Raw genomic sequence first — 57,671 nt, forward strand, 5'->3', positions numbered from 1 at the left:
AAAGTACCAAAAAAAGAATTCGAAACACGGTGGATCCTCTTCCGTCATTTCTTAAAATTCTTTCCAGAATGAAAGAGGAAAACAAGCTATCCGATGTGGATTCCTTTATTCGTATTCGCGGCGCCCGAGAACATAACCTCAAAAACATAAACCTTGACATTCCACGAGATAAACTTGTGGTCATCACTGGACTTTCTGGATCGGGGAAGTCATCGCTTGCCTTTGATACCATCTATGCCGAGGGACAACGGAGGTATGTGGAATCCCTTTCCAGTTACGCCCGCCAGTTCCTAGGGCAAATGGAAAAACCAGAAGTGGACCAAATTGAGGGTTTGAGTCCTGCCATCTCCATTGAACAAAAAACCACCCACAGAAACCCACGTTCCACTGTTGGTACTGTTACTGAAATTTACGATTATTTACGGCTGTTATATGCCAGAGTGGGAAAACCCCATTGTCCGAAATGTGGAACCGCTATTTCTAGCCTCTCTGTTGACCAAATCACAGACAGAATCAATTTATTTCCGGAAGGAACCAAACTTCAAATTATGGCTCCCGTCATCCAAGGGAAAAAAGGGGAACACAAAGAGGTTCTCGAACGTTTCAAAAAAGAAGGGTTCAATCGGGTTCGTGTGAACGGGGAAGTGTATTCCCTGGAAGATGAAATTCCTTTAAAGAAGAACTTCAAAGCAGATATCGATATTGTTGTGGACCGGATTGTGATGAAACCAGGAATCCAGTCCCGATTGTCGGATTCTGTGGAAACAGCTTTAAAAACGGCGGATGGAATTGTTGTAGTGGAAGATGGAGAAAAAGACCACCTGTTCTCACAAAAACTCTCTTGTCCCAAATGTGATGATGTGAGTATTCCCGAGCTCACACCGCGACTATTTTCTTTTAATTCACCCTTTGGTGCTTGTTCCAATTGTGATGGACTCGGTGCTCTCTTAGAGTTCGATGAATCTCTTCTTGTCACCGATAGAGAAGCATCTCTCGCAGAAGGTTGTATTGAGGCTTGGGGAGGATCCAAATCCAACTCTTATTGGTATATGGCCACCATACAAGCGTTATCCAAAAAATTGAAATTTAATTTAAACACTGCTTGGAAGGACTTACCCGATAAAGTTAGAAATACTATCTTACATGGAGATGCCTCCATTCATATTGATTATGATTTTCGTGGTGCCAATTCTCACTATGAATTCTCCAAAAATTATGAAGGAGTAATTCCTAACCTCAAACGTCGTTATAAAGAAACCAAATCCGATTCGATGCGACAGTGGTTTGAATCCTTTATGACCAACCATGATTGTGATGAATGTCATGGAAGACGACTCCGTCCCGAAGCCCTGGCAGTGAAAGTGCAAGGAGTGGGAATCGATGCCTACACAGGTTATTCTATAGAGAAGGCTTTAGAGTTTACTAAGTCCTCTGAATACAAAGGCGCAGAAGATACCATTTCTAAACCCATCCTAAAAGAAATCCTCCAACGCCTTCATTTCCTAAATGATGTGGGTGTGGGGTATTTGAACCTAAGTCGGTCGGCCGGGACTCTGTCTGGGGGGGAGATGCAAAGGATTAGACTCGCCACTCAAATTGGTTCTCGCCTAATGGGTGTTTTATACATTTTGGATGAACCGTCCATAGGCCTTCACCAAAGAGACAATACTAAACTTGTCCAAACCTTAAAAGGCCTTCGTAACCTCGGCAATACTGTGCTTGTAGTCGAACATGATAAAGAGACCATGGAAGAGGCCGATTTCATTGTGGATATGGGCCCTGGTGCCGGAGTCCACGGTGGGGAAATTGTAGCCTTTGGCACACCCGAACAAATCAAAAAAGACAAACATTCCGTAACTGGAAAATTTCTCTCTGGGGAAAAACGAATCTCCATGCCGAAAACAAGGCGTGTTGGGAATGGAAAATTTTTGAAGATTACGGGGGCGACACATAATAACTTAAAAAATATTGATGTTTCCATCCCTCTCGGAAGTTTAACGGTTGTTACAGGAGTGTCCGGTTCCGGAAAGTCCACTCTCATCAATGAAATTCTCTATAAGGAACTAGCAAGTTCGGTGATGGGAATGAAACTCATTCCTGGAAAACATAAAAAAATTCTGGGTAAAGACCAAATTGATAAGGTGATTAACATTGACCAGTCGGCCATTGGAAGAACTCCCAGATCCAATCCTGCCACTTACACCGGTTTGTTTACCTTTGTTCGGGACTTATACAGCGGACTGGAAGAGGCCAAGGTCAGAGGATATGGTCCCGGACGATTTAGTTTTAACGTCGCCGGGGGGCGTTGTGAAAAATGTGAAGGGGACGGAATCTTAAAAATTGAGATGCATTTTCTTCCTGATATTTATGTGGAATGTGAGGTTTGTAAAGGAAAAAGGTACAACCGCGAAACTCTGGAAGTCAAATACAAAGGAAAGAATATCTCTGATATCTTGGATATGACAATTGAAGAAGCAGTTGTTTTCTTTGAAAAAATTCCTAACCTCAAACGCAAGTTAGACACTCTTATGGATGTGGGTCTCGGTTATATCAAATTGGGGCAAGCCGCCACTACATTTTCTGGTGGGGAAGCACAAAGGATCAAACTATCCACAGAACTTTCGAAAAGACCTACAGGAAAAACTCTTTATATTTTGGATGAACCCACTACAGGACTTCATTTCGAAGACATCGAAAAGTTGCTTTCTGTTCTGCAAGTGCTTGTAGACAAAGGAAATTCTATGGTCATCATCGAACACAATTTGGATGTAATAAAGGCCGCAGATTATATCATTGATATTGGTCCTGAGGGTGGTGATGGCGGTGGGGAAGTAATTGCCACTGGTACACCAGAGGAAGTCGTGACCGTAAAACGGTCGTTTACTGGCCAATACCTAAAAAAAGTATTGGAAGAAGAGAAGGCACTCGATACCAAGTATGCCAAAAAAAAATCTAAGTAATTCGCTGTGGGACTAGAGCCAGAGAATTTGATATTAAAGTATGGTGCAGCTGGTTCCTCTTATCCCAAAGATACGGGAGGACCAGAGACTGGATTTTATCGGAGTTGGAAACCCTATCTCATTAAAGAGGGATTTTACAATTTCCTTCTAGGTCTTGAGTCCTATTTAGAATTTCAAAAGAAACTATCTCTCTTAGCAGAAGAACATCTGGGAGTATCACTTGCTCTCTCCTGTATGGTGGAAGTGAATGTCGCTGGCGGAATCCTTCTTTATGGGAAAACAAATCATGATAGCCAATCCCCCATTTCCATTGGAACTTCCGATCCACTTTGGGATGCTTTCCGGAAAACAGATCCTACAAAAATCTATGCTGTAGGAGTGAGTGAACCTGGTTGGGAGGGCAAACTCCGCAAATTAAGTTCTGTAGTTTACGATGGAAAACTTTCTGGAACCAAATCCTTCATCACTAATGGCGGAGAAGCGGACGTTATTTTTTGGGTCACTAAATCGGGAACTGACAACCCCGTGTACCAAGTGCGCAGACAAAGGGAAAGCGGAAATACGAATACTGAAAGTCAGATAGTGGAAGAGTCCTTCCATACAGAATTTACTCCCCAAGTGAGCCATCTGAAACTTACGTTATGCGAATATTCTATCGCAGAAAATGACATGGTTCTGGAAAATTATGGCAAACTGGGAATGGAGCTTAGATTAAAAGAACTTTTGTCTTTAGTTTCGTTACTGATTGGCAAAACAAAAAAGATATCTTTAGAAAACCAAATTGTTGCAAGAGAAAGAGAGAAACTAGTCGAATGGAGAGAGTCTTTTCTTACATTGTGCCCCAGTTATCCGAATGGTGAGTTTTTACTTTCAGGATTTCCTTACCCAACGGACGGACTACTATCCGCATTGACTTCATTCTGGGATTTATCCTCTCCCCAAGAACTTAAGTCTATTGATCCAGACTACCAACTTTTTGTTTGGGAAGATTCTTTTACCAATTACTTAATTCAAAAGAAAAAAAAGAACCTCTAATGATGGTGGTCGTTGGCATGTCCGTGGCTATGACCATGATGACCAAACTCCCGTTCTGTCTCTCGAACAAAGATCGTATCTAATTTTTCTTTCAATGAAGAAGATAGAATTTCAACAGACACAAAAGGAACCCCAAATTCTTCTTTTAGAACTTTATGAATTTCTAAAACAATTGTATCTCTGTCTGCATCCTTTTTGACAAGAATTTGTAGCTCTACTGAAAACACTCCGGATGTGAGTTTTCTGACGGTGATTTGAGGAACCGATTCGATTCCTTTTAAAACTTGGATATGTTCTAATAAATGTTCTTTGTCAAACTCACTGGTGTCTGCTTCGATGAGGATCTCAATCGATTCTTTTACAATCCCATAAGAGGTTTTTAAAATAAAAATCCCTAGGATGATGCTGAGAAAACTATCCACTTCTCTGTATCCTGTGAACCGAATGATAAGAGCCCCAATCACAACGGCGAGGGTTCCTAAAAGATCACTCAGGACATGCAGGTAGGCTGATTTTAGATTGAGGCTTGTTTTACTGACTCCCACTAAGAGTCCCGCAGATACTAAATTAATAGCAAATCCTATTAACGAATAAGCGAGCATAGAATCTGCTTCTACATGAGCCGAGCCCGAAAACCGAATATAACTTTCATAGAGAATGAAAACTGCCATCCCAATAAGAAGGAGTCCATTAAAAAGTGCCGCTAAGACCTCAAATCTGTGAAATCCAAATGGATACTTTGTCGTTGCTTTTTTCGAAGCAATGAGAAGGGCAAAAAGAGAGATGAGATGGGCAAAAACATCCGTTATGATATGGCCAGCATCAGCAAAAAGAGCAAGACTTCCACTTTCCTTAGAGCCAATCCATTCAATGAAAAATATACATAAAGAGAGTAAACCTGAAAGGCTTAAGAACAAAACCAATCGGGAACGTTTGGGTCTAGGTTTACTCATGACTTGAGTTTAAAGAGCCTGTGGCTCTCGGCACAACCACAATGTCCACTCGGCGGTTGAGTGCTTTATTTTCTTTCGAAGTATTGGGAACAATGGGTTGAAACTCACCATAACCGGCACTGGAAAAATTCTTAGGATTTAGATTTTTGTTCTGTAACATATGGTCCAAAACAGATAACGCTCGTTCGCTGGACAAGTGCCAGTTGTTCCTGAATTTTGTTTTGATGGGGACGTTATCAGTATGACCTTCTACTACAATGTAGTTTTCAGGATAAGCGGCCAAAATATCCCGAATTTTTTCAATGGCAGGAAGGATGGCTGGTTTTAGTTCGGAAGAACCACTATCAAAGGAAATTTTATCATCGATATTGATGATGAGTTTGTTATGAAAACGTTTGAGGCGAATTTGCCCCGAAGTGATTTCTTTGGCTAACTTTTCTTCAAACTCTTTGGTTTGTTCGGCAAGCCGTTCCAATTCTCTTTTTTGTTCTTTGGTGAGTTTACGAAGGTTGGCTAGCTCCTCTTCTAGATTGCGAATCCTCTCTTTGAGTTCATCCATTTTGGATTCATAATTTTCACGAAGTTTTTGTTCTTTCTGAAGGTTTTCCCGTTCTTTCTCTTCTAGTTTTTTCTTCAATGCGTCTAGATCGGCACGATCTCTTTCTTCTCGTTTGCGATTTTCTTCTGCAAGGAGACGTTCTTTATCCGTTCCTTTTTTTTCAAGACCACGAAGGCGCATATCATAATCGCGCATTTTATCGGAATACTCGTCCTGTTCTTTGGCCCGATTTCTTTTTTCTAGTTCTAAATCTTCTGTGAGATTTCGATTTTGGGTTTGGAGTTCTTTCTTTTCTTCTTCCAAACGATTCAATTCGTTTTGATGTTGTTTGCGAATGTCGGCTAGTTCCAATTCCAAAGCATATTTTTCTTTATAAATTTGGTTGTATTCATAGGGAAAATAAACCCAGTCCGCCGAAAGACCAGAAACAAAAACAAGGCTTAGGAGTAAGAAGCTAATGTTTCTTGGTTTACTTTGCATCGTCAAAACTGTCCTCTAAATTGACTTTAGGCAAACTAGGAGCTTCTGTTTTGACCCTTTCCCAATCAGAGACACGGCGGCGAGCGTCTGATTTTTTTTCGGCATATTGGGTCTCATAAATTTCTTTTTTGATGTATTCTGGATCGGTCGGAGTTTTGCCTTGGGATTCTTGGAACTTAACGGCAATTTCAGAACGAACTAATTCGAGTTCGGCGATGAGTTCTCCGAGAGCCGCTTCTTTCATTTCCAAATAGGCTTTGTCTTCTTTTTCTTTTTGCACCCACGTTTTGTAGCGCGTTTCCTCTTTGGCCCGTTCCAATTCATGACCTTGACTTTCTTCCAGATACCGTTTGGAGGAGGAAGAGTCTTCTTTCAAAACAAAGTAGGTTTCTTTTGCTCGTGCCAGATCTCGCTGAGAGTTATGTTTTGTTACTTTCGCTTGAGATATTTTGATGGCTTGGCCTGTGAGAGTATTGGCCTTTCTTTGCGCAGAGACTTCGTTGTTAAGTTTGATGATTTTATCAGTGAGGACTCGTGTGGCATTTTTCTGCTCAGTGTTCATGACCTCCTCACGTACATAAGCATCAGGAACCTTGCTAATTTTTGGTTCGAAGAGAACACATTGGGAAAAAACAAGTAGAAGAAAAAGATTCGTTTTCAAAATTCGAACTCGTGCCGACATAGGATATAGCCTATGGTCTACGTGACATAACCGTCAATTGGAAAATTCAGGAAATCCGCTGATTTATGGAAGAAGAAAGAAAGAAAGAGTCCGAATTCCGTATCAAAATCGACAGAGACAGCGATTCCTATGATGAGTTTGTCGGTCAGATTAAAGACCTCATTGAGACTCAGGATTCCAAACAACTTAAAGAAATGTTGGATGGGGCTCACCCTGCCGACATCGTTACCTTATTTCGTGACCTAGAACGAGAAGAGGAGTTATACCTATTTCGCCTCCTTCCTAAAGAAGACCAAGCCTATTCACTTATCAAAATGGAAGAGGAGACTTTAGAGTCTTTTTTAGAGGAACTTTCTGTCGATGAGATTTCGAACACTCTGGATCATATTGAAACAGATGAAACTACCTATCTTCTTTCTTATTTACCTGGCGCCAAACGAGAATTAGTTTTAGCAAATTTAAGTAAAGCCGACAGTTTTGAAATTCGTTCCCAGTTGGGTTTTCGCGAGTATTCAGCGGGACGGCTTATGTCCAAAGACTTTGCAACTGTTTCCATTACAGACAATGTTCGCAAAGGAATCATCAATGTACGAAAAAAAGCCAAAGAAATTGAGGATATCTACCAAGTTTACGTAACTGATGAAGACGGAGTATTAGAAGGATTCATTCCTCTGAAAGATTTATTCCTTACACCCATTAATACGAAAGTAGCAAAGATTACTAACTTTTCTGTATTTGCTTTTCATTATGATGTCGATCAGGAAGAGGTCGCCAATACATTCAAAAAATATGATTTAGTCAGTGCCGCCGTCACCGATGATTTGGGTCGGATCATTGGCCGCATCACTGTAGATGATGTCTTAGAGATCGTAGAAGAAGAAGCATCGGAAGATATCCTACTTATGGCCGGGGTATCAGAGGACGAAAGATTATCTACCCCTATATTACAATCGGTGAAACGAAGGATCATTTGGCTGAATGTCAATTTACTTACAGCTTTCGTCAGCTCCACAGTGGTGGCTTTTTTTGAAGATACAATTTCTCAGATAGTAGTTCTTGCGACTCTGATGCCGATAGTGGCAGGACTTGGTGGGAATGCAGGCACTCAGTCAGTAACGGTTGTTATCCGAAATATTGCTACAGGGGATCTTTCTTTTTCTAATTGGTGGGAAGCTGTTCGAAAAGAGTTTACAATTGGAGTCATCAACGGACTTGTACTTGGAACAGTAACAGGATGTATGATTTTCTTTGTGAAGGGAAACCTCGTACTTGGACTTGTTGTGGGAACTGCTATGTTTGTAAATATGATCGTTGCATCTCTCACGGGTTCACTTGTTCCTATTGTACTGAAAGCGATGCGAGTGGATCCCGCGATCGCTTCTTCAATTTTTGTAACAGCAACAACAGATGTTTGTGGGTTTTTCTTTTTCCTCGGACTTGCCACAGTGTTCGCAAAATATTTGATTTAGGGATTGCCCTTTCTATTTTAAATTCTTGCCACTAAAGAGAAATCACCAAATACTGATGTCGAAATGAAATTCTTGCATTTGTTTTTATCGGTTGTCGTCTTTTTTCTTCTGATCCATTGCCAATCAACTCCTCACACGAGCACAAATGCTAAGGAGGAAGTCACCGAGCCAACTCTTCCTATAAAAGATTTGCTCCCGCCACCTGGGGGTGAAGGAGAAATCATTTTAAACGAAAGAGGGGAAGAAGTCCAAAATCATACGGGAGAAATTCCTTTTTTCCAAAAGAAAAGTGATCTTCCCACAGAAATCTTTCGTGTTTATATTGCTTCCGATTCCTATCAAGTTCGCCAAATCCGCCATACGGATAAAATTCGTAGAAAACCGGACGCAGGTGGGGACGAACTTTCGAAAGAGGAAATGAAGAAATTTGACCTACTCAATTTTGTGGATGATGGAATGATCACCATTGGGCTCAATACAATCACCGGAAAATTAGAATCCATCGCCTTTGATCGCCGCGTTCCACGGATAAACGACATCGCAAAGATCATCCAAAATGATGCCTCTAGGTTTAATTACGAACATTCTAGTAAAGATGGAACACCCATCATTACTAGGTTTTTGATTAGTTACCAAATTCGCCTCTATCCAGGAAAAACTAGAGACGAAGTCAAACAGATGTTACAGAAGAAAAAATAAACCCTTTAGAACCGGTAGGACGAATTGGGGTTCATTCTCTTCGTCCTACGTTTTTTAAAAACCGCTAACAAAAATTACCACTTAAAGTTTCCATGTTTTTCATATAAGAAAGGGATGGTTTCTGCAACTGCAGGAACTTTAAGCCCCGAATCCCCTTTTAAATCAAATTGCGCTGCACGAGATTGGATGGTTTTGTAGAGAGAGGAACTAATGGAAGTGATAGGAAACTTTGTTGCTACTTTGACTGTGGAAGTTTTGCCAGAATTTTGAATTTCTTTCGGTGTTCCATTTAAGAATTTTTCCCCTGCCAAATTTAAATCATAGGTAAGACCTGTTAGGTTTAGATTAGAAGCCGCTTGGTTGGAAAAAACAAAATCAAACTCGGTATTCAAATCTAAGTTTAAACCGGTAAGACCAGCTTTGGCGGCTGAAGTGGCAGGTTGTTTGGTTCCTCCGAGAAGTCCTTTTAGAAATCCAGTGGCTGTATCGGCAAGGGCATTCGTATTGGAAGCACTTAAGATATCCGCTTCTGTTGGCATAAGTATTTTGAAGTTTTGTATTTCTACATTGGGGAGAATCGCAGGAATTTCTCTTTTTTTAACAAAGGGGAAAGTAAGAGAATCTTTTCCTAGAAGTTGCCATTGTTTCGGTATGGGGACTTTCATATTCCCCTCGGCACTCACTTCTAACAAAGGTTTGTCTGGAAATTTTTTATAGAGATTGAGTAGGTCAGTATACTTTAGTTTGACTTCCAAAGGAAGTTGTTTTGTTTTTTTCCCTTCAATGGCACCTAGATCTGTTTTGATTTGAGATAGTTTTAATCCTTCAATTTTAATATCCATATCCAATAAGGAACTAGGGATAGAAACGGGATAAGGATTTTCCACGGAAGTTACAACATTCAGTGTGATGTCTGAGAAAGTGATACTCTTTATCGACAAAGAATCAAATTCAAACGCAGGCAAAGGGATTTTATCTTGGATCACACCAAGAACAGAACACTGGAGCGTGAACAGAGAAAGGATTAAGGGAAGTGCCAATTTCATCTTAAGAAATCTCCCTTAAATCTAAGGCTTTGTCAAGTGAATTGGATTTTCATGACAACGGGTGCATGGTCTGATAGAACGGGTTCTTTGGCGATGTGAACCGATTCGATATTGTATTTAGAAGATTTTGTGATAAAAAAATAATCAATCCTCCAGCCCTTGTTGTTTTTCCGCGCTTGGAAGCGGTAGGTCCACCACGAATATTCATCTCGAATCTCCGGCTGCAAAAGCCGAAAGCAGTCGGTAAATCCCAAATCCAAAAATTTGGAAACCCAGGCCCGCTCTTCGGGAAGGAAACCAGAACTCTTTTGGTTTCCTTTCGCATTATGGATGTCTATTTCTGTATGGGCAATGTTCACGTCCCCGCAAACAATGAGAGGTTTTTTCTTTTTAGTATAGGGTTTTGCTAGTTCCAAAAAGGAATCTAAAAATTGGTATTTTACTTTTTGCCGTTCTTCTCCACTCGTTCCAGAAGGAAAGTAGAGATTCCAAAGATAAAAATCATTATACTCTAGAAAAATGGATCTTCCTTCCGAGGAATAGATTCCCTCTCCCTGTCCCAGAGCGACAGACTTAGGTTTCAGTTTGGTAAGAACCGCAGTTCCACTGTATCCCGGTTTGAGAGCTAAACAACTATGCACTTCATATCCTAGATCTCGAAATTCTTTTCGGTCAATTTCTGTCGCAGGAGCCTTTGTTTCTTGGAAACAAATAATGTCAGGATTTTCCTGACAGATAAAATCGAGCAAACCTTTGCTCAAACTGGAACGAATTCCGTTGCAATTTAACGTGATGATTTTCATCTAGAATTGAGATCGATTGTATGGCATAATAAGTCGATACTAAAAAAGGCATGATAGAAATTTCCGCAGAAATTCCGTTCCTCCGAACGTCCAAACTCTCGTTTTTGCTCTGGGATGAATCCCCGGGCAGTTTAGAAACTTGGGATTGGAACGAGGGGATTACTATATTCTTCCAGACTCGGCGTGCCGGTGAATTGGAGTTCCGTTTTGGGCCACCACTCTGGGGAATTCCTACGGAAACGAACCGTCTTGAGTTTCCTTTTGTTTCCATTCACAATATTCCAACAAACAAGTATTTGGCGTCCGAGTTATCGCGATTAGGTGAAGGTAAAACTATTTATGTTCTGATTCCTAAAGGTCTGGAACTGGAAGCCCGTTCTGTTTTTGCTCGTTTAGAATACCTTTGGGACGATAAAATTTCCCCTGATCGCATCACTCATAAATTTGGACTAACAGGAAAAACAAGTTCTGTTGCGGATTCAACTGTTTCTAATCATCACATATCTAAAAAAACTTCCTTTAGCCATCCACCTCTAGAATTTGTGGGAAGGGCGGGTAGAAAAAAAGAAAGAGAAGAAGCATTGGTTTCTGCCAATGGTGCGAGTGTTCACTTTGAAGAAGTGAATACACAATTACCTTACGAAGAACGGGAAGAAATTTCTCCATCTGATGAATCTCCAAATCATCCTTATGATTTAATCGAATCTTCTTTTTCTGAATCAGATGTTGTCGAACCAAGAACGATAAAACCAGAAATAGTTTCCGAACAAAAACCAGCTGAGATCGCCGAATCTTCCGAATTACATGCATTAGATGAATCATCGAATACAAAATTTTCGCTTCAACTGAAAATGATGGGGGTGATTAGTTTTCTTTTTATTCTTTCTGTTTCCGTTATTATCTTTTTTGCTTCTTTCTATTTTAAAAGGTCAATAGAACTTCAGTTACGAGATAACAACATCCGCATTGCTGAAATTATCGGTTCCAAGGTAAAATCAGATATTTTGGGTGTTGTCGAAAAAGGCCGCCAAATCGCAATTACACTTACTACCCAAGGGCTTCCCGAAGCAGAACGAAGACTTTTGATTAAAACCTTCTTTCAGAATGATAAAGAATTTATTTACTTAGGGATTTTCGAACGAAAAGAAAATACCTTAGTGATGAAGCGGGAAGTTTTTAATGAAGAAGAGTTAAAAAAAAGTTCAGTAACCGAGGAAGATTTTCATGCAGTGGTTAACCGAAATCGGGATGCACTTGCAGAAGCTTTTAATGGGCAAGCTGTACTGTTAAACTCGAGTCCTGGATTCCAAGAACCGTCCTTTGCCATCGCCATCCCAACCTCGGAAAATGGGGACAATGACAATGCTCTTGTGATGATTGTTAAACTAAACAAAATCATAGGCGCCTTTTCTAAAAAAGGAATCGAAACCACTTTTATGGTGAATGGAAATGGAACAGCTCTTGCCCATCCGAAGGAAGACTTAATCCTTGCGGCAACAGATCTTGCTTCTATGCCAATCGTCAAATCCATGTTAACCAGTGCTCCGAATACAGGTCAAATGAGCTATTTGGATGAAGAATTAGGTGGGTCATACTTGGGATCTTTTCAAAAGATTGGATTTGCGGATGCAGGAGTGATCACTATTGTATCCGAAGAAAAAGCCTTTGCTGATGTTTATAAAAGTCAAAAAACAAATCTATATATCGCGGGGATTGGACTTTGTTCCGCACTTATCTTTGTATTTTTCTTTTCGAAAACGATTACAAAGCCGGTTTTACAACTATTAACTGCAACTTTAGAAATTGCCAAAGGAAATTTTAAGATTGGGATCAAACCAACAACTCAGGATGAAGTGGGACTTTTGACCAAATACTTCATTGATATGGGTGCGGGTTTGGAAGAAAGGGAAAAGGTAAAAAACATCCTTGGAAGTATGATTGATCCTGTTGTGGTACAAGAAGCTATGGTGGATCTTGCTGCATTGAAACGGGGATCGGAAACTCATATCACTGCTTTTTTCTCGGATGTGGCAAGTTTTTCTACCATCTCCGAACAGCTAAAATCGGCGGACTTGGCCGCACTTCTCAACGAATATTTATCTGCAATGACCCTTTTACTAAAGAAACACGAAGGTGTTTTGGACAAATACATCGGAGATGCCATAGTGGGAATCTTCAATGCACCAGTTCCCGTCTTAGACCATGAACTAAAAGCTGCTCGCGCTAGTGTTGACATGGTAATGAAACTTGCAGAATTACGCGAGTATTGGACTGCAAACAATCTCTATTCTAAAGAAGCGCAAGTGATGGATGCAAGGATCGGACTTAACTCAGGACCAGCTAAGGTTGGTTTTATGGGGACTGATGCTTTGGCATCTTACACTATGATGGGAGACACGGTAAACCTTGCGGCAAGGCTCGAAGCTGCTGGTAAAGATTATGGTGTGAACATTCTTATCACTGATCCTATTCGTGATGCCATTCAAGGAGAGATGGTGACTCGGTATTTGGATTTGGTTCGGGTGAAAGGTAAAAATGAACCTGTCAAAATTCATGAACTCATTGGTTACCGTTCCTTGGTTACACCAAATGCCATTGAGGCGGCAGAGATTTATGAATCTGGATTTAAAGCTTATTTAGGACAAAATTGGGAATCTGCGATTAAATTATTTACTGAGGCTGAAAAAACAAAAGCAAGTAAAGACAAATCTAGCCGGATGCTTATTGAGCGCTGTGAAGAATACAAACTAAACCCTCCTGGTTCTGATTGGGATGGAGTGTTCACTAGGACACATAAATAAATTCTATGAGATGGTTAAACGATACAAGATTTGTAGTTTCAGCACTTTTACTGCTCATTCTTGTATTCTCATTTCTTCTCCATAGAAACTTAAACTATCGTTTTAATGATGCTTCTGGCCCAACCATTGGAGTCATTACTTTCAAAAATAAAATTGTACTTCGAAAATACAATGATGCAGTTGTTTGGGATTTGATAGAATCTAAAACAGAAGTGAAAAATAGGGATACTATTCGCACCGAGGGTTTGTCGGACGCCATACTTACGTTAAATGATGGTACGAAAATCAATATTTCAGAAAATTCAATGATCCTTTTGGACATTTCTGACAAGAACATCAATATCAATTTTGCTTATGGATCTTTTGAGGCCGCCAGAGAAGGAACTGTATCTGGTGATATAAAGATGAATATAACTGCTGGTGACAAAACCGTTCAAGTGGCAAATGGTGATGTAAAACTAGATAAAACCAAATCAGAGTTAAATATCAAAGTAGACCAAGGTGAAGCAAAACTTACGTCCAATGGGAAGGAAGAAACCATTGCCAAAGACCAAATCGCAAATGTAACCGAATCGGGAGTGAAGGTAGGTAAACCTGTTTATCGATTGGTGGCACCTGAAGACAGAAAGAATATCCTATCTGAATCGGGGACAGAACGAATCCAATTTTCGATCTCTGGTTGGAAACAAGAGTCTGCGAAGCTGACCAATGCTTCGATAGAAGTTTCTTTATTACCCGATTTTTCCAAATCACTTTTTAAAGAAAAACTAACATCGGCTAACCTTTCTAAAAAATTGGGAGCAGGTTCCTACTATTGGCGTGTATCCTATGAGGGTCCGAGTTCCAAATCCAAACAAACAACGGAAGTTTATCAATTCCGAATTTTAAGTGATCCAGGTCTTCGGATTATGAGCCCGAAAGCTGGGGAAGTGTTTACTTTCACACAAGACGCACCCGTGGTTCGCTTTGTGTGGAATCCATTAGATCTTTATTCTTCTTATACTGTACAAATTGCAAGGGATTCCAATTTTTCAGATGGAGTGATCTCCAAACAAACCCAAAACCAATCTTTAGCATTTGATTCCTTAAAAGAAGGAAGTTACTTTGCAAGAATTCAAGCTAAATCCAATCTCCCTGGAATTGCGGAAAAAACTTCTGTTGCTGTTAGTTTTCAGGTCACTAAAAAAACGAATATAGCTCCTCCCGAATTATTAGAACCCGCACGTGGGAAAACCTTCGCAGAAGAACAAACCAAATCACAGCTTTTCTTTTCTTGGAAAGATGATAAAGATTTTAGTGGATACGAATGGGAACTTAGCTCTGATTCTAACTTTCGTTCCAAACTAAAAACAGAATCCACCAAGAACAATTTTTTAAAACTCACCACAGGTTTTGGTATGGGAGTTTACTACTGGAGAGTGAAGGGAATCAGTTCGAATGGAATTTCTCTCGAATCAAAACCAAATTCATTTACTGTCATAGCCAAAGAAGAAATGGAGTTGATTGCACCCGCAAACGGAGCTGAGGTGGAAGTGGATGAACGTTCGACTGTTGTTCTTAAATGGAGAAAGTTGACTGGTAAGTCTAATTATGAATTGGAAATTGCCAGAGAATCCGACTTCAAACCTCTCCTAACGAAAGAAACGGTATCTGGAAATTATTTTGAATTCAAATCTAAAGATTTAGGTCGTTTTTATTGGCGAGTTCGGCCTGCAGAGGATGATAGTGATTTTAGTGCCGTTCGTAACTTCCAAACGATTACCAATCGAGAACCGCCGAGTTTGCTAAATCCAATACGTAATGAAACTATTGATTTGTTTACTAAGAGTTCAATCCTATTCTCTTGGAAATCGGTAGAAAAAGCCTCTGGCTATCGAATCCTAGTCATTGATATTTCTGGAATCCGAGAAAAACAAATTCTAAATGAACGAACCAATTCCACCAAACTACAGTTTAGCGAAATCCAAAAGTTGAATGTGGGTAGATACAGGTGGGAAGTTGCTGCCTTATACAAACAATCCGATGGAACAGAAAAGGAATCTGCTTATAACAAACAAGATTTTTTCATCTCTGTACCTGAACTTAAGGTTCCAAAAATCCTAACTCCAGGAAAAATCTATGTGGAATAAGGTCCTGTTATTTATTCTCGTTTCTTTTAGTTTTGTAACATCCCTTGTTGGACAAACAAATGGGGAAGAAGTCACCCAATACCAATTGCGTTGGATGGAAGTGGAAGGTGCTACTGGTTATGTTTTAGAAATAAAAAATTCTAGTGGGTATCTGGTTTTCTCTGAAAAAGTGAATGGTACAAGTTATGATTTAGTAAATTACACTTCTGGAATTTATGAACATCGGGTAGCTGTAGTAAATAAATTAGGGAAGGTGGGTAGTTATTCTGATTGGGTAAAATTTGAAGTTGTTGTATCTAGGGTTCCAACGCTTACAAAGGATTCCATTTATTCTGTGTCCAAGGAAGAAAAGGAAAAAGTATTTTTACTCGAAGGTAAAGATTTTATTTATCCCATGAAGGTATATCTGGTGATTGGGGGAAAAAGAATTCTGGCTAAGAAAGTCGTTATAGAATCTGATTCCGTAGCCAAAGCAACCTTTGCTGTAGATGCAGACACAGATACTGGAATTTATGATTTGGTATTAGAAAATCCAAGGAATAAAGTTCTTACAGCAAAACAAAGAGTGGTTTTGTCCGATTCAAAAGAAAAGGCAGCTAGGTTTGCGGCTAGGCAAGAACGTATCATTCGGAAGGAAGTTCCAGAAGACTACTATGAAACTCCCTATTGGTCTACCCTTTGGCGGTCTACACTGCTACCGGGTTGGGGGCAGAAATACATTGACGGAAAAAATTGGAAAGTATACGTTTTCCCATTGGTTGCAGTCTCTGCGGTTGCGGTTTATGCCAATTCATATAACAAATTTTTAAGTGCAAGATCCGACTACCAATCAGCAGTTCTTCTCGGAGCCTTACTTGTGGACCAACCAGATGCGCAAGTTTTTTGGTTAGTCAATAGAACCAATGCCGAAGCAAAATTTAATACCGCAAAAACTGAGTTAGGTGTGATCCAGGCAGGTGCGGGAATATTAGGTGCATTTTTACTCTATAATATTGTGGATTCATATTTTTCTGCCAAAAGAAATGTGGCTAACTACGAACCAGGATTTCCTTTAGGAGAGGCGACCAAACGTATACAAGCAACAGTCACAACAGATGCAGGTTGGAACCAATCAAAATTTGCGTATGAATATGGGTCTCGTTACCAAATCGAATTCTCTTCCCGTTTCTGACAAAAAGCTTGTTTAGGGAAGGACTTCCCTCCAAGCTGATTTTATGCCGATTCCTATCCTACGCTGTGACAGAAATTCACGGAATCAATTGGATCGTTTTCTATTGGATGCCAAAGAAGACCTTAGCTCTGCGACGGAAAAAATCCTTCCTATTTTGGAAGCTGTCCGTACGAGAGGAGATCAGGCTCTTGTCGAATACACAGAAAAATTTGATGGCATCAAACTAAGTTCGGTTACACTCGATCCTCGTTCTATCCAAACCAATCTAGATCCAAAAATTAAAGAAGCCTTCCTTCGGGCAAAGGCCAATATCGAAGAGTTCCATAAAGCTCAGAAAAGAGAATCCTGGTCTAAAACCATTGATGGAAACAGGTTAGGTGTTAAATATACAGCCATTCCATCGCTTTCTGTTTATGCTCCTGGTGGAAAGGCTTTGTATCCTTCGAGTGTCCTTATGGGAGTCATTCCGGCAATGATTGCTGGAGTAGAAAATATCCAACTCGTCACACCACCTCAAAAAGAGGGATTGCCTGAAATTCTGATTTGGCTCTGTCAAATCCTTGGAGTCAACCGCATCGTTACCGTGGGAGGGGCGCAAGGGATAGCCGCTTGTGCCTACGGAACCGAATCTATCCCTAAATCAGAATTTATTGTTGGGCCTGGAAATGCTTATGTAGCTGCCGCCAAATCTTACTTAGCTGGTAAGGGTTTGATTGGAATCGATAGTCCGGCGGGTCCGAGCGAAGTAACTATCATTGCAGATTCCTCCGCGAATCCCAAATGGGTCGCCTGTGATATGTTATCGCAAGCAGAACATGGGGAAGATTCCTCAGCGATTCTACTCACTACAGAAGAAAGTTTTGCAAAACAAGTTAGTGAAGAATTGGAAAAAGCATTTTTGGAACGCCCCAAACGTTTGGAAATGAAACAACATTCCATCTATAAAAATTCTGCCATTTTGGTTTTTCCATGCTTAGAGGATTGTATTTGGTTTTCGAATGAACTGGCTCCGGAACATTTAGAAATCCAAACAAAGGACAATGAAGCTGTGTTTTCGAAGATTCTACACGCAGGAAGTGTATTCCTTGGTCCTTATTCACCAGTTGCTATGGGGGACTATATCAGCGGAACCAATCATATCCTTCCCACAGCCAGAGGCAGTCGGATCTATTCCTCCTTAGGTGTGGACACATTCTTAAAAAGAGTGACCTTCCAAGAGGTTACTAAGGAATCTCTAGAAAAACTTTATCCATTTGTAAAGTTGATGTCCGAATTGGAAGGTTTAGATGAGGAACATGGAACTAGTGTGAAAGTGCGTACTGAGGAATCTCCATGAAGGTTGTTTCAAAGATATCGGATCTAAAAAGCCAAATTGGAGAATGGAAAAAGGCCAGTTACTCAATTGGATTTTGTCCTACTATGGGAAGTTTGCATGCAGGCCATCTTGATCTCGTGGAAACGTCGAAAAAAGAAACTGATAAAACGATCGTTTCGATCTTTGTCAATCCAACTCAGTTCAATGATCCCAAAGACTTTGAACAGTATCCGGTGAAGACAGACGATGATCTACTGTTATGCGAATCTAAAGCTGTGGATTTGGTTTTTTTACCTGAGGTAAAAACCATGTATCCGGAAACAAAAACTCCCATTCTACTAAGCATTCCTGAATTGCAAAAACATCTTTGTGGGAGAACAAGGCCCGGTCATTTTGAAGGGGTTTTACAGATTGTTTCTAAACTCTTTCATTTAATAGAACCGAACAAAGCTTTTTTTGGTTTGAAAGACTACCAACAGTTTCGCGTCATTTCTGCAATGGTGGAAAATTTAAATTTTCCTTTAGAAGTGATCGGAGTTCCCACACGTAGGGAAGAGGATGGACTTGCGATGAGCTCGCGTAATGTCCGTTTATCGGAAAAAGAGAGGGAAACAGCAAGTCTTATTCCTCGGATGTTTGCTCTTGCCAAAAAAACAATCCTTTCGGGAGAACGGGATCTTAACCTCTGGAAAGAAATCCTAAGAGATTTTCTCCTTACGGGATCTTCCGTGCGTATCGATTACTTAGAAGTTGTAGATCCTATCATACTTCAACCCAAAGAAAAATTAGAAGCTGAGGTTTTACTGGCTATTGCTGTATTTGTTGGCGAAGTTCGCCTCATTGACAATCAAATCATCCAAATTCCGAATTAAACATTCATGTCAAAAGAAATCGAAGATCGTAAATTTAGTCCCAAACAAGTATTCGCTGATTCAAAATCATCCTTAGTTAATTTAAGTGGAATTCCTGAGTCGGCCCATTCCTATGCTACAGGTTCTTTGTATGAGACACTGAGTGCAGATTCTGCATTTCTTGTAGTCCTTCCAACGAACCAAGATGCCGAAAGTTTTTCTCGTGAACTTCTCAGTTTTCTTCCTCAAGATGAGATTTTTTATTTTCCGGGGCCAGAAAACATTCCTTACGAATATACTAAATGGCAGATGGAATGGAAGAGGGATCGAATCCTCACGATCAATCGAATATTATCGGGAAATCGTTGTTTGGTGGTAACTTCAGTTTCTGCATTATTGCGTAAGCTTCCTGTAAAAGAAAGTTTAAAAGGAAAATCAATTACCTTAAAGTTAGGAAAAGATTTTCCATTGGATAAGTTACTCTCTGAATTAGTCAATTTAGGATACCATAGAGAAGAGGTTTGTGAACAATTTGGTCACTTTAGTTTAAAGGGTGGAATTTTAGATATTTACACACCTTATTTGGCAAATCCAGTTCGGATTGATTTTTTTGGAGATACCGTTGATGAAATTCGAACCTTTGATCCGAATACTCAGAAATCTATAGCTAAAATTCAGGAAATCATCATAACGGCTGCCAACGAAACAGTTGTAAGTCGGGAAGAAAAGACTAAGTATCAGGAAGAACTTGAAACTCATAAAGAAAAGCGCCTTCCTATTGATTCCGAATTGGAAATCATTGAAGAACACCTACCTTTGGTGCGGAAACATGAAGGTTTCCTAAAGTTTTTTGCCAAAAGACCCATTCTCATTTTCCCAAGGTTTTATGATACGAAGGAACGGTCTTTCGGAATGGAGAGGGAGTACAATACACTTTTCGAGAAGAAAAAAGAAGAATCTTTGTGTCTAAAACCAGAGGAACTTCTTTCTTTTGGGGAAGAATGGGAAACCCTCACTTCGGAAGAGACTGCAGGAATTCGTTTTTCTCTTTTGCCAGACAACCAAAGAAATTTCTCTTATGAACCTATAACTGAGGTTCGCGGGTTTCGGGGAAAAATTCGAGAAGCCAAAGAACATTTTTTAGAACTACTCAGCGAGGATCCAAAGAATAAAATCTTTATTACCTCCTCATTTTCGGCACAAATGATGCGACTCAAAGGTCTTTTCTCGGAAGGAGAGCTCGAAACTATTCATTCTGATTCGGAAGATCCGACTCCTCTCCCGTTAAACAAAGTTAAGCCGGGAATTCATTTAGTGATCTCAGATCTCAAACGCGGATTCCATATCCTTGAAGATCATGTTTATATTTTCACTGACAATGATTTATTCGGTCGTCAATACAAACGAAAGACTCGGTATAAAAAACAAGCCTCTCAAATGATTGAATCTTTCATTGATTTGAAAGAAGGCGATTATGTTGTCCATGTCAATCATGGTGTGGGACGTTTTGTTAAAATCGAAAGAACCAAGGCCGATGGAAAAGAAAGGGATTTTTTAAAATTAGAATATGCTGGTGGGGATAGTTTATTTGTTCCTCTTGACCAAATTTCTTTGGTTCAGAAATACATTGGAGGAACCGATTCTCCAAAACTGGATACCTTAGGAAAGAATTCTTGGAAAAAAGCCAAGGATCGGGTTCAAGAATCGGTAGACAAACTTGCCGAAGAACTAGTGTTACTCTATTCCAATCGTCTGAAACTAAATGGATTTGCTTTTCCTCCCGATACCATTTGGCAGGAAGAATTTGAAGCAGCATTTGAATTTGAGGAAACCCCTGACCAAATTTCTGCCATAGAAGCCGTAAAACAAGATTTAGAATCCATTAGACCGATGGATCGTTTGGTTTGTGGGGACGTAGGGTATGGAAAAACGGAAGTCGCCATTCGCGCTGCCTTCAAGGTGATAATGGCGGGAAAACAAGTGATGCTTCTGACGCCCACAACCATCCTGTCTCTACAACATTTTAATACATTCAAAACAAGGTATGAAAACTATCCAATCAAAATTGCCTTTGTCTCAAGGTTCCGAACTCCTGCTGAAATCAAAGAGGATCTAAAGAATTTTTCCGAAGGAAAAATTGATATGCTTATTGGAACCCATGCCATTCTATCTTCCAAGGTAAAACCAAAAAACCTGGGACTACTGATTATTGACGAAGAACAAAAGTTTGGTGTGACTCATAAAGAAGCCATTAAGAAGTTTAAAACCCTTGTGGATGTTTTGACTCTTACAGCCACACCAATTCCTCGAACTTTACACATGGCACTGACCGGAATTCGTGAACTTTCCATTATCTCAACGGCACCAAAAAATAGACAGAGTGTTGAGACCTATGTTTTAGAAGAAGACGATACTCTCATCCAAGAAGCAATACGAAAGGAAATCGAACGAGGAGGACAGGTTTTTTATCTCTACAACCGAGTAGAGTCGATTGAAGAAGAAGCCGCTTACATCCGTTCGTTAGTTCCTGAAATTTCTGTAGGAATCCTTCATGGTCAACTCACCGAAGATGAAATTGAAGAAACCCTCGTTGATTTTTATGAACGCAAATATGATATTTTAGTCACAACCACAATCATCGAATCGGGAATTGATATGCCCAATGTCAATACTCTCATTGTCAAACGAGCTGATATGTTTGGGCTTTCGCAATTGTACCAAATTCGAGGTCGAGTGGGCCGTTCGGACAGAAAAGCTTATGCTTATATGTTTTATCCTTCCAAGAAACTAATGACGGAACTTGCCGAAAAAAGATTAAATACAATCTTCGAATACCAAGAGTTAGGTTCTGGATTTAAGGTTGCTATGCGAGATTTAGAGATTCGGGGAGCCGGAAATCTCCTCGGAAAAGAACAATCTGGCGATATTATGGAAGTTGGGTTTGATCTTTACGTGAAGATGTTAGAAGAGGCAATCTCTCGTATCAAAGGGGAAGAGGTGCGTGTCGAAGTTCGTACGGCTGTGAATTTAAAAACCAACTTCTATCTACCAGACGATTATATTCCTGATACAAAACAGAAAATAGAATTTTACAAACGATTTGAAGGTTCTGCAAATTTGGATGAAATTGAGGAACTTTCCTTGGAGATGGAAGACAGGTTTGGCGAATTACCGCAAATTGCAAAGACCTTTGTGGAATTAGAAAAAATCCGCACCCTTGCTTCCAATTTGGGATTCGAATTTGTTACCGAAAAACCAGAGGAAATCCTCTTTAAATGCGGTACCTATTTCCGTGGAAACCCTGACCGAGTGATCCAAGCTATGGCCAAATTTAAGGGACTACTGATTTCCCCACAAGAGCCATCTGTATTACGTTATACGATTCCGGAAAGAGAGGATTTGCAAAAAATTAAGAAATTGCTTTCTCTTCTGGAATTTTTGGCCGCTTAATTTTTAGGCAATAGAATCAATCTCTATTGCTTAAAAAAAGATAGACATTGCGGGAATTCACGAAACCATCATCACAAATCCTTTCAGGCACTAAAATAATATGACTAAAATCCTTCCTTTGTTTGTTTTTTTGGCATCCCTTTTCCTCGTTCAGTGTTCGGACTCTTCTCCGGTCATCGAAACTTTGGATAACCATAAAATTACCGTAAAAGACTTTGAAGCAGCTTACGATACGGCTCTTGATTCCATCAGCCGATTACAAAATATCGAAAAAAAGACTCTTCTTGAGTTCATCGAAAAAGATATCAATGAAGTTCCGCAAAACTTCCAAGATCTGAACTACCAACTCCAAAAGAAAAATTTCTACCAAACTTACCGTCAGATGATTATGACTCGCTTAGTAGCGGAGAAAAACGGTTACATTTCTCGTCCAGACGTTGCTGAAGTGATCAAACAAGTAGAGATGCAAACCATTGCGCAAATGTATGTTTCTGAACAAGTGGAGAAAAAAATCCAAATCACTGATGAACAAGCAAAAGCGGAATGTGAAAGGCTTCGTGGATTGGATCGAAATATTGCAAACCTAACAATTGATAAATGCCTTACTTTTGCAAAAGCGCAAATCAAACAATTGCAAACTAGAGAACAACTTCCTTTAGTCGTCGAAAGAATTAAAGAAGAAGTAACGATAAAACGTAACGATAAATTTGACTTGGATGCATACCTTGCGCCAAAGAAAAAAGTGGAAGAACCAGCCAACCAACAAAAATAAGTCGGAATGGATAATACTTTAAATGCGTTTCTCCGTGGCATCATCGAAGCTGCCACGGAATTCCTTCCGGTTTCTTCGACGGGACATCTTTTCCTCTTCAGCTACTTTTTCCCTTTTGGAAACTTAAAAATAGACCATGAATCCTTTGAGGATTTATTTGATATCTTTATCCAAACAGGTGCGATTCTTTCCGTCGTTGTATTATACTTTCAGCTCTTATGGAAACATACGAAAGCTGCTACTTTGTATTTAGTTAAAAAATCGACGGACAAAACTGGGTTTGACTTCTATCGCAATTTGATTGTTGGTATCCTACCTATTATCATCTTAGGATTTGTTTTTAAAAATAGTTTAGACCAAATCAAAATGCGAGCTGACCTTCTTCTCATCCTCGGGCTTTCCTGGTTTGTTGGTGGTCTTGTAATGGTTTTTGTTGAAATGAAACATTATGATGAAAGTGAAGGCAGGGTGATTGGAATGAAAGAATCAATCCTTGTTGGATTTTTTCAATGTTTTGCTTTGATTCCGGGTGTATCTCGTTCTGCAGCTACGATCATTACAGCAAGGATTATGGGAGTCTCGAAAAAAGATTCTGCGGAGTTTTCCTTTTTTTTAGCGATCCCTGTTTTAACATTAGCTGGTATTTATAAACTGTATAAACACCGGGCAATTTTGAATTCAGAAACCATTGGTTTACTTCTTTTTGGAAGTATTGTATCGTTTGTGATTTGTTATTTTATCATTCGATTGTTTATGGCTTTTATTCGCCGTAGGAGTTTTTTGTCTTTTGGAATCTACCGTATTCTCCTCGGTTCCCTTGTCATACTATACTTTGTTCGTGGTTAAAAAATTCTAAATAGAATTCTTTTTTATCTACGTTATTCGTTCTATCAAGCAGATACATAAGCAATTTTGTATTTTGCTTGTAGAGTTTGTTCCTCAAAAATAACCGTTCACACCAAATCACCGCTTCTTGAGTTTGTCCATTCTTAAATAAAGCTTTGGCAGTCATATAAAGGTAATCTTCCCGATTTGGGTTTTCTTTTGATGCAAGTTTTAAATTTTTAATGGCTTCCTTCCAGTTCTTCAATTGGAATTGCAACTTTCCTGCTAAAGCAAAGAATGATGGGTGAGAATAGTTTTCGATGAGAGGTAGTAACTTATCTAAGGCTTCTGTATAGTTACCTTGTTTTGATTTAGTTTTGATTTCCAAATATTGGGTTCTAACTACTTCAGGGAATGTTAACCTTGTTTTACTTGGAATGTATTCGATTTTTAAGAAAGAAAGATCATCTGTAATTTCTCCACTAGTTTCAATTTCTTGAACTAAACGATTTAAATTTGCTTCAGAACGTTCCGCAAAGCGTAAAATTAAAGTTTCATCTTCATTGATAGAACGAAGAGAATTATTTTCAGAAGGAAGGACGATGTCATCCCTTCCATCGGAACCGATTAGTAAGGTATCTCCTGCTTCTAGTGAAAAAGTTTTAATCTGGAAGTAGTGATCGTTTTTGGGAAATCCTAGTTTACGCATGGAGAGTTCTGTTTCAATGAAGGATGCCACTCCATCTCTATAGAGAATACTCCAAGGGTGTTCCGCATTTATATAATAAACAAATCCATCTTTGGAAACCATACCAAGTACGACACTGGATAACATGGAGCCATCGAAACTGACAAATACGGATTGAAGTTCTACGTAGAGATCTTTTAGCCAGAGCTCTGGAGGTCTTGATTTTGTATAACTAGATTTGGCTCTGGAGAGAACTGCCTGAAAGACCACTCCAAGCACAAGGGCACCGCCAGCTCCTTGGATTGACTTACCCATAGCATCACCATTAGCGAAGACCGTATAATCACCTGATTCTAAGTGAACTGTTCCCACAATGCAGATATCTCCACCAATCTCTCCGTCCTTTCCTCGGAATTGAAATTTTTTCTTTTGGTTAACGTAGGTTTCAATTTTGATTTCCGGAATTTTGTTTTCAATGCGAGCTAATGGTTGGATGAGCAGGGAAGTTAAAAAATAATCTCCGTCTTGTTTCTCTTTTAGAATTTGTAACTGGTTTAAAGATTCGTTTAAGGCATCTGTTCTATCTTCTACTTTTTTCTCTAAGTTTTTGTTTAGATCTTCCACTTCTTCGTTCAGTTTAACAAATGAATTTGCAAGGATTATTGCCAGTGAGATATTGAAAACAAGAAAGGTATAACCCATGATTCTTGGAAATACCCAATAGTTGCGATTGGTTGCGGTGTCTATGACTGCAGCGATTAGTACAATGGTGAGTCCGATAGTTATATAAAAAGCTCTTCTTTCCTTTTTCTTTAAGTTTCTAAATAAAATTACAAAGATCAAAACTACATACACGATCCAAGTAGGTTGAACAAAATTTGTTAGTAAAAAACTGAAGGTCTCAATATCACTAGTAAAAGCAAAAAAAAGAAAAAATCCCAATTGTAGTCCATCGAGAATTTTCCCCCAAATACTATAACGTTCTTCAAACAAAGTTCTAAGAAAATGGTACATAAATGGTATCAGGAGTAAAATCACCATGTATTCCAATTTTTTCATTTCTAAAAAAGGAAATCCGAATTCGTATTTAAGTTGGTTTCTTAGAAAATTATAAATTACAAAAGAGAAGGAAAATAGTGCGAAAAAAAGATTCTCTCTGTCTTTTCTTCTGCGAATGTAAAGAAAGAGAAAATATCCACCAACCGTAGCATAGATGGTAAGGAAAAGTAACTTAATAAATTCATCTTTGTAGAATCTCGCAAAGATTTTGTCCGAAGGCCCAAGAATTGTTTCATCTTGCTCGATCCCTCCTGAATTTTCAAAATATGGTTGGATTTTTACAAGAAGTAAGTTTTTTTTTCCATACCGAATCGCATTGGAAGGTATATTATAAATTCTTAATTTGTCATAGGCTTGAGGTTCCTTTGAGTCCCATTGTCCAGTATTTCCAATCCAATATCCATTTAGGTAGGTTTTGTCTCGATCGTTGATGATCCCAAGCCGTAGGCTGTATTGAGTGGATGGATCCTCTGAAAACTGAATCCACTTGGCAAGTAAAATCGTTTTTTTTGCACCATAATCTTTAGTGTTTGAATATAAGTTCCCGGGAACTGCAATTCGTTTCCATGGAATCTTAACAAATTGTGACTCGGTCATCGATTGGATTTCCGATTCACTCAGATCCAACTCTGTCATATACCAAAAGGATTTGGGATCTAATTTGTTCGTATCAAGTGAGACCAGAGTCTTCTTATCTGTTTCTGTAGCGGAATCTGGTAAGCTTTGTGAATGGAGAAGGGAAAAAGAAAAGACAAGGAGAATGAGTACCGGTTTTATCATATATAAACGAACTCTAACGTTCATAACTCTGTTATATTTCCAAATGGATGCAAAATGGTCATTCGATTAAAAAAGAATAAAGAAAAAGCTGTATTAAATTTTCATCCTTGGATCTTTTCTGGAGCGATTGCTTCAGGGGAAACTGGAGTGACTTCTGGAAGTGTTGTCCGAGTGGAATCATCGTCCGGTGAATTTCTGGCCTGGGGACATTATGATTCCAAAAGTCAAATCCGAATTCGTTTGTTCTCTTTTGCTGAAGGAGAAGATGGTTCGCAGGAAACCTATTGGACTTCTAAGTGGGATTCCATTTATGAATCAAAACAAACACTATTACCAAAAGAAACAACTGGATTTCGTCTCTTCCATTCTGAGGGTGACGGTGTCCCTGGAATTGTAGTCGACTGCTATGACAAAACAGCTGTTATGCAATTGAAAACACCTGGTGCCTTAAGTTTACGGGACTGGTTAGTTTCATTTTTGTCTAAGAAAGGTTTTGTTACCATTTTGGAAAGGGTAGAGAAGTTTGAAGACAAATCAGCGGGAGACCCAATCTTTCATAAAGGCAATGAATCTGAGCCTGTATTTTTCGAACATGGAATTCGATTCATTGCTGATATCACCAAAGGACAAAAAACAGGATTTTTCCTAGACCAAAGAGATAACCGTGCTTTAGTTTCTCGTTATGCCTTGGGTCGAACTGTCTTAAATACATTTGCTTATTCAGGAGCATTTTCCGTTTATGCATTATTAGCTGGCGCAAAACAAGTCCATAGTTTAGATATTTCCAAACAAGCAATAGAACTTTGTGAGAGAAACTTGGTTTTGAATGGACTGGAAACGGAAAACGAATCCAGTCGGCACAAAAGTTTGGTTTTGGATAGTTTTGATTATCTAAAAAGTATGGAGGCCAATTTCTATGATCTCATTATTTTGGACCCACCCGCTTTTACTAAGAGTATTGCTATGGTAAATCAAGCAAGTCGCGGGTATAAAGACATAAATATGAGGGCCATGTCCAAAATTACGACAGGTGGTTTGATCTTTACCTTCTCTTGTTCCCAACATATTTCTTTTGATCTGTTTAAAAAAATTGTTTTCGGGGCCGCAAAGGATGCCAAAAAAAGAGTTAGAATTTTACACCATCTTACTCAAAGTCCAGACCATGGTTATTCTGTCTTCCATCCGGAAGGAGAATACCTAAAAGGCCTTGTGATTCAGGTTGATGGCGATACATGACTTCGTATATTGGTGAAATCTTAGAATGAAATTTACATCCCTTAGTTTTCTTTGTTTTTTCCTTGTCGTATATTGTTTGCACTGGGTGTTTCGCGGCAAATACCGATTGGGTTTTTTGTTTTTGGCGTCGTTTGGATTTTATGCGGCTTGGTCCATTCCTTTTGCTTTCCATTTTCTAAGTATTGTTTTATTGAATCATCTTTTCAATAAACAAATCCTAAAAAATAGATCCAGCTTTTGGTATCCGGTTTCTCTTTTCGTAAATTTTGGAAATCTTTTTCTCTTTAAATATTTTTACTTTTTATGGGACACAATCTTCCAATTAACGGGTAGTATTTGGTTTGCACCGGAATCCATCCAAAGTTTTTTACATTCGCAATTTGGGGCTGATTCGATTACTCTTCCCCTTGCCATTAGTTTTTATACGTTTCAGATGGTGGCTTATACCATTGATATCAAACGAGGTAATGCAGAAGAAAATCCGAACTTTTTACAGTTTGCACTATTTATCTTTTTTTTCCCGCAGTTGGTTGCAGGTCCCATTGTCCGTCACGGAGAATTCTTCTATCAATTGGAAGTTTGGAATGCAAAGAAGGAGCAACTCTTTGAAGGATATTACTTAGTTTTTCTGGGTCTTTTTAAGAAGGTGGTTCTGGCCGATAACTTATCTCCGATCATCGAACCAATTTTTCAAAATCCAGAGCAATATGATGGGTTTACCAATTTTATTGCCATGTTTGGATATTCGGCAAGAGTATACTGCGATTTTAGCGGTTATACTGATCTTGCCCGCGGATTAGGAAAGTTACTTGGTATCAATCTTCCTGAAAATTTTCATGCCCCATTTCTATCCGCTTCGGTTAGAGAACTTTGGACTCGTTGGCACATGACACTTGCCACTTGGATTAAGGATTACATTTACTTTCCGTTAGGTGGATCAAGAGTTTCCGAATACCGTGGTTATATTAATCTAGTTGTAACCTTTACTTTGGCAGGTTTTTGGCATGGTGCTAATTTTACTTTTATCATCTGGGGATTTCTTCACGGGTTGATGCTGAGTATTGAAAGAAAATTTGAGCTGATTCGAAAACCCGATAGAACAGTCAAAACATCCAAGTGGAAAAAGTTTTTCGGTATTGTCTATGCCTTCGGGTTTTTTACATTTACCATCGCTTTTTTCAATGGACCGACAGTTCATAACTCGTTAGTCATGTTGGCAAAAGCATTTACCGGAGGGGCCGGAATAAGAACGAATAAATTGGAACTTATTGTTTATACTTTAATCCTTACATTTATTCTTAACTATTTACAAACAAAACCGAGTTTTCCAAGAGAAAACTGGTCTACAAAAACTTCACTTGGGTTTCTTTTACTGTTTTCGTTAGTGATTACCATTTTGTTAGGTTATCTTGCTCCGGGAGGAACGGAATTTATATATTTCCAATTTTAATATGAATTTTAAACTTAAATTTCCTGTAGTATTCTATCCTATTCTTTTGGCTTTTAGTCTTTTCCTTTTAGACAAAATCTTTTTTTTGCCAGTTGTTGTTGAGAACACATACAGTTGGAAGAAAATTGAAAGAAAATTTTATGAATTAAAAGAAGATCTTTTCGAGGTGATGCTTGAAGAGAGACGGAAAAACCCATCCAAACAAATTGGTTTGATTTTGGGGAGTTCTCGTTCAGGTGAATTTGATTCTAAAATGTTAGAATCCTTTTTTCCAAATACAAACTCGTTTAATTTTGCAGCTCCTTTTGGACCACCCAGTTTTCAGGCGTATTGGCTTGAAAGAAGTATTCAGGCTAAACTTCCACTTAGATATGTACTCATTGAGGTAGATCCACTTTTGTTTTCCCAATCGGCAATCGAATATTCATTAAACGGATCCTACGATAATGAATATGTTTTGAAACAAATTGACTTCTACCGGATGAAAACTAAAAATCCATGGCTTGCGGAAGCTAAAGGTTTCTCTATGGATGAAGTTGAGGTGTATTTCTTAAAAAAATTATTTGCTTTGTACAAATACCCACTGGATCCCACTGCGATCAAAGCCAATAATAAAGAAATTGAAGTTGGTTTCTTCCCAGGAATGTCTGTTGGAATTACAGGGAAAGACCACAAACGAAACTACATTGATAAAATCAAATTAGTAAACCGAGTCAAATTTGGTGCGCTTCCGAATGAAATTAAATTTGCGAATATGGATGTCTTTTTAGAAAGAGATGCAGAAGCCATGTACAACCAATACCTTCGGGGAACAAAACTCGCACCGACACAAATCTATTTCTTCAAAAAAATGTTAGATTTACTGAAAGGAACAGGAATTCCCGTGATCATCTATTTCCCTGCAGTATCCGATGCGTTACGTAGACGAATGAGTACAGACGGGCTTCTCGAAGGATTCAATGGGGAAATAAGAAAAGCTGTTGCCCATGCTTCGCAAGTTCCTAATTCAAAATTCACGGTAGTAGATCCTAATAGTGATCCAAGGTGGGTTTGTAAAGATTTTGTGGACTCTCTGCACTTAAGTGGTGCCTGTTTCCCGAATCTTTTACCGATTCTATTTCCCAAGGAAATTCGTTAGTTCCTTTTTTCCTTCCGTTTTTTTAATTCTTTTTTTAGAAAGCGGAAGCGAAAAAAAACATAACCAATAGCACTAAGGAGAAGAAAAATTCCAGACCCCCATCCAGAAACCATTTCAAACCAGACATGATCCTTTTCTATATTTTCATTCCAAAGAGAATGTAGGAGGACAAATCCCGAATACAAAAGTAGATTCAGAACCATATAAATTGTTGTTTTTTTAAGAATCCAGAGGGTATCTCCCATCTCCTCGCGGAACTGTGTAAAATCACTTAGGATTTCTTGGTAGGTTTTCTGGTGGCTTAATCGATAAATGTCATAGGCCTCTTCGATCTCTGGATCTTTTGCCTTTCCATCCAATAAGACAAATTCGAAGTCTAGTTGGCGGTCGTATTCCTTTCTCTTTTTGGGATCACTCAGAGTTAAGTAGGCACGGGTTAGTTCTAGAATTTTGTCCTTCGCCTCTGAGATACCAGCACCTTCCAAACGTTCCCAAAACTCTAATTCCTTCAAATAAATGGCTTCGATTGTTTCCGATGTGGATTCCTTCGTTACCCCCAGGATTCCGTAAAATGTCTCCCTTTTTACCCCTGCCATATACTCCTTTTAGTTCCCTTCTTCTTTGCTTTACAAGGAAATTTTATGGAAAAACATATCATTATGAACCCATCCTTGACTGAAATCCCAACCACAGAGAGTCCCGTCCAACTCGGAAAGGTTTACGTGGAGACCTATGGATGCCAAATGAATGAATATGATTCTGGGATCGTCAAGGAACTCTTCCGGAAAGAGAATTATGAAGCTGCCGAGTCGGTTGAAGACAGTGATATTATTTTTCTCAATACCTGTGCGGTAAGAGAAAATGCCCATGCGAAGATCTACGGTAGATTACAGTCGCTTGGTTATTTAAAGAAAAAAAATCCAAACCTAGTCATTGGGGTCCTTGGATGTATGGCACAAAATTTAGGGGAAGATTTGTTCCATCAAGAACTCCCACTAGACCTCATTGTTGGACCTGACAATTACAGAACGTTACCAGAACTCATTCAAAAGATTCGAGGAGGGGAACGAGATGTCCAACTAACGCGCTTATCTCGAACTGAAACTTATGATGAATTAGAACCGAAAGTGGTAAATGGAATTCAAGCCTTTGTCACCATCATGAGGGGTTGTAATAATTTTTGTACTTTTTGTGTCGTACCTTATACTAGAGGTCGGGAGAGAAGTCGGGAGCCTGGTTCTATTGTCGCTGAAATTCTTCAATTAGAAGAAATGGGTGTAAAACAAGTTACTCTCCTTGGTCAAAATGTAAATAGTTATTCATTTGAAAATACAGACTTTTGTTCTTTGGTCGAAAAGATTCTTGCAGAAACGTCTATTGAGAGAGTTCGCTTTACGAGCCCTCATCCAAAAGATTTTCCAGACCACCTAATATCTCTAATGGCGAAAGAGGATCGTTTTTCTTCTCAGATCCACATGCCGCTGCAAGCAGGAAGTTCCAAAGTACTTCGAGATATGAAACGTAGTTATACCAAAGAAGAGTATTTGGATTTAGTGGCAAGTATCCAAAATCGGATTCCGGATATTGGAATCACCTCTGATATCATTGTTGGTTTTCCTGGAGAAACAGAAGAAGAGTTTCAAGAAACTTTGGAAGTTGTAAAAAAAGTAAAATTTGACATGTCTTATATGTTCAAATATTCGGAACGAGAAGGGACAATCGCAAAACGAAAGTTTATTGATGATGTCCCGGAAGAAACCAAAAGCAAACGACTCATTGAACTTGTTGAGCTTCAAACTAAGATTTCCCACGAAAAAAATCAGACTAAAATTGGGAAAGAGTTTTCAGTCCTTATTGAAAACACATCCAAAAAATCAAAACTTGAGTTATGCGGTCGTTCTCATTGCGGAAGAATGATTGTATTTCCTATCCCAGAAGGTTTGTCTAAGGATCCATCTGATTGGATTGGAAAAACCGTAAATGTAGTTGTTGAGTCGGCTACCAGTGCGACTTTGAAGGGAAAACTCATTGGCTAAACCGGTCGATTTACGAACGGTCAGAGTCTTCTCAAAAGATGACTTACCACCAGGATTTATGGTGGATACGGATCGTTTGGGTAAGTGGAAACGATTTAAACCTTCCATTCTTAGAATATATATATTAAAAGAAATTCTAAGTCCCTTTCTTGTTGCCCTTTCTTTTTTTACAATGATTTACATGGCTGTTGCCATTCAAAAGATGATTGGTCTATTCGTTGGTAAGGGCGTTGATTTCTTTCGTTTGCTCGACTACATGGGTTATGTATTTGGAAATACCTTGCCAATGACAATCCCTATGGCTTGCCTTATGTCTGGGATTATGGCTGCCGGTCGTTTGTCTGGTGATTCTGAGATTACTGCAATGCGGGCATCTGGAGTCTCTTTTCCTTATATTTATTCCAATTTCCTTGTTTTTGGGTTCCTAATGACTCTTATTGTAGGGTATTTGAATTTTTATTTAGGACCAGAAAACACCCGTAAGATGAAGGACTTTGATAATTGGATTGCAACCTATAACCCTTTACTCGCAATCCAGCCAGGTCAGTTCTCCGGTGATAAAACTCAGGATTTTTTCTCTGAAAAGGGAAGGACAATGTATTCCGGCGGTATTGATGCGGACGGAAATTTAAGTAATGTGCAAATTCGAGAATGGTCTATATCTGCAGATGGAAATGACTTTATCATGGTGAATAATCTAGCAGTCCCTATGGGTGGGTCTCGTATGTTACAAATCATCAATGCCAAAGAAGGTCTGTTAGTTGAAAAAAAGAATCTAGCAGGGGAATATGAGAAATCGGTTAGATTACGCAAAGGTTATGTAATCGAATGGGATCCTGAAACTAATGCAATAGGTATCACCAATTTTATGGACGGCGAGATGGACTATAACACTCCGGCCAAAAAAGATACAAAAACAATGAGTATCAATGTAAAACCAGATACATTCTCTTTGCCTATGTTATTTGAAATTCGTAATGCAATCGAATCGGAAGGACTCGAAAATATTCCAGGTTTAGAAATATTGAAAGAGTACGGACTTTCCATTAAAGGAGTGGGAGGTTTAAAACAAATGGTAGAACAGTTTAAATATGAGCTACTTATGGGTGCAAGTAGTGGGAACCAAGAGGATATGGCTCAAAAATTTGCGCTTTTTACTCAGCTCTCCGAACTTCTAAACGAATCGAAAAAAACGCTTACTGGATTTAATGTAGAAATTCATAAAAGGTTTGCCACTCCTATATCCTGCCAAATTTTTTTCTTTCTCTCTTTCCCTCTTGGCCTAGTAGTAAAACGTTCTGGAAAAGGAATGAGTTTTACCTTGGCAGTTGTCTTCCTTTTAATCTATTATGCATTTTTCATTTTTGGATCCGGTATATCTTATAAAGAAAATGTTCCAGATTGGGTAGGGCCTTGGTCTGCAAATATTGTGATTGCTACACTTTCGATTTATATAATGATTTCACGCACAGATGCAAAATTGCCTGATTCCATTCGGAACCGGTTGGGATTTTACTTCCGGCTTCGGGACCAGTGGGAGGAGCGCATAGAACTGATAAAAAATCGCTTCAGAAAAGGCAAATGAGACAAAATTTGCTAGAAAATTCCACTTACTACAGTCCTATAGAATCAGTAGTTTAGTACAGGAGATCTGGTTTGAAAACTTCTTACATTTGGAATATTTCTAAAGGACGCCCTTTTCCGGTAGAACTTTGGAAACATTCAAAGATCAAAGTTCAAGTCAACCAAATGCAGTTGGACGAATTGGATCGTATATCGATCACTCCGAACGACATTCACATTCTTTTCCTCCAAGTATCTATTGCAGAATGGAAACAAATCCAACCGACCATCGTATCCTCTTTTGAGGCGAATCCTTTTGTGTCTTTGATTTTGATTTCCTCGGAAGATGGAGTATCCCAAATTCAAGATATCGTTCAAGGCCATTCCAAATATTTAGTTTTGGAAAACCCTCTGCACGTAAGAGAACTTAGGATGATTTTAGACAGGACTATCCAATCAGAATCTTACAAAGCCGCCGCTTTGGATATTGGTAATTCTTGTTTAGAAAATGTAGGTTTTTTTGAAGGTGTATTTTCTTTGGCACATCAGGAATACGAAGAATCAAAAAAAGAAAATGAAGCATTACGTTCTATTCTAAAATACGAAGAACTTGTTAAACGTTCGCAAGCTGGTATTAGTACTGCTTTGGAAAAAGTAAATGATATGAAAAACCAAGAGTTGATCGAACTTCACGAACGTGTGAAAGCAAGCCAACAATTGGACGAACTCCGAGAAAAAGAACTTAAACAAGCTTTGGAATTGCAAAAAGCAACCGAACAGGTGTTAAACTATTCTCGCATTGAAGAGATGAATTTAGATAAAATCTTAAGAGCTCAAGATCGACTTTTCGAATATACCGAACAAGAGATTAAGGAACTAGTTGAAGAGAACCGTTCCTTAAAAAAGAAACTTGGTTTGATTTAAAAATCCTTCCCGACCTTTTCTTCTATGCTCGCGTATTCTTTTGAATCGCGACCATAGTGAATTTCAGCAAATCGCAAGAGATGTTTTTTCTTTAATTCTTTAAATTCATAATAAAGTTCCTGGTTTTTCGAACGGATTGCTGTTTGTTCCATTTTTTCATAGGATAGGGCAAGGAGTCTGTGTGGTTCTGCTTCTGATTCATTTTTAGAAGAAAGATCAATATACCGGTGAGTAAAATCAATAACTTGTAGATAATTTTTAAAGGCTTCTTGGTGTTTGATGTATTCTCTATAAATTCCAGACTTTAAATCAAGGTAGGAAGCACTTTCCTTAACCTTGGGATTTTCGATTTTATCCAAAAGATTCATTCCCTTTACGAGACGTGCCACAGTCTGTGAGCGCAGGTCAAAGAGTTGTTTTTGAAATTCCTTTTCTTTGTTTTCCTTCCGGATTTGTTTTTGCCATTCATATCTATCTTCATAGTAGATTTCTTTTTTAGAATCTTCTCTACGTTTTTCGATAGTCTTTCTTCCTGACTCAAAATAATCTATAGCGGTTGCATATTCTTTGTTCGCATCCTGCCAACGTTTCTGGGAATTCTTTTCATCCACTAAATTGAGAACATTGATTGTTTCCAAACGTTCCGAACTATCTCCCCAAGGAGAACCTGATTCTGGTGTTGTAGGCAGGATGGATTCCACCCGATTTTCTTTAGCGGACGACTGATTTGTATCTTTGGAACTTAGGGACAAAGAACCTAGGAAAATCAAAGAAATCCATAAAAATAGGATGGGAAATTTCATTTACAGGGAAACTTTCCTTGAATCCTAGATATTGGCAAGAACTATCATTCTATGGTACTAATTCAAAGAAAAATGGAGATCACTAAAAAGATCGTTCTCATTGCACATGATAATAGAAAAGAAGATTTATTAGATTGGGTAAAATACAATAAAGGCACCCTTAGCAAACACCATCTATCCGCAACAGGAACTACTGGAAAGTTGATTCACGAACAAATAGGTCTCCCTGTATTTCGGTTCATCTCTGGTCCTCTCGGCGGAGACCAGCAGATTGGATCCAAAATTGTTGAGGATGGAATTGATTTTATGGTTTTTTTCTGGGATCCCCTCTCTGCTCAGCCGCATGATCCAGATGTAAAAGCATTGCTCCGAATTGCAGTATTGTATAATATTCCAATGGCCTGTAACCGATCTAGTGCCGATTTTTTAATCTCGTCCCCTCTAATGGAAACAGAATACAATCGTCAATTGATTGATTACGGATCAAGAATACCGGCAAAGAATTAATTTTGCTTTTACCCCAAAGTGATTTGCTGTGAGCGCGTGTCGTTTGCGGAACATAAAATAAAGGATAGGGAATAGAAAAAAACGTGAGATAGGCCAAAGATAGTAGTCTATTTGAATTTCATCAGAAAGAATACTGGAATTACTTCCATCTAGCCCATCCAAAAATCGATGTGTGTGTTGGAATCTGCGAAAGGGACCCTTTTCTTGGTTATCTTGGAAAAAGTTATTTTTGCTATAGGCAATATGTTTCGCAATCCAGGTTAGTTTCCAAAAGGGCAGAATGGAAATCTTCAAAACTACTTCTTCTCCCGCTTGTATGGATCGCGGGGATTTTATGATTTCTATTCCGTTTGTTCCACCCACTAAAGTTTCAAAACCGATTGGATCTTCGTGGAATTGAAACAGAACTTCCTTTTTGACGGGAAAACTAGACCTGTAAATGAATGTATTCATAATGATTAGAAGGTAATGAGTTCAAAATGTTTTGGTTTTCATTTCAAAAAAAGAAACAGATGTTAACGATCTCCGAAGATGCCAAAGAACGTATAGATGCGGAATCGAAAAAACTAGGGCAAACTCAGGTATTGGTCCTAACTTTGGAACAGAATCAGAAAGGAGTAGGTTCTGTATTGGTTGGATTTGCAGACAAAACTAATTCTGATTCTGGATTGATCCGTTGGCAGGACGAAAGTACCAAAACACTCCTTTCTTTGGGAGAACTTAGGTTCGAATCAGGAAAATTCTATTTTTACCCAAACATAGATTTGGAATGGAAAAAAACACCAAGATCGGAAATCCAGAAAATAATTTCTAACTATGCATTTACAAAAGAACCTATTTATTTAGAAGCTAAAGAGTTCTTTCGTTTGCGTCCAATTTTATCTCATTGTTTACGGAGAGAAGGAATACTTTCGATTTATCTAGAAGGAAATATTTGCCAATTAGAGATTCCAAATCTTACCCAAGAGAAAGAAGAGAAAATTTCAGAGGATCTTCTTACTTATCTGTCTTCTCTGTACGCAAGTCCTTGGGAAGAATGACATCATCTCCTGTTGCCAATTCTTTTTCCCATCCACGGATACTCGGTTTCACAGAAGAAATAGATTTACCAAGTTCCGTAATCTCACCTTGAAATAGACTTTTTCCTTTTCTTTGAAATTCTAATTTTGAATCTTTCTTTAATCCATCATCTTTTCCAAGAGAGACTATTACTTCATCTTTTTTGACCTTTAAAATCTTCCCTTCTTTGGGAAGTAAGTCTTTGATACGTTCTGAGATGCGGTGTATAATGGTGGGCAGGCTATCTCTGCCTCGTTGGTTTGTCGACCAAGTGGCAATATCCCTTAGACTATCTCTGTCATAAACGGATACATCAAGTCGAATATCTCCATCTTTGATTTGATATCTCCCATGGACAACATAACGAACCTTAGCTGCATTTTTTCTTTTCGAATCAAGAAGGTGAAGGTTATCAATTTTGAATGGTAGGGTTTGGGAAAAAGGATGAAAATTTGATTCTTTGAGTAGACCTCGGATGTGTTTTAACTCATCACCGTCTACAACTCTTACGGATTGTATTTGTTTTAAATTATATCGAAATGCTTCAGCCAAAAGTCTTCCCGCTTGTAGGTGATAGGGGAAAGCCAAACTAGATTCCAGATCAAAAACATATACTTCCGGACTGAAACGGACAGTGTTTTCCTGGATTGAGTTGGGATCTATTTGGATATAACCTTCTCTGAATTCAATAGAATCCTTAAGGTTTTTGATCGAAAACTCCAGTTTGTTTTGAAGTTTGAAAGAATTTGGATCTTCTTCTCTTAGGCGAAGTAATAAATTTGTATATTTAACTGCCTCACCAGTTTGGTTATAAAATTCTAATAGTTCCTTTCGGATAACTGGCGTCTGTGGGCTAAGATCTTTGGCCCGTTTTAAATGAAATAAAGAGCTTTTATGGTATAATGAGTGTTTTTCTGAATAAAAACGATCTCTTCTGTAATCTCCTAATTCTCTACGTAACTTAGATTCTTCCTTTTCTGAAGCAATCGTATATTCTTCCGCTTCAAAACGCAAAATCTCATCTAAGTCGTCTAACTGCAAAGCCCTTCGGTAGTGGTAAGTGGCAAATTTTGTTTCTCCAAGTTCCCAAGCCAAGTTTGCTTCCAGACTATGATAGAGTTGGTTTTCTGGAAATTCTCTGGCTAATTCGTATATAGATCGGAAGGCTCTTTTTTTAATTTCTTTATCAGCAGTTTGGTTTGCGAGAATGATATCATGATAAACGGAAAAGAATCTCGCCTGCTCTCCTTTCGGATCTAAGTTGATGGAATTTTGAAGTGCGTCTTCCACAAGAGGAAGTACCGCCTTCAATTGATTGGGATAAAAGTAGTTTTGGTATAAAAGAACTTTGGCTTTAAATGCAAATCCGTCCGCATCATTTGGTTCCTTTTTTGAGTAAGAATCGATTGCATTATAAGCATCATTATAATTTTGTTTAGTAAAATAAAGTTCAGCTAACATTAACAATAAATCAGCCGGCTCATCGAGTCGAGTTGCCAATGTTTTGATTTTATAAATGGCAGAATCCAGTTTTCCTTGTTTTTGCAAGGATTTTGCTTCTGTAATTCTTAAACCACTATGATTTGGAAATTCTACGAGTAAGGGGTCTATCAACTTTGCTATTGCGGCAAAATCAGAATCACGTAAATAAATTTCAGATAAACCAATAACACCAGGAATATGTTTCGGTTCTCGTTCTAGGATTTCGAGATAAAATTTCTTACTTTCTCTGAAGGCACCTAATCGAAAGCTACAATCTGCTACTCCTAACTTTGCATCGATTGAGTTGCGGTTCTTTTGAAGCGCAGATTGATACAATTGAATTGCCTTTCTACAATTGTTTTCTGATTGGTATCGTTTTCCGTCGGTAATATCTTCTAAAGTAGTAGTCTCAGCGTTTAAAAAAGAAACCGATACTAATAAAGCAGTTATATATAGGATTAAAAAAGTAGGTTTAACGAGGTTCTGGAACAAAGTATCCTCCTTCATCTCGACCTTTCACGCCCCTGTGTTCCACACCAATGGCTAACTTGATATATCGATTGATCAGTTCAGGATTTGTATCTGTCTTGTAGGAAAGAATGTAGCGGTAGTCTGTATGAAGTTTCAATTTTTTATATAAATCTCTTTCCTCTCCTTCGCCATCAAGAACTATGTAACGACCATTTGTTGGTCCAGTCATATCAGACCAGGATTCTTCGTATGCAGGATTTGGATTCACAGTCAGAACGTAGATTGGAATGGAATGTGCTTTAGCAAAGGCAACAATGCGCGACTTTTGGTATTGGTAGAAGCTATCTTCTCTACTTTCTCCAGAAACTAAATACACAAGGGCTTTGGGGCCTGTCTCTAAGGATAATTTCTGTAAGGCGGCAATGCTTGCTTTTCCAAAATTGAATTTTTCTTCCGAAACACTATCCCTAATTTTAGCCAGAATTTCACGTAAGGAGACGGTTTCCGAAAGAATCAAATTGCTATCCTTCCCAGCACGGTAGAGAGATATTTTATCAGTATCTCTAAGAGAGCGAAAAAAAGGAAAAAGGCCATCTTCTAGAGATAATTTGGCTTTTTTTAAACCATCACTGTTTTCGTATACCATAGCAACCGTTAGTTTGTCATTCAGCTTGTTTTTGTTTGCTAAGGAAAAAAGAGGTGTCATATTGTCATTTTCAAAAATACGAAAACTCAACCGATCAATTCCCACAATCTCTTTACCGGCACGATTACGAACACGTGTATAAATATGAATGTCTGGAAATCCAGACGTATCAATAGATTCAATTTTTAGATCTAGGTCAGAGAGTAGGAGATTTTTCTGTGAAAATATATCAATCCGGTGTTTTCCGAAATCTACAAAATACAAACTTCCGGTAGTATCCATATTTGTCGCAAAGGGGCGAAACAAAACTCGATACACACCCTTTTTATCGCGAAACTTACTGAGTTGTTTCCACTCGCCGTGTAACAAAGAATAAGTCCAAATGCCAGTAATTTCGTCTGTTAAAAAAATCTGATTGTCTAGAATACGGATACTTCTTGGTTTTTTCCATTCTGGTTTTTCGATTGTGTTTATTGTATTACCGTCACCATCAAAAATAACCACACGAAGGTTCTCTTTATCCACAACGTAAATCTTTCCATCATGGACGGTCAGCCCCGAAGGATTACCCAATTTGGAACTTCCCGAACCTTGAAACTCTAAAATAAATTTTCCATTGGAGTTAAATTTTTGAATTCTAGAATTCCCGGAATCAGCCACAAAAAGATTACCGTTGGAATCAATATAAAGAGAAGAGGGACCTCGAAACTGACCTTGTCCTTTTCCTGGACCACCAAGTGAGGATATAAAACTTCCTGATAGGTCAAAGAGTAGTACTTCATCACGTGCAAAATCAGCCACATAAATTTTTTGATTATAATAGGCTAAAGAAACGGGCCGATCAAGTTTTCTTGTAATTCCTCCGCGCCAATTCGAAAGCGGAGATCCTGCTGCATTGAATTTAATGATATTAGAAGTGTCAAAACCTGCCACATAGAAATTTCCATCTTCGTCAAAGGTAATGTCCACTGGATTACGAAAGCGGTAACCGCGAATAGAATCTCCTTCAATGGTTTTGAAATAAATTTTTTCTTTATCGGTAACACCGCCCGCAATGGCAAGCCGAAGCGCTTCTATTTTATTGATTATTAAAAGATCATTTTTGGCTTTGGAGGCGAGAATTTCTAGTTCATCTAATGCTTCTTCCCACTCACCTAACAAGTAGTAGTTGTTAGCAAGTTCCAACCGTGCAAGATGGAAATCTTTTTTTAAATTTACTGCCTTTTGAAAACGTTCTTTCGCCGCAGAGTATTCTCTTAAATTTTTATAGGTCAGGCCTCGTTTGAATTCTTCCTTGGCATTCTCTTCACCCAAGGAAAAGTTGGGAAAGTCCAGAGGGAAAATTTGTGTGCTCACCAATAGAAAGAAAAACGATAGTAACTTTCTCAAAGACACTTCCCTCCAACCCCAATCTAATGGGACATAATCTGTAAGTCAACCCATTCCTTAGGATTCGGAATGTGGTTTTCTCTTTATTCTCGACAGAATCTTAAATTTAGACAGCATGGAACCCAAGTTATGTCTCCCGAACTCATAGAAAGAGAAGTCCGCCGCCGAAAGACCTTTGCCATCATTGCTCACCCAGATGCGGGGAAAACTACACTCACTGAAAAGCTCCTGCTTTACGGAGGTGCGATTCAACTTGCCGGTGCGGTAAAGGCTAAAAAGGAAGGGAAGTCGGCTACCTCCGATTGGATGGCGATGGAGAAAGAAAGAGGGATTTCGATTACCTCGGCTGCCCTCCAGTTTGAATACAAAAATAGCATCTTAAATCTTCTGGACACCCCAGGTCACGAGGACTTTTCGGAGGACACTTACCGAACACTTATGGCTGCGGACACGGCTGTAATGGTGCTGGATGCTGGTAAAGGGGTCGAACCCCAAACCATCAAACTATTCCGCGTTTGTCGGGACCGGGGCATTCCCATCATTACCTTTATCAACAAAATGGACAGACCGACCAAGGATCTGTATGCTCTTTTAGACGAAATCGAAAAGGTGCTTGGAATCAAAGCAGTACCGGATGTGTGGCCTCTTGGAACTGGTTTTGATTTTAAGGGAGTGTATGATCTACGTGACCAACAATTGTATTTGTTCGATCGGACACCCGGTGGAAAACAAAAAGCTGTCTTTCGTATGGCAGGTCCTAATGATCCGAGTCTTGATGAACAATTTGATGAAGAAATTGTTACTGCTTTTAGAGAACAAATTGATCTGGTCGAAAATGGTATCGGAAAAGTAGACAAAAATATGTTTCTATTGGGTAAGGAAACACCAGTTTACTTTGGTTCTGCGGTAAATAACTTCGGGATTGAACTTTTTTTAAATAAATTTCTGGAATTGGCTCCGGGCCCTGACCACATTCCTCTCCGTGATGGAAATTATTTAGATCCCATCAATGCACCGTTCAGTGCTTTTGTTTTCAAAGTGCAAGCTAACATGAATAAGGCGCACCGAGATCGAATTGCTTTCCTTCGAATCTGTTCGGGTGTCTTTGAGCGTGGATTAAACGTAAATCATAACCGCTTAGACAAACCGGTGAAACTCTCCTCCAGTTTTGCCTTCTTTGGGCAAGACAGAAATACCGTGGATACTGCCTATCCGGGGGATATTATCGGACTAGTCAATCCAGGAACCTATAAAATTGGAGATGTATTGTCTACGGGAAATACACCTCCTTTACGTCCTCTACCTAGTTTTGCACCAGAACTTTTTGCGACCATTTCTTGTAAGGACACATTACAATTGAAGTCCTTTAAGAAAGGCCTCGACCAATTAGCAGAAGAAGGTATCCTTCATCTTTTCACTTCGCGAACAATTGGTGGTGGTGTACCCATCATCGGGGCTATGGGAAAACTACAGTTTGAAGTTTTTCAACGTCGTTTAAAAGATGAATATGGCGCAGAAACTTCTATACATATCCTTCCTTATGGAATCTCTCGTTGGGTGAAAAAAGAAGACAGGTCAAAAATTCCATCAAACGCAAATTTGGTAGAAGATCTTTTTGGAAATATGGCTCTTCTTTTCGATACTGAATGGGATATGAATTACTTTCACAAGAATAATGAAGGGATAGAACTTTTAGACAACCCTCCTTTAGAAGATTAGTTTAGATTACTTCTATCCCAATCCATGTGATATCATCGAGGAAGGGAATTCCTTCGTTATAGGAACTGATTTTTAACTCTAACTCTTGTTTAATAAGGGACATATGTTTTGTCCCCATTGAGGAAAAAAATTGGATAAGTTCTTTTTCCCATAACTTTTCCTGTTTAGAATTTTCTACATCTTTTAGTCCATCAGTAAAAAGATAAAATCTGTCTCCTTTGACGATCGGGAATTCTAAAATCTTTGGTTCCATACTTTGGATCATTCCAAACATTGGATTTAATTTTTCAGGACATCTCATCTCTGAATTGGATTGGTATAACATTCCTGGATGACCTGCGTTCCCGTACTGGACTGTCTTCTTATTGAAATCAAATAACAAAAAGATAAAGGGGACAAAAGCATAAGGATCTGGAAAATTAGTGGAAACCCCTTCATTCATTCTACTAAGGATCAATTTCGGATCGGATTCAGTTTTGACAATTTGGTGAAAAAGTACACGGAGCACAGTCATCATCATGGCGGCTTTAACGCCATGACCGATGACATCACCTATGGCAAAAATAGATCTGTTGTTCCCTAAATCAATATAGTCGTAGTAATCACCGCCCACTTGGATAAGAGGTTTGTACAATACTTCATAGTCCAAATGAGGAAGAATGATGATTTTATTAGGAAGGTATTTTTTTTGTAAATCCTTCGCATATTCCATTTCCTTTTCAAATTCCAGGCGTTTTTTTGTGACGTTTTGGACTAAAACAAGGGCCCCAGTGGCGAACCGATATTTTTGTTCCAAATACCAAAGTTGGTAGGTAATTTCTAAAAGATAAACGGAACCATCGGCTGAATAAAATTCTGATTCTTCCTTCCTCAGTTTGCTTTTGTCATTTTGAATCTTAGAAACACCTTTTAAGAAAGAACTTACTTCCTTTTCGATCCATTCTTTAATTGAAAGTTGGTCCCGATACAGTTCTGTTACCAAAAGTTTTGATTCGATCTCTAGATTCTCTAATAGTATTTTCCCTTTAGGATCAAAAAGGATTGCCGCATGAGGAAACTCCTGTAAAAGAAGTCTCAATTTTTGTTTAGATTCAATTTCTCTAAGTGAGATTACCGTGGAGAATACGAATGATAATACTAATAAAGACAAGGAAATAAGAATATTCTTTTTTAATGAATCTTTAATGGGAACCAAAACTAATTCTTTTGGGCTAACGATGAATAATTGAAGAGGAAGGTTATACATTGGAAAACTAACCACAAAATAATCCATTTCTTCTTTTCTTGTCTCATGCAGAGTCGGTAAGTTGGAACGAATTTGAAGTGACGATTGGACATCAGATCTCCAAAAATCTGAGACTAAAAAATCATCCTCAATAAATCCTGAAATTCCAAACCTCCCATCACTATTAAGGACAAAGAGTCCTTCATTGGGATCACTGAATGGGGAGTCTAGGAGCGAATCTTCCAAAAATTTGGTGGAATGAATAGAAATCCGTTTTCCATCGAAAACTAGAAAATAGGATTTTTTATCTGAATCTAAATTGCAACTTACGAGAGTTAATTCTGATAATTCTTGCGGGTGATTTGTTACGGGGTTACAGTTTTTACTCACTCTATTGAGGTCTGCGGGAGAAAGGATCCCTATCGTTTTTTTTTCAACAAAATCTAAGTTGATTTGTTCCCGGATTTGATTTTCTAAATCAATCGCAAGGAGTTGGATTCGGATCAATTGAAACCTTTGATTCCAGTCCAGCGCTTCCTTATACTGAGAATAATTCATGGAAGAAACAAGTAGGAAATAGGGAAGAATAAGAAAGGTGATAATCGATAGAAATAATTTAAGAAAGGATTTGGTTTTGATTACAAATAAAAAGTTTCCATACAATTCCAGAAACCAACTAACATAGCGCACGGATTAGTTATCCTGTTTCAGCTGTTTCACAACGATTCTTTTTGGAATTTCTTCATTTCCCAACCTGTCGGTGGCAGAAATTTCAACTTCCAAATCTTTAGAACAAGATTTAATTAACTCTGTCCAAGAATTCTTCGAATCCCAGAGAAACCATTCAGTAATGGCACTTGAGCCACAGGAGCTACGAAAACGAATGGTATCAACTCCGCATCCTAAGTCAAAAGATTGGAGTTTAAGACTTGTATTAGGTGATATATAACTTTGACCTTTGTTTTTGTATGTTTCTGGTTCCCACAGAATTTTCGTATTAGGTGGTGTATTGTCCACGCTGAATTCCCAGACCTGCATAGAATCAGAGATACCGAGTTCGTTGGTCACTTGGTATTCCAATCGGTAATCCCCATCTTTGGTAAATGAGAGCTCCGGAATTTGTGTCACCTTCCAGGGACCACCGTTAAGACGATACCGAACGGAAGTCTTAATCGTTTCTTTGGTCACTGGCATGACTTGAATTTTACTTTCCGTTAGAAAGAAATGATTTGTTCCTTCTTTTGAAGAGATCTGAATCAATACATCAGTTTTAGTGGGTTTACGGGAGACCACTTTTGTAGTTTCTTTTGGTTTGTTTTTCCCAAAGGAATTCACTGCAATCAAATCAGTCCAAAATCCACGTACTTGGCGTTTGGCAACGGCACGGATTCGAAAGTATTCATACCCATCCGGAATATAAAGTTGGATTTTCCCAGGATGGGAAACCACTCGAAAAGGAATTTCTAAATCAAGAGACCTTCCTTTCCATAATTCGAATTCATATTGAATGATATCGTTTCGCTCTGGCTCTAAAGTAAAATGAATTGTTTTTGATTCTGAAAAGATTGGGAATGCGATTCCACATAACAGGAATTTATAGACTAAGATTTTAAATGAAGTTTTCATTCTTCTTTTGGCTTCGGTGGATCTGGTACGGCAAATGGTTTTAAAGGCGGTTTACCTTTTTCAACAAATGTGGCAAATCCTGAAGCCACATTCACAGTCACATTTTGGGCGCTGACAGCGACTAATCCTTCATAACAACTTAGAGTTGTATTTCCCTGTTCATCTACTTCTGTAATGAAGTCTGTACCTTTAACTTCAGAAACAGCTGCATCCGTTCTCAAGAGGAACATACGTTGGTTAGATGAGGGCTTTTTTTGGATGAGGGAACGAATTCTCCCCTTACGAAGATAAAGTTCATCGGGTTCGGTATCCGATTTCCCTTTTTCCATAATGATATGGCTATTTTCTGTGATTTCAAATCTAGATCCTGAAAGCAAAAGGAATTGTGCTTCTGACTCTTTGAAGGTTCGCACTTCGTCTTTTGCATAAAGACCCTCACCGATAGTGGCTCCTGACCAATCCGATTGTTTTTGAGAAACTCTAAGTACCTCCGTTTTTCCTGTATATCTTTGGATGTCCGCTAACGGTTTTTTCCCTAAACTTTTAGGAATCCACAACTTCATTCCAGGGATGATTAGATTTGGATTGTCGATTTGGTTGGATTTCAGGAGTTCCTTCCATTTTCTCGGATCATCCAAATAAGTTTTGGAGATGATACTTAAAGTTTGTCCTTTTTCAACAACAATGGTAATACCATCACCTTCCGGCGGTTGGATCCTCTGTTGTTTTGGCTCTGATTGAATGGAGGAAAGAGAGAAACAAAAGATGAGAAAAAAAGAAATAATTTTGGGATTTAGAATTGTTGAAATCCGAATCAAAAAGGTGGAAGTTTGTTTCCACCTTCTTAATTGCAACATAGAAAGAAAAGCGAGGAAATTCTGAGGGTTCATTCTTTCCTCGCTAGTTAACTTGTTAGTCGATATTCTCGGCTACAAGCTCCGCAATGTCTTTTACTTTAACGGAATCAATTTTCTCTGCAGCTTTGACTCCATCTGTAATCATAGTGATACAGAATGGGCATGCTGTAGCGATGGTTGTAGCACCCGTATCCAGGAGTTGTCCTGTACGTTTGCTGTTCACACGCATACTTTCTGGATTGGATTCATCTACGTGTTCTTCCATCCAATACTGTGCTCCACCCGCACCACAACAAAGTCCTTTGGAATGATGGTCGACAGCCTCTTCGATTTTTCCACCGGATACTTTTTTCACAACATCACGAGGGTTATCGTAATTGTTGTTATAACGACCGATGTAACAAGAGTCGTGGTAAGTATATTTTCCTGTGTTTGCATCATCTGCCACTTTTACATCAATTTTACCTTCTTTGGAAAGTTGGTTGATGTATTCGGAGTGGTGGATGACTTCAAAGTTTCCGCCAAACTGAGGATATTCGTTTTTGATTGTATTGTAGCAGTGTGGACAAGCAGTTACAATTTTTTTGATTCCGTAACCATTGATTGTATCCACGTTGGTTTGTGCTAATGTTTGGTAGAGATATTCGTTACCGCCACGGCGAGCCGAGTCTCCCGAACATCCTTCTTCTGTTCCAAGGATACCAAAGTTAACATCTGCTTTTTGCATAATCTTGACAAAATCACGAGAGATCTTTTTGTTTCTTTCATCAAAAGCACCCGCGCAACCTACCCAATAGAGTACGTCTACGTTTTTGTCTTCGGCTTCTGAAAGAACTTTTACATTCAAACCTTGTGCCCAGTCTGCTCTTGTATGAGCTCCCACACCCCATGGATTCGAGTTGTTTTCCATGTTTGTAAAGGCTTTTTGAAGTTCTGGACTCATTTTAGATTCCGCAAGAACTAAGTGACGTCGCATTTCAATGATCGCATTGACTTGGTTGTTTCCTACTGGACATGCTTCTACGCACGCATAACAAGTAGTACATCCCCAAAGTGCTTCTTCGCTTAAACCTTCGTGAGAGTTGATCACACCTGTTTCTAAAGCAGCAACAGCTTCTGCTCCTTCTTCTGGAGTTTTACCCGCACGTGCAGCAGCCACTTCTGGCATCTTCTCCAACATTTGGTGTTTGAGTTCTACAATGATTGCTTTTGGATTTAAAACTTTTCCTGTACGGTTAGCCGGACATTCTACTTGGCATCGACCACATTCAATACAAGACATACCGTCGAGTAGGTTTGGCCAAGGGAAATCTTCCACTCGGTTGGATCCCCAAACTGCGTTTTCATCGTCTAAGTTGAGTTTAGAAAGTTGGCCTTTAGGAGTGTCTGTTGCCAGGAAGTAGTTAAAAGGAGCAAATATTAAGTGAGCGTGTTTTGATGTAGGAACATACAACATAAACGAGAACACAGTAATGATATGGCCCCACCACATAATTTGGAACACAGTGTCCGCATTGGAATTGGCAACACCGATAGATTCCCAAAGTTTTCCAATGGCTCCATCAATCAGTCCTGCATGAGTAAAGTAAGTGGCAGCAACTGTCTTTGCACCATTCCCAAGTAAGGTGGTGACCATAAGGGTTGCAATCATACTGATCACAATCGCAGAAGCTGGTGAGTGAACATCCAAACCTTTTGCTTTTTTGATCCAACGTCTCCAAGCGAAAAAACCGAGACCGGTTAAAACGAGGATGGATACATAATTGACTGCTTGTTCGTAAATATGATTTGCTGCCTCACCAAAAAGGAAATTGGGAAGTGCAAACTTGTAAGGGTCGTCCATTGCATAACCGAAAATACCGGCAACCATTTGGCTTGTTGTATGGATGGTGTACACTAGGAATCCGTAGAATACAAATGCGTGCATAATTCCACGTACAGGTTCCCGGAAATTTTTCTTTTGGAGGACGACGTTAATAAGAAAGCTCTTTAAGCGGAATCCGATATTTAGGTTCTTTTTTGCATCCTCATTGAAGAATGCAGGACGACCGTTGAAGATCAGTCCGAGCCTGTAAAGGATTGCGCGGACAAACACAACGTTTGCCACGACGAAAAAAGCTGTGAATAATAGGTGAAAGATGATTCTTCCGATATCCATTTATGTTTATGCCCTTAAGGTGTTTGGTATTTCCTAGGATTTGTATAGAAAAATGAATGTCCAGGAAAATTCGGTTTTTACAGGGATCTGTAAGCAGATTTCCTGTCCAAGTAGGTAGAGATCATGAATTTAGCTTCTTTTTCCCTTAGCCCGAGCGACCCTGCTGATTCCGTCCTTTTGGACGCAATTCAAGGCAAACGTATCTCCCCAGAGGAGGCTCTTGTCCTCTATAAGTACGGTGATTTTTTAAAGATCCAAATGGTGGCCCGGTATTTACGCGAAAAGGTAAGGCCCCATACAGAGGCCAGTTACACTATGTTCCGGGTTGTGAATTATACAAACTATTGCAATGTAGAATGCAGTTTTTGTTCCTTTATGGATGAAATTGGGAATGGAAAAGGTTACGTTCTCTCCAAAGAAGATATCTTACAAAAAATGGACTACGCCGTGGAAGAGGGAGCAGACCAAATGTTCCTGCAAGGGGGGGTATATCCCGAACTTCCTTTTGATTACTACTTAGATGTAATCCGGACAGTAAAAACAAAATACCCCAAAATGCACATTCGAGCATTTTCACCGGTGGAAGTGATCAACTTAGAAACCATCACAAAAAAACCATTACGTGAAGTACTTTTGATTTTGAAAGAGGCCGGCCTTGACTCCGTTCCCGGTGCTGGTGCAGAAATTCTAACAGAAAGAATGCGCCAAATTATATCACCTAAAAAAGCCACTGTATCTGAATGGGTTCGAGCTATGGAAACTTGCCATGAAGTGGGACTTCTTGGATCTGCGAACGTTGTTTTTGGATCCGAAGAAACAGAAGAAGAAGTAATAGAACACTTAAGTGTGGTTCGCGACCTCCAAGACCGCACAGGTGGATTTTTATCTTTTATCCCTTGGACCTTCCAACCACAAACCAAACGTTTTAAAGTAAGATCCGTTCCGACTCATGAATACCTCAAGGTACTGGGAATCTGTAGAATCTTTCTAGATAACATCAAACACATTGAAACTTCTGTGATGGTTCTTGGAAAGGGAGTGGGGCAACTAGCTTTGTATTCGGGAGCCGATGATATTTCTTCTGTGGTGATCGAAGAGAATGTACTTCGTTCTTTTGGACTCAAAACAGAAAAGGAAGCACGGAAATTCTTGAAGGAAGGTGGGTTCCAACCAGTTCGGCGGAATCTACTTTATGAGGAAGAATACGATTGCAACCAAGTAGGAGTGGATTGAGTTTCCAATTCCTTTCCCAGTAGGTTTTCAGTAAAAAAAAAAGATGGGGTGTTCCCCCCATCTTTCGAAATTTTACACCTTATCCGTAATGGACATAAACTGAGAATCAGTCTCAATTTCAACGGTATTAAAATTCGCAAAACATGTCGATCTTTTTTTTATGATTCGATGAGGGTGATTCGGTTTCTTCCCTCATTCTTTGAGGTGTAGAGGGCGGTATCAATTTTGTGATAGAGTTCGTCAAAACTGGGGTCATCTTCGGGACGAAAGAGTGTCGCTCCAATGGAGACCGTTAAAGTAAGAGATTCCCCCGGTTGGTTGTGGATTGGGATTTGCAAACGTTCCAATTTCTCTCGAATGGACTCAGCCAGAACTTGTAAACCTTCCTTATCGATAGGTGAAACAAGTAGACAAAACTCATCTCCACCAATCCTTGCTGCGATGTCTGTAATCCTTGTCCTAGACTTTACCGTTTTGGCAAAAGCTTGGATCGCAAGGTCTCCTTGTTTGTGGCCATATTTATCATTAATCGCTTTTAGACGGTCTAGGTCCAAAATCACAAGTCCGATGATGAAGCCTTCACGGTTAGATCTTTTTTTATAGAGATCAAATTGTTCTAACAAATGACGTCTGTTAAATAGCTCTGTCATTGAATCCACTCGAGACAAATCTTCGATCTTTTGATTGATACGAAGTAACTTTCCCACCGTGATGCGAAGTCTCGCTTTGACTCTGTATTCTTCGAAGCGCCAGTAGTTAATGAGAAGGTTTGCCACAAATCCAAAAGCAAGTAAAAACGAAACAATGAGCACATCTTGGTAGAAAACAAATCGATCAAACCCTTGGCTTCGAGAGAAGTTCAAATGCAAAGGAATAAAAACTGCAATGTATAAAGTAGAAAGTAACAAAATCCGAAATGGTTCAATCCATAAAAGGATCGAAGCACTGGCAATGACAATGGCCGAACCAAACAAATAATACGCATGGTTAGGTTTGTCATACACCATCATTGGTATGTAGAGTAGTATAAGCCCTATGAGTACTAGACTTGTGATTCCATAGATATGTTTTTGGTATAACTTAACCCTTTTTCTACCAAAGAGATAAACAAAGAAACAGATCGCAAGGGAAGAGATCCTAAAAAAAGCAATCCAGAAACTTGCCTCCTTGGTTCTCACAAGAGAATCCACAAAAAGGAGAGAGATGATCGAGGTGAAGGCCGTCATCACGCTAAAAATCTGTAAAGAAGACCCAATGTCAGAGATATTGGTGGATGTGAAACTGGGATGGTAGGTTCGTAAAAACATTTTACGAAATACAAAAAAATACCTTTTGAATGTATGCCTACGCATGAGCGAACCAGAAATCAGAATACAGCAAATCTAGGATCTGTAAACCATTTACTAAATTAAAAAATGATTACCTTTCGTTGGGATTTGGCAAGAACCTCTGGAATCGTCAAACCATCACTTCCTAAAGTTCGAATTCTTTCTCCATTAGAGTAAAGAACCACAGCTTTAATCCCAAAATTACCAACCATAGTAAAAATGATTTGGTCCAAGCGATCTTTTAAGATTTCCATACTCCCGCCATAATTGATGTCTTCAGAGACAGAGATATGAAGAATCCCGTTTTCCAATCGGTAATTTGGCTCCATTCGGATTCGTTTGGATAGAGCAGAAAGGACACCTTTTCCTTTTTCTTCTGGATTCGGACCTTTGGTGAGTTCTTGGAATAAAAAGGGGATGGGGTCTCCACCAGGAAATTCTCTGGATAGTTTTACTAGTTGCGATTGGCTGTTTTTCCCGGTACCGTAAAACTTTAAAAAATATACGGGAAGGTAACCCGCATCCGCTTGCAGGCGTTTGCCGGCGCCCGGGAATCTATCCTCGGGAAGAGTGATCTCAGGAATGGTTTCATCTATTAATTTTTGACGCAGTTTTGATTTTGGTTCAGAATCAGGAAAGGTTTGTGTGAGGACTTCTTCTTCCCAATTCAAATCATCTTCCCAGTTCTCTTTGGCAAAAGGGTCTGTGGCTTCCGCAAATTTAGATTTTTCTTGGGACTTCCCGATGTTACGAAATCCTTGTTTTGGAAAGAAATTTCCACCTGCTTTCGGATCAAACCCCATAGACTTTTCAATGAGAACGAGTACAAGAAAAATTCCGCCAAGCAAATAGCGTAAAGATTTCCACTTGTCTTCTTGGATTTGGGGAAGTACCGCCACACTATAAATGTCGGAGAAAGAACAAAAAGAGGGTTTAAAAAAACTGTTTTAGAGTTGGTAAATCGTCAAATTTCCATTCAAAATCGGGAATTTCACCGGGAAGGCCGTGGCCATAGGTGCAAAATCCGAAAGGGCAACCAGTCTGCCTAGCGGCTTCCCAATCGCTATGTCTGTCGCCAATCATCGCAATGGAACTTGGTTCCAAATTGTATTTACGAACATATTCGGCAAGGATTTCCCCTTTCGTATGGATTGTGTCTTGGTTGATGACAACGATTGGTTCGAAGTATTGTAAAACTCCTGCTGTGTCCAAAACCGTTTCAATATAAGCTTTTCTTCCATTGGAAGCACAGGTGATGGTGTATCCCTTTTCTTTTAGATAATGGATGGTAGACCCAACCCCAGCGTAGAAATCCCCGCCACCACTTCGGATGGCATCGCAGAGAAGGTCTAGAACTCTTCCAGAAATCAGATCGCGTTCGGATTCGGGAAGGTCAGGCAAGAGATTGGCAAAAATGGTCCTGACTGGTTTTCCAATTTCATTCATAATCTGGTCATGACTTGGTAAGGACGTGATTTTTCCCGTCTTGCTTGCAAACTCTTCGATTGCCTGCACATAGGTCTTAAAGATTATGGATTCTGAGGAAAATAAGGTCCCGTCGACATCGAAGGCGACCATGCGGATTTCCCCCAGGCGGTTTTCTTGCATTACCACCAGAAAAGAATTTGGCGGTGTCTTGGCAAGTAAGGAATTGGAAGTTATGCTCGTGCAAAGCAGTTTATCAGAAGTTCTTAGGGCACGTAGTGAGTTGTTTTCCCGGACAAATTGGACGGATCCAACCTCACAGTTGCAAAACAGAGTCAAAGGGGAAGACTTATCTAAATATTTTGTACTTACTGAATCTGAAGAAATTGGAATTCGTGAGACCATCCGCTTACATGTCTCTACGACACCATATTATTTATCCCTCTCAGACCCTCTTGATCCCAATTGCCCCGTTCGAAGGATGATCGTACCTAGGTCGGAAGAAGCAGTACTCTCTTTGGAAGAAAGTGCAGACCCTTTGGATGAAGAACGCCTAAGTCCTGTTCGTGGACTTACACATATGTATCCCAATCGGGTACTTTTATTTTCCAACCATTCTTGTAGTGTGTACTGCCGTCATTGTATGCGCGGTCGTAAGGTATCGTCCAATGAAGAACGTATGGAAAAGGGAGATTTAGAAAAAGCCTTCGATTACATTCGTAACCATAAAGAAATTGAAGATGTTGTGATTAGCGGGGGAGATCCTCTGAATTTAGCAGATTCCCGATTGGAGTGGATTTTGTCGGAGCTCCATTCCATCCCTCATGTAAAAATATGTAGGCTTGGCACTAGAAATCCTGTCACCTTGCCTTTTCGCATAACAGAAAGTTTGTGTAAAATCATAGAAACCTATAATGATGAAAATCTATCCATTTTTTGTAACACTCAGTTCAACCATCCCAAAGAATGTACAAAAGAAGCTAAAGAAGCCATCCTTCGTTTGTTAAAAGCAGGAGTTTCAGTGGGAAACCAATCTGTGCTTTTGAAAGGAATTAATGACAATGAAGAAGTAATGCTTACACTTCATAAAAAATTATTAGAGATGAGGGTTCGTGCTTATTACCTTTATGATCCAGAACTCATTCCTGGTTCCAGGGGTTTTCGAACACCACTTGCCCGTGGAATTGAAATTGTAGAATACATGCGTGGAAAAATTGGAGGAATGGGGATTCCTCAATTTGTGAATGATTTGCCTGGTGGTGGCGGAAAAATTACAATCGCTCCCAATTGGTATTTAGGATACTATCCCAAAACCCGCCAGCATGCCTTCCGGTCTGCCGTTACAAAAAAAATTCACCTATCCTTTGAACCTGTGGGTTCTGACAGAGAATCCTATTATCCCATCATCAGCGAACTGGATTGGGAGAAACTGGGATTATGAAACGCACTGTGATTTTGGCTTGCGATCTCTATGATGAGAAAACTCCAGAACTTTGCCAAGAATGGGAATCGGAAGTTACCATTCAATCTATGGAAGATACGGTTCAGAAACTTGGATACGATGTTGCGATTTTATCACATCCCACAGAAATTGCCTCAGTTCTTTCCAACATCCCACCAAACGATAGAAAAAACTGGATTGTCTGGAATCTGGTCGAAGGATACCATTCCCCTAATAGAGAGGCCTACATACCAGCGTTATGCGAATATTTGGCAATTCCGCATACGGGAAGTTCGGCTTCGGTACAAACCTTAACTCTCGATAAATACAAAACTAAATTATTTCTAAAATCTTTTGGAATTCCCACAGCGGATTCGCAGCTCATCCGAAATCCAAACGATATTCCCAAAATCCCATTTCCTTTATTCCTAAAACCCAACGGGGAAGGTTCGAGCCTTGGCATTGGAGAAAAAAACCGAATCGAGAAGATCGAGGATTGGGATGTGGTTTCGTCACCACTTTTAAAAATATATCCAAGTTTACTGGCTGAAACTTACCTGTCAGGTCGAGAACTGACCATTGCCGTTCTTGGAAACCAAGGAAATTACCAGGCCATACCACCAGCCTTTGTAGACTATCCAGGTTCCGTGTATAGTGACCTCGTCAAATCCAAAGAAAGTTTTGTAGAATCCTTGGACTTCCAGGTGCCAGGTGAGTTATCCGATTCGCTCCAGTCTTATTCTTTAAAAATAGCAGAGCTTTTGGGTAGTTCCGGTTACATTCGATTGGATTTTAAATTAGAGAAAGAACAACCTTATCTTCTGGAAGTCAATGCCACTCCCGGATTTTCATCCATTTACTCCACCTTGCCCTTGTTATGGGGAAACTCTGGAAAAACTTATTCCGAACTTATAAACCATTGTTTGGAATTGGGATTTGAAGAATACAATCATCATTTTCGTTATCAATATGCAAAGGATCGAAACTTATGAATTTAATAGAAACTTTAAAAAAGGATGTGGAAACTCATCCAGTGTTAGTCTCCCGGTGGTTATTAGAACGAAACATTTCAATGAGTTTTAATGACTTAATTTTATGGCTTAGCCAAGAATACTTTGTTTCCATTGGCTTTGTGGATTGGTTTTTACAAGTGGCTGCAAAAACAAGAGACCAAAATGCAAAGATTGTTCTCGTGGAAAATATATGGGGAGAACTAGGCGAAGGGAAAATTGCTGATACCCATGTTTCTATCCTCATCGAGTTTTTAACAAAACTGAACTTTGATTTTTCAAACCATACCTTGCTCCCAGAAACAAAGACTTATTTGGATAAAATGGAATCCATTATTGGAAAAGGTTTTTTCTATGGTCTCGGTGCTCTTGGTCCTGCGAACGAATACCTTCTGAAACTAGAATACTCTCAAATCGCTCAAGCGTACAAAAAACTAAAATTGGAAATGTCTTTGCCGGAAGGAAAGTTTTTCCAAGTGAATTTGGATGCTGATGAAGGCCATAGCCAAAGAATGTTTGAGCTCATTGAAAAAACTGCCATTACGGATGAATCTAAAAACCAAGTGCTTGAAGGGAACTTACTCGCCCTGGTCGCAAGGCAAGATTTTTATACCGGGCTTTCCCGTTTGGATCGGGAACGGCTTACTAAAGTTTAGAGCGAAAACGTTTCAATAAAAACATAGTGGCCATACCCAAAAAAGGAATGAGTGGCAAATACAATAGAATGGCCAAGTATTTGTATTTGTCCATTTTCCAAAGGATTTGCCTTACCGCAAAAAAGCCGGGGTAACGATTTCCTTCTTCAATGAACTGTACTTCTCCGGCACAAAGTTCGTTTGTCAGTTGTTTGTGAAGAAATTCTAGTTCCGCTTTGGATAGTTGATGATAAGAAACAATGGCTATTTTATCGTTTGTTTTTTCCCTGATGGATTTTGCCAGTCGAGTGCAAAAACTACAGTTCCCATCATAGACGAGTATGGATTTTTTAGTTTGCATAAACTGTTATTTTGGAAAAAAATCTTCTGGTTGTTCTTTTAACGTTTGTATGGTGGCAGGGATAAGTGACCTGTCGAGGCCGAGCCAATAGTAAAACCAACTTTCATCTTTTTCAATTCCTTGGGCTACTGACATATACCATTTGTTGATATTGTTGTCGGGTTTACTGCGCCAAAATAGGGGACGGCAGTGTTCGAGAATTTGGTCCCAAATATCGCGTCCTACACCTGCTCCTCTGGCAAGACCATTCACAGCAAATTTAGAAAGTAAGTATCCGTGTTCCGTTTTTTGCATCCAAGCACAAGCCCTATAAGATTCTTCTAAAAATAAGACATCAAATTTTGTCTGATAGAATTCTGGTTTCAAAGGTTTCCCAAAGGATTCTTCGATGAGTTGGAATACTCGCTTCATATCTACATCATCAGTGGAATGGCAGACTCTTATCTTATTTTTCCGCTTAACAAGGGTTCCGCTTCCTTTAACTGTAAAAAGTTCTGTAAGGAGAGTGAAGGGTGATGTGAGTACAATACTAAATTTTGGGTCTTCAATTTTGGATAATAAATCTTCTGAAAGATTTACAAATTCTTCCTGTGACCTGGATAAACTGATCCCCGCCGGTAGAGAGAAACTCTTATCCCTTTGTAAAATGGATTTTACTTTACCTGAAATTGGATCTTTTAGAGGACCATCAATTGAAACATAAATGACTTTTGAAGAATGAAGGATTGACCTGCACCGATCCAGGAGGGCAGAGAGTTTTTCCGAATCATCATCCCAAAGCAAAATAGGAATTTTTTTCTGGCGGATACTTTCTGTCACTGCCTCTTTTAGTGGTTGGTTACGGTCGACCACGTGGTAGGTAAAACCTAGGCTTCTTTCTCCTTCGGAATTCATTTGTTCTAAAGGGAAAAATACTTTTAAATACTGGAAACTATCGACTTCTAAAACAACAAAGGGAAATAAATCCAACTGGTAGAGTAACTTTAAATCCGAGAAGAGGGCTTCTGAACTATCAAAAATGGTTTCAGAGTCTGCATAAAGAATCGCAAACGATTCAGGCGAAAGAGATTGGAATTCCTTTAAGAAAAGAAGACCATCTCTTGGGTCCCTTGTGATTTCAAAGACACGGCTGAGTACGTCTTTGGAATTCATTTCCCTCCACGGATTTCGTAATCCACAATCTTTGCTTTGAGGTTCGCATGTTTCAAACTTAAGTGGGAATTTTCTTTGAGACCAAACTTTCCGAGAAGCGAAAAATCGGCTGAAAGAACAGTAAACTTCCAACCACCGAATTCGTTTTTGATGACTCTTCCAAATTGAAAGTACATCTCACGTAAATCTTCCATGGGTTTTCCAATCCGATCCCCGTACGGTGGATTTGTGACAACATGTCCCTTGTCTCCAAAATTGTTTTTTAGTCCT

46 protein-coding genes and 1 pseudogene (2 of these 47 running past the window's edge) are annotated in these 57,671 nt (G+C 39.1%); 25 read left to right on the top strand and 22 right to left on the bottom strand.

Annotated elements, in window-relative coordinates; translation table 11 throughout:
• Positions 1–28, bottom strand: partial view of a S49 family peptidase gene (locus LEP1GSC195_RS03470; RefSeq protein WP_040506301.1) — the start only. It extends 1,607 nt beyond the left edge of the window; the window shows 28 of its 1,635 coding nt (coding positions 1–28); it begins with the start codon at positions 26–28; the stop codon falls past the left edge of the window.
• A 40-nt stretch (positions 29–68) separates the two neighbouring features.
• On the opposite strand from LEP1GSC195_RS03470, the gene uvrA reads away from it, so the two are divergent.
• Both uvrA and LEP1GSC195_RS03480 read left to right on the top strand, forming a co-directional pair.
• Positions 69–2,960 (top strand): excinuclease ABC subunit UvrA, encoded by a 2,892-nt coding sequence (uvrA, locus tag LEP1GSC195_RS03475; protein WP_051122346.1) that lies wholly within the window; start codon positions 69–71, stop codon positions 2,958–2,960.
• A 6-nt stretch (positions 2,961–2,966) separates the two neighbouring features.
• Complete coding sequence (locus LEP1GSC195_RS03480; RefSeq protein WP_015680079.1) at positions 2,967–3,995, top strand: acyl-CoA dehydrogenase middle domain-containing protein; 1,029 nt, start codon at positions 2,967–2,969, stop codon at positions 3,993–3,995.
• Here the strand turns inward: LEP1GSC195_RS03480 and LEP1GSC195_RS03485 are convergent.
• Genes LEP1GSC195_RS03485 through LEP1GSC195_RS03495 form a run of 3 tightly spaced genes read right to left on the bottom strand, consistent with a single transcriptional unit; the run spans position 3,992 to position 6,549 of the window.
• Entirely contained in the window at positions 3,992–4,948 is a 957-nt protein-coding gene (locus tag LEP1GSC195_RS03485; RefSeq protein WP_015680085.1) for a cation diffusion facilitator family transporter, read from the bottom strand. The two genes, LEP1GSC195_RS03480 and LEP1GSC195_RS03485, sit on opposite strands and share 4 nt — an antisense overlap.
• Positions 4,941–5,987 carry an OmpA family protein gene (locus LEP1GSC195_RS03490; RefSeq protein ID WP_015680145.1) on the bottom strand — a complete coding sequence of 349 codons (1,047 nt, stop codon included), beginning with the start codon at positions 5,985–5,987 and terminating at the stop codon, positions 4,941–4,943. The genes LEP1GSC195_RS03485 and LEP1GSC195_RS03490 overlap by 8 nt, the downstream gene beginning before the upstream one ends.
• Complete coding sequence (locus LEP1GSC195_RS03495; RefSeq protein WP_232227649.1) at positions 5,977–6,549, bottom strand: hypothetical protein; 573 nt, start codon at positions 6,547–6,549, stop codon at positions 5,977–5,979. The genes LEP1GSC195_RS03490 and LEP1GSC195_RS03495 overlap by 11 nt, the downstream gene beginning before the upstream one ends.
• A 185-nt stretch (positions 6,550–6,734) precedes the next feature.
• Between LEP1GSC195_RS03495 and mgtE the strand changes: the two genes are divergently transcribed.
• A complete protein-coding gene (gene mgtE, locus LEP1GSC195_RS03500; protein ID WP_015680035.1) occupies positions 6,735–8,138 on the top strand; it encodes a magnesium transporter in 1,404 nt (467 codons plus the stop codon).
• A gap of 63 nt (positions 8,139–8,201) precedes the next feature.
• Positions 8,202–8,837: an LA_2219 family laminin/E-cadherin/plasminogen-binding protein gene (locus LEP1GSC195_RS03505; RefSeq protein WP_040506254.1), complete on the top strand. Its 636-nt coding sequence runs from the start codon at positions 8,202–8,204 to the stop codon at positions 8,835–8,837.
• Positions 8,838–8,911: 74 nt separating this feature from the next.
• On the opposite strand, the gene LEP1GSC195_RS03510 is transcribed toward LEP1GSC195_RS03505, so the two are convergent.
• Both LEP1GSC195_RS03510 and LEP1GSC195_RS03515 read right to left on the bottom strand, forming a co-directional pair.
• Positions 8,912–9,883 carry an NDR1/HIN1-like protein gene (locus tag LEP1GSC195_RS03510; protein ID WP_015679822.1) on the bottom strand — a complete coding sequence of 324 codons (972 nt, stop codon included), beginning with the start codon at positions 9,881–9,883 and terminating at the stop codon, positions 8,912–8,914.
• Between the two features lie 32 nt (positions 9,884–9,915).
• Positions 9,916–10,686 carry an exodeoxyribonuclease III gene (locus LEP1GSC195_RS03515; protein ID WP_015680184.1) on the bottom strand — a complete coding sequence of 257 codons (771 nt, stop codon included), beginning with the start codon at positions 10,684–10,686 and terminating at the stop codon, positions 9,916–9,918.
• 50 nt (positions 10,687–10,736) lie between these two features.
• On the opposite strand from LEP1GSC195_RS03515, the gene LEP1GSC195_RS03520 reads away from it, so the two are divergent.
• The 8 genes and pseudogenes from LEP1GSC195_RS03520 to LEP1GSC195_RS03555 all read left to right on the top strand — a co-directional run bounded on the left by LEP1GSC195_RS03520 (position 10,737) and on the right by LEP1GSC195_RS03555 (position 24,021).
• Positions 10,737–13,487: an adenylate/guanylate cyclase domain-containing protein gene (locus LEP1GSC195_RS03520; RefSeq protein ID WP_015680076.1), complete on the top strand. Its 2,751-nt coding sequence runs from the start codon at positions 10,737–10,739 to the stop codon at positions 13,485–13,487.
• A 5-nt stretch (positions 13,488–13,492) separates the two neighbouring features.
• On the top strand, positions 13,493–15,616 hold the full coding sequence (locus LEP1GSC195_RS03525; RefSeq protein ID WP_015679828.1) for a FecR domain-containing protein: 2,124 nt from the start codon (positions 13,493–13,495) through the stop codon (positions 15,614–15,616).
• Positions 15,606–16,787 carry an LIC11435 family protein gene (locus LEP1GSC195_RS03530; RefSeq protein ID WP_015679861.1) on the top strand — a complete coding sequence of 394 codons (1,182 nt, stop codon included), beginning with the start codon at positions 15,606–15,608 and terminating at the stop codon, positions 16,785–16,787. Before LEP1GSC195_RS03525 ends, LEP1GSC195_RS03530 begins: the two co-directional genes overlap by 11 nt.
• 43 nt (positions 16,788–16,830) lie before the next feature.
• Positions 16,831–18,123, top strand: coding sequence for a histidinol dehydrogenase (hisD, locus tag LEP1GSC195_RS03535; protein ID WP_040506256.1), 1,293 nt, complete (start codon positions 16,831–16,833; stop codon positions 18,121–18,123).
• Positions 18,120–18,974 carry a pantoate--beta-alanine ligase gene (gene panC, locus LEP1GSC195_RS03540; RefSeq protein WP_015679976.1) on the top strand — a complete coding sequence of 285 codons (855 nt, stop codon included), beginning with the start codon at positions 18,120–18,122 and terminating at the stop codon, positions 18,972–18,974. Before hisD ends, panC begins: the two co-directional genes overlap by 4 nt.
• Before the next feature lie 27 nt (positions 18,975–19,001).
• A pseudogene (gene mfd, locus LEP1GSC195_RS03545) lies at positions 19,002–22,403 on the top strand (transcription-repair coupling factor); the annotation flags it as partial.
• 100 nt (positions 22,404–22,503) lie between these two features.
• Positions 22,504–23,175: a lipoprotein LipL31 gene (locus tag LEP1GSC195_RS03550; protein ID WP_015680158.1), complete on the top strand. Its 672-nt coding sequence runs from the start codon at positions 22,504–22,506 to the stop codon at positions 23,173–23,175.
• A gap of 6 nt (positions 23,176–23,181) precedes the next feature.
• Entirely contained in the window at positions 23,182–24,021 is an 840-nt protein-coding gene (locus LEP1GSC195_RS03555; protein ID WP_015680115.1) for an undecaprenyl-diphosphate phosphatase, read from the top strand.
• On the opposite strand, the gene LEP1GSC195_RS03560 is transcribed toward LEP1GSC195_RS03555, so the two are convergent.
• Entirely contained in the window at positions 23,996–26,527 is a 2,532-nt protein-coding gene (locus LEP1GSC195_RS03560; RefSeq protein ID WP_015680013.1) for a SpoIIE family protein phosphatase, read from the bottom strand. The genes LEP1GSC195_RS03555 and LEP1GSC195_RS03560 overlap by 26 nt on opposite strands.
• Before the next feature lie 54 nt (positions 26,528–26,581).
• Here LEP1GSC195_RS03560 and LEP1GSC195_RS03565 point away from each other — a divergent pair, with 54 nt between their 5' ends.
• Genes LEP1GSC195_RS03565 through LEP1GSC195_RS03575 form a run of 3 tightly spaced genes read left to right on the top strand, consistent with a single transcriptional unit; the run spans position 26,582 to position 30,351 of the window.
• The gene (locus tag LEP1GSC195_RS03565; protein ID WP_015679825.1) at positions 26,582–27,763 is read left to right on the top strand and encodes a class I SAM-dependent rRNA methyltransferase; all 1,182 of its coding nucleotides are present in this window, start codon (positions 26,582–26,584) and stop codon (positions 27,761–27,763) included.
• Positions 27,764–27,788: 25 nt separating this feature from the next.
• On the top strand, positions 27,789–29,213 hold the full coding sequence (locus LEP1GSC195_RS03570; RefSeq protein ID WP_015679844.1) for an MBOAT family O-acyltransferase: 1,425 nt from the start codon (positions 27,789–27,791) through the stop codon (positions 29,211–29,213).
• Between the two features lies 1 nt (position 29,214).
• Positions 29,215–30,351, top strand: coding sequence for a DUF1574 domain-containing protein (locus LEP1GSC195_RS03575; RefSeq protein WP_015680033.1), 1,137 nt, complete (start codon positions 29,215–29,217; stop codon positions 30,349–30,351).
• On the opposite strand, the gene LEP1GSC195_RS03580 is transcribed toward LEP1GSC195_RS03575, so the two are convergent.
• Complete coding sequence (locus LEP1GSC195_RS03580; RefSeq protein WP_015680055.1) at positions 30,348–30,947, bottom strand: J domain-containing protein; 600 nt, start codon at positions 30,945–30,947, stop codon at positions 30,348–30,350. The two genes, LEP1GSC195_RS03575 and LEP1GSC195_RS03580, sit on opposite strands and share 4 nt — an antisense overlap.
• A gap of 63 nt (positions 30,948–31,010) precedes the next feature.
• Between LEP1GSC195_RS03580 and miaB the strand changes: the two genes are divergently transcribed.
• The 3 genes from miaB to LEP1GSC195_RS03595 all read left to right on the top strand — a co-directional run bounded on the left by miaB (position 31,011) and on the right by LEP1GSC195_RS03595 (position 34,874).
• Positions 31,011–32,387: a tRNA (N6-isopentenyl adenosine(37)-C2)-methylthiotransferase MiaB gene (gene miaB, locus LEP1GSC195_RS03585; RefSeq protein WP_040506304.1), complete on the top strand. Its 1,377-nt coding sequence runs from the start codon at positions 31,011–31,013 to the stop codon at positions 32,385–32,387.
• Entirely contained in the window at positions 32,380–33,972 is a 1,593-nt protein-coding gene (locus tag LEP1GSC195_RS03590; RefSeq protein WP_015679867.1) for an LptF/LptG family permease, read from the top strand. The genes miaB and LEP1GSC195_RS03590 overlap by 8 nt, the downstream gene beginning before the upstream one ends.
• Positions 33,973–34,043: 71 nt before the next feature.
• The gene (locus LEP1GSC195_RS03595) at positions 34,044–34,874 is read left to right on the top strand and encodes a hypothetical protein (protein ID WP_015680075.1); all 831 of its coding nucleotides are present in this window, start codon (positions 34,044–34,046) and stop codon (positions 34,872–34,874) included.
• On the opposite strand, the gene LEP1GSC195_RS03600 is transcribed toward LEP1GSC195_RS03595, so the two are convergent.
• Positions 34,871–35,677, bottom strand: a complete 807-nt coding sequence (locus LEP1GSC195_RS03600) for an FcpA-related putative periplasmic flagellar protein (RefSeq protein ID WP_015680153.1) — start codon at positions 35,675–35,677, stop codon at positions 34,871–34,873. The two genes, LEP1GSC195_RS03595 and LEP1GSC195_RS03600, sit on opposite strands and share 4 nt — an antisense overlap.
• Before the next feature lie 51 nt (positions 35,678–35,728).
• On the opposite strand from LEP1GSC195_RS03600, the gene LEP1GSC195_RS03605 reads away from it, so the two are divergent.
• Positions 35,729–36,184 carry a methylglyoxal synthase gene (locus tag LEP1GSC195_RS03605; protein ID WP_232227652.1) on the top strand — a complete coding sequence of 152 codons (456 nt, stop codon included), beginning with the start codon at positions 35,729–35,731 and terminating at the stop codon, positions 36,182–36,184.
• Here LEP1GSC195_RS03605 and LEP1GSC195_RS03610 read toward each other — a convergent pair.
• Complete coding sequence (locus LEP1GSC195_RS03610; protein ID WP_015679957.1) at positions 36,161–36,637, bottom strand: SRPBCC family protein; 477 nt, start codon at positions 36,635–36,637, stop codon at positions 36,161–36,163. The two genes, LEP1GSC195_RS03605 and LEP1GSC195_RS03610, sit on opposite strands and share 24 nt — an antisense overlap.
• Before the next feature lie 59 nt (positions 36,638–36,696).
• On the opposite strand from LEP1GSC195_RS03610, the gene LEP1GSC195_RS03615 reads away from it, so the two are divergent.
• Positions 36,697–37,224, top strand: coding sequence for a hypothetical protein (locus LEP1GSC195_RS03615; protein WP_232227654.1), 528 nt, complete (start codon positions 36,697–36,699; stop codon positions 37,222–37,224).
• Here LEP1GSC195_RS03615 and LEP1GSC195_RS03620 read toward each other — a convergent pair.
• The gene (locus LEP1GSC195_RS03620) at positions 37,181–39,217 is read right to left on the bottom strand and encodes a tetratricopeptide repeat protein (protein WP_015680100.1); all 2,037 of its coding nucleotides are present in this window, start codon (positions 39,215–39,217) and stop codon (positions 37,181–37,183) included. The two genes, LEP1GSC195_RS03615 and LEP1GSC195_RS03620, sit on opposite strands and share 44 nt — an antisense overlap.
• Complete coding sequence (locus LEP1GSC195_RS03625; protein ID WP_015680089.1) at positions 39,198–41,231, bottom strand: 6-bladed beta-propeller; 2,034 nt, start codon at positions 41,229–41,231, stop codon at positions 39,198–39,200. The genes LEP1GSC195_RS03620 and LEP1GSC195_RS03625 overlap by 20 nt, the downstream gene beginning before the upstream one ends.
• Before the next feature lie 129 nt (positions 41,232–41,360).
• Here LEP1GSC195_RS03625 and LEP1GSC195_RS03630 point away from each other — a divergent pair, with 129 nt between their 5' ends.
• Complete coding sequence (locus LEP1GSC195_RS03630; protein ID WP_015680012.1) at positions 41,361–42,950, top strand: peptide chain release factor 3; 1,590 nt, start codon at positions 41,361–41,363, stop codon at positions 42,948–42,950.
• A gap of 1 nt (position 42,951) precedes the next feature.
• Here LEP1GSC195_RS03630 and LEP1GSC195_RS03635 read toward each other — a convergent pair whose 3' ends face one another.
• The 4 genes from LEP1GSC195_RS03635 to LEP1GSC195_RS03650 are packed head-to-tail and all read right to left on the bottom strand — an operon-like array spanning position 42,952 to position 48,816.
• A complete protein-coding gene (locus LEP1GSC195_RS03635; RefSeq protein ID WP_015679929.1) occupies positions 42,952–44,865 on the bottom strand; it encodes a PP2C family protein-serine/threonine phosphatase in 1,914 nt (637 codons plus the stop codon).
• Positions 44,866–44,868: 3 nt separating this feature from the next.
• Positions 44,869–45,801, bottom strand: coding sequence for an LBF_2017 N-terminal domain-containing protein (locus LEP1GSC195_RS03640; protein ID WP_015680015.1), 933 nt, complete (start codon positions 45,799–45,801; stop codon positions 44,869–44,871).
• Positions 45,798–46,691, bottom strand: coding sequence for a FecR domain-containing protein (locus LEP1GSC195_RS03645; RefSeq protein ID WP_015679907.1), 894 nt, complete (start codon positions 46,689–46,691; stop codon positions 45,798–45,800). Before LEP1GSC195_RS03645 ends, LEP1GSC195_RS03640 begins: the two co-directional genes overlap by 4 nt.
• A gap of 22 nt (positions 46,692–46,713) precedes the next feature.
• A complete protein-coding gene (locus LEP1GSC195_RS03650; RefSeq protein WP_040506257.1) occupies positions 46,714–48,816 on the bottom strand; it encodes a (Fe-S)-binding protein in 2,103 nt (700 codons plus the stop codon).
• 123 nt (positions 48,817–48,939) lie between these two features.
• Between LEP1GSC195_RS03650 and mqnC the strand changes: the two genes are divergently transcribed.
• Positions 48,940–50,049: a cyclic dehypoxanthinyl futalosine synthase gene (gene mqnC, locus LEP1GSC195_RS03655; RefSeq protein ID WP_015680024.1), complete on the top strand. Its 1,110-nt coding sequence runs from the start codon at positions 48,940–48,942 to the stop codon at positions 50,047–50,049.
• A 158-nt stretch (positions 50,050–50,207) separates the two neighbouring features.
• Here the strand turns inward: mqnC and LEP1GSC195_RS03660 are convergent, their stop codons facing one another.
• Genes LEP1GSC195_RS03660 through LEP1GSC195_RS03670 form a run of 3 tightly spaced genes read right to left on the bottom strand, consistent with a single transcriptional unit; the run spans position 50,208 to position 52,955 of the window.
• Positions 50,208–51,401 (bottom strand): GGDEF domain-containing protein, encoded by a 1,194-nt coding sequence (locus tag LEP1GSC195_RS03660; protein WP_015679898.1) that lies wholly within the window; start codon positions 51,399–51,401, stop codon positions 50,208–50,210.
• Positions 51,402–51,457: 56 nt separating this feature from the next.
• Complete coding sequence (locus tag LEP1GSC195_RS03665) at positions 51,458–52,276, bottom strand: GerMN domain-containing protein (RefSeq protein WP_015680171.1); 819 nt, start codon at positions 52,274–52,276, stop codon at positions 51,458–51,460.
• A 34-nt stretch (positions 52,277–52,310) separates the two neighbouring features.
• Positions 52,311–52,955, bottom strand: a complete 645-nt coding sequence (locus LEP1GSC195_RS03670) for an HAD family hydrolase (protein ID WP_015680068.1) — start codon at positions 52,953–52,955, stop codon at positions 52,311–52,313.
• A gap of 82 nt (positions 52,956–53,037) precedes the next feature.
• Here LEP1GSC195_RS03670 and LEP1GSC195_RS03675 point away from each other — a divergent pair, with 82 nt between their 5' ends.
• Genes LEP1GSC195_RS03675 through LEP1GSC195_RS03685 form a run of 3 tightly spaced genes read left to right on the top strand, consistent with a single transcriptional unit; the run spans position 53,038 to position 55,909 of the window.
• The gene (locus LEP1GSC195_RS03675; protein ID WP_040506259.1) at positions 53,038–54,243 is read left to right on the top strand and encodes a KamA family radical SAM protein; all 1,206 of its coding nucleotides are present in this window, start codon (positions 53,038–53,040) and stop codon (positions 54,241–54,243) included.
• Complete coding sequence (locus LEP1GSC195_RS03680) at positions 54,240–55,235, top strand: D-alanine--D-alanine ligase family protein (protein ID WP_015679879.1); 996 nt, start codon at positions 54,240–54,242, stop codon at positions 55,233–55,235. Before LEP1GSC195_RS03675 ends, LEP1GSC195_RS03680 begins: the two co-directional genes overlap by 4 nt.
• Positions 55,232–55,909, top strand: coding sequence for an iron-containing redox enzyme family protein (locus LEP1GSC195_RS03685; protein ID WP_015680179.1), 678 nt, complete (start codon positions 55,232–55,234; stop codon positions 55,907–55,909). The genes LEP1GSC195_RS03680 and LEP1GSC195_RS03685 overlap by 4 nt, the downstream gene beginning before the upstream one ends.
• Here the strand turns inward: LEP1GSC195_RS03685 and LEP1GSC195_RS03690 are convergent.
• The 3 genes in view from LEP1GSC195_RS03690 to LEP1GSC195_RS03700 are tightly spaced (at most 6 nt apart) and all read right to left on the bottom strand, a layout consistent with a single transcriptional unit that may run on beyond the window.
• A complete protein-coding gene (locus LEP1GSC195_RS03690; RefSeq protein ID WP_015679851.1) occupies positions 55,899–56,249 on the bottom strand; it encodes a DCC1-like thiol-disulfide oxidoreductase family protein in 351 nt (116 codons plus the stop codon). The two genes, LEP1GSC195_RS03685 and LEP1GSC195_RS03690, sit on opposite strands and share 11 nt — an antisense overlap.
• Before the next feature lie 6 nt (positions 56,250–56,255).
• Complete coding sequence (locus LEP1GSC195_RS03695) at positions 56,256–57,401, bottom strand: hypothetical protein (RefSeq protein ID WP_015679819.1); 1,146 nt, start codon at positions 57,399–57,401, stop codon at positions 56,256–56,258.
• Positions 57,398–57,671: the end of a THUMP domain-containing class I SAM-dependent RNA methyltransferase gene (locus LEP1GSC195_RS03700; protein WP_015679923.1), read on the bottom strand. The gene runs 803 nt beyond the window's last position; only the last 274 of its 1,077 coding nucleotides appear in the window; the start codon falls outside the window, past its right edge; its stop codon occupies positions 57,398–57,400. The genes LEP1GSC195_RS03695 and LEP1GSC195_RS03700 overlap by 4 nt, the downstream gene beginning before the upstream one ends.

The organism is Leptospira wolbachii serovar Codice str. CDC (genome assembly GCF_000332515.2).
Classification (GTDB): domain Bacteria; phylum Spirochaetota; class Leptospiria; order Leptospirales; family Leptospiraceae; genus Leptospira_A; species Leptospira_A wolbachii.

Bases quoted from the DNA above. Each gene is read 5' to 3' on its own strand.
- LEP1GSC195_RS03605 (WP_232227652.1), top strand. From the start codon at position 35,729: ATGGTACTAATTCAAAGAAAAATGGAGATCACTAAAAAGATCGTTCTC.
- LEP1GSC195_RS03575 (WP_015680033.1), top strand. From the start codon at position 29,215: ATGAATTTTAAACTTAAATTTCCTGTAGTATTCTATCCTATTCTTTTG.
- LEP1GSC195_RS03695 (WP_015679819.1), bottom strand. From the start codon at position 57,401: ATGAATTCCAAAGACGTACTCAGCCGTGTCTTTGAAATCACAAGGGAC.
- LEP1GSC195_RS03550 (WP_015680158.1), top strand. From the start codon at position 22,504: ATGACTAAAATCCTTCCTTTGTTTGTTTTTTTGGCATCCCTTTTCCTC.
- LEP1GSC195_RS03630 (WP_015680012.1), top strand. From the start codon at position 41,361: ATGTCTCCCGAACTCATAGAAAGAGAAGTCCGCCGCCGAAAGACCTTT.
- LEP1GSC195_RS03615 (WP_232227654.1), top strand. From the start codon at position 36,697: ATGTTAACGATCTCCGAAGATGCCAAAGAACGTATAGATGCGGAATCG.
- LEP1GSC195_RS03525 (WP_015679828.1), top strand. From the start codon at position 13,493: ATGAGATGGTTAAACGATACAAGATTTGTAGTTTCAGCACTTTTACTG.
- LEP1GSC195_RS03490 (WP_015680145.1), bottom strand. From the start codon at position 5,987: ATGCAAAGTAAACCAAGAAACATTAGCTTCTTACTCCTAAGCCTTGTT.
- mqnC (WP_015680024.1), top strand. From the start codon at position 48,940: ATGAATTTAGCTTCTTTTTCCCTTAGCCCGAGCGACCCTGCTGATTCC.
- LEP1GSC195_RS03675 (WP_040506259.1), top strand. From the start codon at position 53,038: ATGCTCGTGCAAAGCAGTTTATCAGAAGTTCTTAGGGCACGTAGTGAG.
- LEP1GSC195_RS03600 (WP_015680153.1), bottom strand. From the start codon at position 35,677: ATGAAATTTCCCATCCTATTTTTATGGATTTCTTTGATTTTCCTAGGT.
- LEP1GSC195_RS03580 (WP_015680055.1), bottom strand. From the start codon at position 30,947: ATGGCAGGGGTAAAAAGGGAGACATTTTACGGAATCCTGGGGGTAACG.
- LEP1GSC195_RS03485 (WP_015680085.1), bottom strand. From the start codon at position 4,948: ATGAGTAAACCTAGACCCAAACGTTCCCGATTGGTTTTGTTCTTAAGC.
- LEP1GSC195_RS03555 (WP_015680115.1), top strand. From the start codon at position 23,182: ATGGATAATACTTTAAATGCGTTTCTCCGTGGCATCATCGAAGCTGCC.
- LEP1GSC195_RS03650 (WP_040506257.1), bottom strand. From the start codon at position 48,816: ATGGATATCGGAAGAATCATCTTTCACCTATTATTCACAGCTTTTTTC.
- LEP1GSC195_RS03505 (WP_040506254.1), top strand. From the start codon at position 8,202: ATGAAATTCTTGCATTTGTTTTTATCGGTTGTCGTCTTTTTTCTTCTG.
- LEP1GSC195_RS03645 (WP_015679907.1), bottom strand. From the start codon at position 46,691: ATGAACCCTCAGAATTTCCTCGCTTTTCTTTCTATGTTGCAATTAAGA.
- miaB (WP_040506304.1), top strand. From the start codon at position 31,011: ATGAACCCATCCTTGACTGAAATCCCAACCACAGAGAGTCCCGTCCAA.
- LEP1GSC195_RS03690 (WP_015679851.1), bottom strand. From the start codon at position 56,249: ATGCAAACTAAAAAATCCATACTCGTCTATGATGGGAACTGTAGTTTT.
- LEP1GSC195_RS03565 (WP_015679825.1), top strand. From the start codon at position 26,582: ATGGTCATTCGATTAAAAAAGAATAAAGAAAAAGCTGTATTAAATTTT.
- LEP1GSC195_RS03660 (WP_015679898.1), bottom strand. From the start codon at position 51,401: ATGCGTAGGCATACATTCAAAAGGTATTTTTTTGTATTTCGTAAAATG.
- mgtE (WP_015680035.1), top strand. From the start codon at position 6,735: ATGGAAGAAGAAAGAAAGAAAGAGTCCGAATTCCGTATCAAAATCGAC.
- LEP1GSC195_RS03495 (WP_232227649.1), bottom strand. From the start codon at position 6,549: ATGAACACTGAGCAGAAAAATGCCACACGAGTCCTCACTGATAAAATC.
- LEP1GSC195_RS03510 (WP_015679822.1), bottom strand. From the start codon at position 9,883: ATGAAATTGGCACTTCCCTTAATCCTTTCTCTGTTCACGCTCCAGTGT.
- LEP1GSC195_RS03515 (WP_015680184.1), bottom strand. From the start codon at position 10,686: ATGAAAATCATCACGTTAAATTGCAACGGAATTCGTTCCAGTTTGAGC.
- LEP1GSC195_RS03685 (WP_015680179.1), top strand. From the start codon at position 55,232: ATGAATTTAATAGAAACTTTAAAAAAGGATGTGGAAACTCATCCAGTG.
- LEP1GSC195_RS03520 (WP_015680076.1), top strand. From the start codon at position 10,737: ATGATAGAAATTTCCGCAGAAATTCCGTTCCTCCGAACGTCCAAACTC.
- LEP1GSC195_RS03670 (WP_015680068.1), bottom strand. From the start codon at position 52,955: ATGGTCGCCTTCGATGTCGACGGGACCTTATTTTCCTCAGAATCCATA.
- LEP1GSC195_RS03610 (WP_015679957.1), bottom strand. From the start codon at position 36,637: ATGAATACATTCATTTACAGGTCTAGTTTTCCCGTCAAAAAGGAAGTT.
- LEP1GSC195_RS03680 (WP_015679879.1), top strand. From the start codon at position 54,240: ATGAAACGCACTGTGATTTTGGCTTGCGATCTCTATGATGAGAAAACT.
- uvrA (WP_051122346.1), top strand. From the start codon at position 69: ATGAAAGAGGAAAACAAGCTATCCGATGTGGATTCCTTTATTCGTATT.
- hisD (WP_040506256.1), top strand. From the start codon at position 16,831: ATGCCGATTCCTATCCTACGCTGTGACAGAAATTCACGGAATCAATTG.
- LEP1GSC195_RS03570 (WP_015679844.1), top strand. From the start codon at position 27,789: ATGAAATTTACATCCCTTAGTTTTCTTTGTTTTTTCCTTGTCGTATAT.
- LEP1GSC195_RS03530 (WP_015679861.1), top strand. From the start codon at position 15,606: ATGTGGAATAAGGTCCTGTTATTTATTCTCGTTTCTTTTAGTTTTGTA.
- LEP1GSC195_RS03640 (WP_015680015.1), bottom strand. From the start codon at position 45,801: ATGAAAACTTCATTTAAAATCTTAGTCTATAAATTCCTGTTATGTGGA.
- panC (WP_015679976.1), top strand. From the start codon at position 18,120: ATGAAGGTTGTTTCAAAGATATCGGATCTAAAAAGCCAAATTGGAGAA.
- LEP1GSC195_RS03560 (WP_015680013.1), bottom strand. From the start codon at position 26,527: ATGATAAAACCGGTACTCATTCTCCTTGTCTTTTCTTTTTCCCTTCTC.